The organism is Streptomyces sp. NPDC001407 (assembly GCF_042895325.1).
GTDB lineage: Bacteria > Actinomycetota > Actinomycetes > Streptomycetales > Streptomycetaceae > Streptomyces.
Genome location: NZ_JBIAWF010000034.1, coordinates 1 through 55,734 on the forward strand (window position 1 = coordinate 1; position 55,734 = coordinate 55,734).

The window sequence follows — 55,734 nt, forward strand, 5'->3', positions numbered from 1 at the left end:
GGAACATCTACGACCCGGTCGCCAACATCGTCGCCTCCTGCAACTACGCAGCCCACACCTACGGCTCCATGGACAACGTCAACTCCGCCTACTGACGGCCGGTCCGGGACCTCTCAACCGCGAACAGCGCGAACGCGCTGTTCGCGGTTTCGCGCTGCTACCGGTCCACCTTGAGGCGCTCCAGTTCCCGGCGGTCCCGCTTCGTGGGGCGGCCCGCGCCGCGGTCGCGTACGGGGACGGCCGCGAGCGCGGCGGGCGGCGGCGGGGGCGGGCTGTTGTCGACGTAGCACTCCGCGGCGACGGGGGCGCCGACCCGCTTGCGGATGATCCGGGAGACGACGACGATCCTCTCGTGCCCGGCCAGCCGGAGCCGCACCTCGTCGCCGGGGCGCAGCGTCTGGGCGGGCTTGGCGCGTTCGCCGTTGACGCGGACGTGGCCCGCGCGGCAGGCGGTCGCCGCCTGGGAGCGTGTCTTGGTGAGCCGTACGGACCAGATCCAGCTGTCGACCCGTACCGTCCCGGTCCCCTCGTCTGTAGCCATGCTCCGACTCTAGGCGGTGTCCTCGGGCGCGGGACACAGTGCACGTACGACGTCAAGGCGGCTCCCTGATGCGCCGACCCGCCCGGACCGGCGCCCCGTCACCCCAGCACCTCACGGCACGCCACACCCAGCCGCCGCACGCCTTCGGCGAGTTCGGCCGTACCGGCCACCGCGGCGAAGCTGAGGCGCAGGTGTGGGGCGGAGGATTCGGCGGCGTAGTAGGGGCGCCCCGGTGCGACGGCGACACCCGCTCGCAGCGCGGCTGCCGCCAGGGCCGCCTCGTCCGCGCCGTCCGGCAGCCGGGCCCAGACGTGGAAGCCGCCGGGCGGTACGAACTCCACGTCCAGCGCGGGCAGTTCCTGCCGCAGGGCGGTGAGCAGCGCCTCCCGGCGGGTGCGCAGCGCGGCCGCGACCGTGCGGCGGTGGCGGGGCCAGGCGGGCGAGCCGACGAGTTCGAGCGCGGCCTCCTGGAGCGGGCGGGGCACGAAGAAGCTGTCGACTACCTGGATGGCCCGCAGCCGCTCCAGCACCGGGCCCCGGGCGGCGAGGGCGCCGACGCGCAGGCTCGGCGAGGTGGCCTTGGTCAGGGAGCAGACGTGGACGACGATGCCGTCGGGGTCCTCCGCGGCGAGCGTGGGCGGCAGCGGCGGGGCGTCCTCGTGGGCGAGCCTGCGGGCGAAGTCGTCCTCGATGACGAAGGCACCGGCCTCGCGGGCGATCCGGACGACCTCGCGGCGCCGCTCGTCGGCCAGCACGGCGCCGGTGGGGTTCTGGAAGAGCGGCTGGCAGGCGAAGACGCGGGCGCCGCTGGCCCGGAACGCCGCGGCGAGCAGGTCGGTGCGCACGCCCCGCGCGTCGGTCGGCACGGGCACGAGCCGCAGGCCGGAGGCGCGCGCGGCGGCGAGCATGCCGGGGTAGGTCGGGGACTCGACGAGCACGGCGGCGCCGGGCGGCGCGAGGGCGCGCAGGGCGGTGGTGAGCGCGCTCTGGCCGCCCGCGGTGATGAGGACGTCGGAGAGCGCCACTGTGCCGGCCGGGCCGCCGATCTCGCGGGCGAACCACGCGCGGAGCTCGGCGACGCCTTCCAGCGGCGGGCGGCCCCAGGCGCCGGGGCGGCGGCCCGCCCGGGCGAGCGCGGCGGCGAGGGCCCGCTCGGGCTGGAGGGTGTGGTGGAGGTAGCCGCCGCTGAGCTCGATGACGCCGGGCGGCGGCTCGGCGAGCGTGGTCAGCACGCCGGTGGCGTCGACGGTGCGGGGGACGGCGTCCCCGGCCTGCTCGGCGCTGAGCGCGACCTCCTGCCAGGAGGTGTCACCTGGGCGGGCGGGGGCGGCGTGCGGGGCGGCCCGGAAGGCGCCTGCGCCCGGGCGGGTCACGACCAGGCCCTCCGCGGCCAGCGCGGCGAGGGCCCGCGAGACGGTGACGGGGCTGACCCGGAAGCGCTCGACGAGGGAGCGGCTGGACGGCAGCTTCTCACCTGGAGAGTAGCGGTTCAGCTCCCCGCGCAGGGTTCCTGCCAGTTCCGCGACGCTGTTACGCTCATGCATGAGAGTGAAAGATAGCGCTACTGACGCCGCGACGATAGCAGTGAACGGTCCGGCCGAGGACGTGCCGGGCAACGGCGCGCCTGCCGGCCGGGGGCGTCCCGCCACCGGCGGCGTGCTGCTCGCGGCCGCCGGGGTGGCCGCTTTCTCCCTGACCTTCCCCGCCACCGCCTGGGCGCTGGAGGGGCTCGGCCCCTGGTCCGTCACCACGTGCCGGATGGTGCTGGCCGGGCTGATCGCGGCGGGCTTCCTGCTGGCGGGGCGGGTGCCGCCGCCCGCGCGCCGCCACTGGCCGGGGCTGCTCGCCGTGGCCGGTGGCACCGTCATCGGCTTCCCGCTGCTGACGACGCTTGCCCTGCGGACGTCTACGACCTCGCACGCGGCGGTGGTCGTGGGCCTGCTGCCGCTGACGACGGCCGCGTACGCGGCGGTGCGGACCCGCACCCGCCACTCGCGGGCCTTCTGGGTGGCGGCGCTGGCGGGCGCGGCCGTGGTCATCGGCTTCGCCCTGGAACAGAGCGGCGGCGCCCCCACGCTCGGCGACCTCTACCTCTTCGCCGCCCTGCTGGTGTGCGCGGCGGGCTACGCGGAGGGCGGCAGGCTGGCGCGGGAGATGCCGGGATGGCAGGTGATCGGCTGGGCGCTCGTCGGCTGCCTGCCGGTGGCCGTGGCGGGTGCGGCCGCGGCCCTGTACGCGGAGCCCGTGCGGCTGACCGGGCACGCCGTCGCCGGACTGCTGTGGCTGGCGGCGGGGTCGCAGTTCCTGGGCATGCTCGTGTGGTACCGCGGAATGGCCGCGATCGGGGTGGCCAGGGCGAGCCAGCTCCAGCTCGCGCAGCCGCTGCTGACCCTGGTGTGGTCCGTGTCCCTGCTCGGCGAGCACCTCTCCCCGGCCGCGCCCGTCGCCGCGGTCGCGGTGCTCGTCTGCATCGCGGTGACCCAGCGGCGTTAGGCGTTGGCCGTCGGTCCGGACCGTGTCGGGGTGCGCGCCCGCACGCCGTCCCCGAATGCCCCGTGAAGCGGGCCGTATACCCCCGTTCGCCGTAGAATTGACGGCACCCGAGCGCACAGTCGAACCTCGATCGGAAGGATCAGTGCCGATGCATGCGAGCAAGGGTGACAAGTTGGTCGTGCATGGCCGGACCGTCGGGCAACAGGACCACGTGGTGGAGATCGTCGAGGTGCTGGGGTCGAAAGGCGCGCCCCCGTATCGCGTCCGCGCGGAGAACGGCCACGAGACGATCATGTCCCCGGGCCCGGACAGCGTGGTGGACCACCGCAAGGCGTCCGACCGCGCGTAGGGCACCGTCGGCCGGCGCTCACCGCGGTGGGCGGACGCGGCGTGGATAGTGGTCGTGGACCACGCGGTCCATCGCCCCGATCCGGTCGGTGAGCAGCGGTTTCGCCGAGAAGTAGACGTTTCCCAGCACCTCGCGGTGTGTCCGGCACAGCGTGAGGTGCCGGGAGAGCTCGGCCGGGTCCTGCCAGGGTGCGGGCTGGGCGGGGTCTCCCGCGCGGTAGAGCGCCTCGCCCACATAGAGGTGCACGCCGGTGCCCCGCACGGTCCGCGCCCACCACGGCACGAGCTCCGCGTAGTCCGCGGCCGGGAAGCCGATGGGCCAGTAGACCTGCGGCACGATGTAGTCGATCCACCCCTCGCGCACCCACTTGCGGGTGTCGGCGCACAGGTCGTCGTAGGTCTGCACCCCGGCCTGGGTGTGCGAACCCCGGGGATCGGTCGTGCTGTTGCGCCAGACGGCGAACGGGCTGATCCCGAACCGCACGTGCCGCTTGCGCCGCTTGACGCGCTGCCCCGTCTCCCGGACGAGCCGGTCGATGTTGTCGCGCCGCCACGCGGCCCGGTCGGGGTGGCCCGCGCCGTAGCGCTCGTAGGCCGCGTCGTCGTCGAACCGCTCCCCCGCCACCGGATAGGGGTAGAAGTAGTCGTCGAAGTGCACGCCGTCGAGGTCGTAGCGGGCGACGGGGTCGAGCATCGCGTCCTGGACGAAGCGCCGCACCTCGGGCAGGCCGGGGTTGTAGTAGAGCTTCCCGCCGTACGGCACCACCCAGTCGGGGTGCAGCCGCGCGGGGTGGGTGGGGACGAGCCGGCCGGGGTCGGTGTGGTTGGCGATGCGGTAGGGGTTGAACCAGCCGTGCAGCTCCAGGCGTCGCTCATGGGCCTCGCGCACCGCGAAGGCCAGCGGATCCCAGCCCGGGTCCTCGCCTTGAGTGCCCGTCAGGTACTCCGACCACGGCTCGTACGGCGAGGGCCAGAACGCGTCGGCGGTGGGCCGGAGCTGGAGCAGCACGGCATTGAGCCTGCGGCGCACCGCGGCGTCCAGGAGGGTGCGCAGCTCGGCCTGCTGGCGGGCCGGGCCGAGGCCGGGGGCGGAGGGCCAGTCGACATTGGCGACGGTGGCGGTCCACATGCCGCGGAACTCGCGCTTCGGACGGCTTCCGCTCGGGCCGGCGTCGTCGAGCGCGGCCGCTTCGCCCGTGGTCAGCATCGCGGACATCACGCCCGCGGCCGCCACGGTGAACCCTCTTCGACTCATTCGCCCCATATGCGTGCCACTCCTTGTCGGATCGGTCACACCATACGGACAGAGCATGCCCGCCCCGGCCCCCTCGGCACCGCGCGGCGCGGAGTAACGTCTGGAACGAGGCGGGGACCGGGGGTCCTGCGCGCCGGGACCCGGCGCGAGGTACGGCCGCCGCCGGACGACCGAGATCAGCGAAAGGCACGATGTGACGACCGACATCGCACGCGTCGGAGTAGTGGGCTGCGGCCAGATGGGCGCGGGCATCGCCGAGGTGTGCGCCCGTTCCGGCCTGGACGTCATGGTCGCGGAGACCACCGGCGAGGCCCTGGAGCTGGGCCGCACCCGGCTCACCAACTCCCTCGGCAAGGCCGCCGAGCGCGGCAAGATCACCGAGGCCGAGCGCGATGCCACGCTCGACCGGCTGAGCTTCACCACCGACCTGGGCGAGTTCGCCGACCGCGACCTCGTCATCGAGGCGGTCGTCGAGAACGAGCAGGTGAAGACCGAGATCTTCCAGGTCCTGGACCAGGTCGTCACCCGCCCGGACGCGATCCTGGCCTCCAACACCTCCTCCATCCCGCTGGTGAAGCTGGCCGTGGCGACCTCCCGCCCGGACCAGGTCATCGGCATCCACTTCTTCAACCCCGCCCCGGTGCAGCAGCTCGTCGAGCTGATCCCCGCGCTCACCACCGGCGAGGAGACCATCAAGCGCGCCGAGGCCCTGGTCTCGCAGGTCCTGGGCAAGCACGCGATCCGCGCCCAGGACCGCTCGGGCTTCGTCGTCAACGCCCTCCTCATCCCCTATCTGCTCTCCGCGATCCGGATGTTCGAGTCGGGCATCGCCAGCCGCGAGGACATCGACAACGGCATGGAGCTGGGCTGCGCCCACCCCATGGGCCCGCTCAAGCTCTCCGACCTGATCGGCCTGGACACGGTCGCGTCGGTGGCGAACAGCATGTACGAGGAGTTCAAGGAGCCGCTCTACGCCGCTCCCCCGCTGCTCCAGCGCATGGTCGACGCGGGCCGGCTCGGCCGCAAGACGGGCTCGGGCTTCTACGCGTACTGACAGGCCCGCACCCGGCCCGCACCGGACGCGGACTACGCAACGTCACCGCCGCACACCCGTGCTCACACGGGGTGTGCGGCGGTGACTCGCATATCCCTCCCGCACACGCTCCCGCTCAGCGGCCCGACGCGGTTGACTCGGCTCGTCGGACACACACGGAGAGACTTTCCGGAAGGGGTACGGACCGTGACCATCCATCCCGAGCAGGCCGTCAGAGCGGCTGAGCTCGCGGAGCTCCGTCGTAGCCTCGACGTCGGCATCGTCCGCGTCGACGGCCACCTCGCCCTCCTCACCCAGCGCAGCGACCAGTCGGAGCGCGACCTCAGTGAGATGGCAGAGCGCGTACGGGCCCTGGAACACAGCAGGTGGCCGCTGCCCTCGCTGGCCGCGCTCACCGGCGTCGCCTCCCTGGCGGTCGCCGTCTGGCAGGCGACGGGGCGGTGAGCGCGGGGGGTTGCCCCGGTCCGGTCGCCGTCCGGGAGGCTCAGCCGAGCCGGATGTGATGCAGCAGGAGCAGCGCGGCCGCCATGTTGGCGGCCGGCACCTCGCCACGGCCGATCATGTCGGGCACCAGCTTGAGCGGCACCCATTCACGGCGGTCCGACTCGAAGTCGTCCTCCGGTTCACCGATGTACTCGGCCTCGTCGGACCAGTAGATGTGATGCCGGGCGTCGGTGAGACCGTTGGACGGTTCCACTGACATCAGGTGCCGCAGCGGGCCGGGCCGCCAGCCGGTCTCCTCCTCCATCTCGCGGGCCGCCGCGAAGGCCAGGTCCTCGCCGTCCTCGACGACGCCCGCGGCCAGTTCCCAGCCCCAGTTGTCGGTGATGAAGCGGTGCCGCCACAGCAGCAGGACCTCATTGGCCTCATTGACCACCGTGGCCACGGCGACGGGCCGCAGCCTGATGAGGAAGTGGTCGAGGTGGCGGCCGTCGGGGAGTTGGACGTCCGCGAGATTGACCCGGAACCAGCGGTTCGAGTAGACGGTCCGTTCCCTGAGATTCTTCCAACGCACGTGTTGCCACCTTCCGCCGAGGTGGCCACCTCCCCGGGCGTTTTCCTCACAAGGGCACGCGCAACGCCCCGTCGATCATCTCGGCGGCCTCGGCAGTGGCCGCACACCCACTCTCGATCAGGTGCTCGCGCACCGCCCGGAGCCGATCCCGTAAGCGCTGCGATTCCATGCCTCTCGCCTGCTCGGTCATCTCCCGTGCGGTGGCCACCGCCTTGTCCGCGTCTCCTTGACGCAGCTCGATATGCGTGAGCATGGCGAGCCGGTGGACACGGCCCCGGTCGTGGGCGGGGGTGTCGACGGCCCGGTCCGCGTGCTCACGGGCGGGTCCGAGATCGCCGAGGCTCAACAGCGCCTCCGCCACCTGCACATTCACCAGGCCTGGCTGCACATAGCCGGTCTCGGCGGGCTCCTGGCCACGGCGGATGCGCTCGGCCGCGCTCTCGGCGCGGCGGATGCAGGCGAGCGCGCCGACGCCGTCGCCGAGCCGGGCGTATGCCTTGGCCTGCATGGCGTAGAGGTCGGCGGCGAGGGCGGGGGTGAGCTCCGGGCCCGCGGCCCGCAGCGCCGACTCGGCGAACGCGACCGCCTGCCGGTACTCCCGCATGAACAGCGACTGATTGACGAGGAGGGCGATGACGTACGCGCCGAGGCCCCGGTCCCCGCTGGCCTTGGCCAGGCGCAGCGCCTGGTGGAAATAGCGCTGGGCGAGGCCGTGCGCGTCGGAGTCGTAGGCGCAGATCCCGGCGACGGCGACGAGTCCGCCGGTGGCGCGGTGCAGCTGGCGGCCGGTCTCGTCGGTGTAGCTGCCGCGGAGCAGGGGTGCCGTCTCGGCGTTGAGGAAGCCGACGACGCGGGCGCGGGTCGCGACGCCGCCCGCCTTGCGGTACATCTGCTCGTAGTGGGTGCGGGCGGCACGGAGCATCTCGATGTCGTCCATGGAGACGCGGGTGAGGCCGCGCCGGGAGACGTCGGCGTCCTCGGGCGGGTTCTCCCACTCCCAGACGGGGATGACGGCCGGGGTCCCGGTCACCGCGGGGGCACTGACGACGTGCTCCCGCTGCTGCTCGTCGGAGCGCCACAGGGCGGTGGCGCGCTCCACGAAGCCGGAGAGCGGGGTGTTGGGCAGCCGGGGGCTGCCGGGGGTGCCGAGGCCGATGTCGTCCAGAGTCAGGGCGCGGTGCAGTCGCTCGCCGAGCACCTCGCAGATGAGGTCCGGCACCTGGCCACGCGGGCGCTGGCCGCGCAACCAGCGTGCGACGGCGGTGTGTTCGTACCGCAGTGCCAGTCCCCGGGTGCGGCCTGCCGCGTTGATGTGGGCGGCCAGTCCGGCGTGGGAGATTCCCGCCTCGTCGAGGATGGCGTCAAGGAGTGTGTTGGGCTCCATCCTGCCCTCCGAAGTGCTCGGTGGGATCAGCGTAAAGGAGATCGCTTCGCACGGGGTGTGAACCGGACGTCGCCGAGCGTCAAACGGAAGCCTGCCCTCGGGAGTTGGGCTCACCGGTGGCTTCCGGCCGCTCCGGGGCGGGCGCCGCGGCCGAGAGCGGGGTGGCGATCTCCTCCAGGGACCTGCCCTCGGCGTCGACGCCGAGGAAGTGCTCGGTGAGCCCCCCGGCCACCATGACGGCCGCACCCAGGAGATAGCCGAGGAAGAGCAGGGTGCGGTCGCTGCCGTCGCCGATCAGCCTGCCGTAGAGATAGGGCCCGGCGGCGCCCACGCACTGGGCGAGGGCGAAGAAGACGGCGATGGCCTGGCCCCGCACCTCCAGCGGAAAGATCTCACCGACCGTCAGATATCCGGCGGACGCCCCGGCCGAGGCGAAGAAGAAGATCACGCACCAGGCCGTGGTCTGGCTCGCCGCGGTCAGCAGATCGGCCTCGAACAGCGCGGCGGTGACGGCCAGGGCGCAGCCGGAGAACAGATAGGTGCCGCTGATCATGCGGCGGCGGCCGACGGTGTCGAAGAGCGGGCCGAGCAGGACGGGCCCGAGGAGGTTCCCGGCGGCGAAGGCGATGAGATAGAGCGGGGCGCGGTTCTCGTGGATGCCGTAGAACTTGGTCAGGACGAGGGTGTAGGTGAAGAAGATGGAGTTGTAGAGGAAGGACTGGGTGATCAGCAGGGTCGAGCCGAGCACGGAGCGGCCCGGGTAGCGCTTGAACAGCAGCCGCAGCAGGGTCGGATAGCCCGCCCGCGGCGCCTCGGTCAGCAGGATCGCCCGGCTGTGGTCCACGGGTGCGAGGACGTGCCCGGCGCGCTCGACCTCGCTCTCGATGCGGGCGATGGCCTCCTCGGCCTCCGCCGGCCTGCCGTGCATGGCCAGCCAGCGGGGGCTCTCCGGCAGGTGGCGGCGGATCAGGAAAACGGCGAGGCCGAGGAGCGGGCCGAGGAGGAAGCCGGCCCGCCAGGCGAGCCGGTCGGGGAGCACGTGCAGGAGCCAGAGCTCGGCCACGGTGCCGAGGATCGCGCCCGCCCAGTAGGTGCCGTTGACGAGGAGGTCGACGCGGCCGCGGTAGCGGGCGGGCACCATTTCCTGGATCGCGGAGTTGATGGCGGAGTATTCGCCGCCGATGCCGGTGCCGGCGAGGAAGCGGGTGAAGCAGAGGAAGGCGTACCACCCGGTGCCGTGGCCGAGGGTGAGCGCCGCCAGGCCGCTGCCGAAGAGATAGACGCCGAAGGTGAGCAGGAAGAGCTTGCGCCGGCCGAGCCGGTCCGCGAGCCGCCCGAAGACCAGCGCCCCGGCCACCTGGCCGACGAGATAGACCGTGGCGATCAGCCCGGCGTCGCCCGAGGAGAGCCGGAGGGTGTCCGCGCGGGTGAGAACGGCCGCCACCGCGCCCGCGACGGTGATCTCCAGCCCGTCCAGGATCCAGGCGACGCCGAGCGCCACGACCATCCTGGTGTGGAATCCGGACCAGGGCATCCGGTCGATCCGGGCGGGGATGAGGCTGTGGACGGGCGGCGGGTGTCCGGCGGGGTGCTGGGCTTCGCTCACGGAGCGGCTCCTTGCCTGCGCGGCCTGCCGCCGGAGCGGACCGGCCGGGCGGCGGGCGACGGGGAGGGGGCGCGCTGCCGGTCGTTGCGCAGCACCAACAGCGCGATGTCGTCGGAGAGATGGCCGCCGGTGTGCCGCAGCAGGGCGGCCTGGACGCGCTCGACCACGGCGGCGGGGACGACGGGCCCGGCGTGGGCGGCGGCCTCGGCGAGGGCCCGCGCGAGCGGGAAGAAGGCGCCCGCCGCGTCCCGCGCGTCCTCGGCGCCGTCCGTGTGCAGCACCAGGGCGTCGCCCGGGTGCAGCCGGGTGAGCCGGGTGACGGGCAGCCGGGGCGGCAGGGGGAAGAGCCCGAGCGGCGGCAGCGGATCGCCGCGGCCCACGGGCGCGGCCCTGGCCCTGCGGCCGGGGGAGCTGGAGAGGCGGTACGGCCAGGGGTGGCCGCAGTTGAGGGCCATGACGACGCCGTCCGCGCTCACCTCCAGCAGGAGGATGGTGACGAACTCCTCGCCGTGCGGCCGGTCCTGGGCGCCCTTGGTGTCCTCGGCGTCCTTGCCCCCGGCCTCGGCCCGCTCCCCCAGGTGCCGGTGCAGGGCCCGCTCCAGCCTGCGCAATACGTCCGCGAGGCGCGGTTCGTCGTGCGCCGCCTCGCGGAAGCTGCCGAGCACGGCGGCGACGGTGGCGATCGCCGTGAAGCCGTGCCCGCGCACATCGCCTATGACGACGCGGACGCCGTGCGGGGTGGCCAGCGCCTCGTAGAGATCGCCGCCCACGAGGGTGCCCTCGCTGACGGAGAGGTGGCCGCCCGCGAGCGTCATCCCGTCGAGCCGGGGCGGCAGGGGGCGCAGCAGCAGCCGCTGGGCGGTGTCGGCGATCTCGCGGGCGCGCTCCAGGTCGCACACGAGACGGCGCCTGCGGCGGGTGATGACATAGGCGGCCGCGGCGACGGCGACGACGGCGCAGCACGTGCCCGCCCTGAGTGCGGGGTCCAGCCGGGCGGCGGGGCCGAAGGGGGCGAGCGCGACGACCGCGCAGAGAGCGGCGGACAGGACGCACTGACGGCGGCCGGTGCCCGCGCATGCGATGGCGGGCGCGGCCGCGAGCAGTTGGACGACCTGGGTGCCGTGGGGCACGAGGAGCTCCCACACCAGGATGCCGAGGATCCACACTCCGGGCAGGGCGAGCACGGCCCTCCTCCGCCAGTGCACCGCCCTTGTCCGGATCATGCCGTCAGCCCCCCTAGCAGCAATGCCGCGCTCGATTCTCGCGAGCGCTCACCGCCAAGTAACGACCAGGGCCTTCATTTCCACCCTATTGAGTGATATTCGGACACTCGGGAACGATGGCACGCATGAGGGGCGCACCCGGAGATCCGGATGCGCCCCTCTGCGTCAGCGGCGTGGGACCAGGCCCCGCGCGGGCGTCACGCGCCGCGCAGCACCGCGCCCGTGCGCTCGACGGCGGCGCCAACCGCCGCGTCGCGGGCGGCAGTTGCCTCGTCGGCGGTCAGCGTGCGGTCGGCGGCGCGGAAGCGCAGCGCGTACGCCAGCGACTTCTTGCCCTCGCCCAGCTGCTCACCGGTGAAGATGTCGAACAGGCGCAGCGACTCCAGGAGCTCGCCCGCGCCGGCCCGCAGCGCGGCCTCGACCTCGGCGGCCGGCACGGAGGCGTCGACGACCAGCGCGACGTCCTGCGTGGCCACCGGGAAGGCGGACACGTGCGGGGCCTCGACGGCACCGGCGCCGGCCCGCTCCAGGAGGTCGAGCTCGATCTCCATGGCGCAGGTGCGCTCCGGCAGGCCGAACGCCTTGGTGACGCGCGGGTGGAGCTCACCGGCGTTGCCGACGAGCACCTCCTCGCCGTCGACCAGGGCGAGCAGCGCGGCACAACGGCCCGGGTGGTACGGCGCGTTCTGGTCCTGACGGACAATCAGCTCGATGCCTGCCGCACGGGCGACCACGCGGCCCGCCTCGATGGCGTCCGCCCAGGTCGACGGGCGGCCCTGGCCCCACCAGCCGGCCTGCTCGCGCGCACCGGCGAGGACCACGGCGGCGCGGCGCGGCTGCCGGGGCAGCGCGGCGTCCAGGCCGGCGATCTCCTCGTCGGTGGGGCGGCGGTCGACGGGCAGCCGGACCGCGGGGCGCTCGGCACCGGTCGGCCGGAAGACCAGCCCGGTCTCGAACAGCGCGAGGTCGCGCTCACCGCGGCCGTCGTTGCGGCGCAGGGCGGCGAAGAGCCCCGGCAGCAGGGTCGTGCGCAGCGCCGGCTCGGTGTCGGAGAGCGGGTTGACCAGGCGCACCACGAGGCGGCGCGGGTCGTCGGCCTCCAGGCCGAGCTGGTCGAGGGCGGCGTCCCCGAGGAAGGGGTAGCTCGGGGCCTCGACATAGCCCGCGCCCGCGAGGGCGCGGCCCACGCGGCGGTGCAGGCGCTGCCGCTCGGTCAGCCCGCGGCCGGCGGGCGGCTGCGGCAGGGTGGAGGGCAGGTTCTCGTAGCCCTCCAGCCGGATGACCTCTTCGGCCAGGTCGTTGGGGTCGGTGAGGTCGGGGCGCCAGCTGGGCACGGTGACGATCAGCTCGTCCTGGCCGTAGACGTCGCAGCCGACCTCCTGGAGGCGGCGGACGACGGTCTCCCGGCCGTACTCGACACCGGCGACGCGGTCCGGGTGGGCGGCGCTCATCGCGATCGTGCGCGGCCCGCTGGGGGCGACGATCTCGGTGACCCCGGCCTCGGCCGTGCCGCCCGCCAGCAGCACCATCAGGTCGACGGTGCGCTGCGCCGCCGCGGAGGCGGCCTGCGGGTCGACGCCGCGCTCGAAGCGCTTGGAGGCCTCGGAGGACAGCTTGTGGCGGCGGGCCGTGCGGGCGACGGAGACCGGGTCGAAGTGCGCGGCCTCGACGACGATCTCGGTGGAGCCCTGGCCGGCCGCGTGGTCGGCGATCTCGGTGTCGGCACCGCCCATGACACCCGCGAGGCCGATGGGGCCGCGGTTGTCGGTGATGACGAGGTCCTCGGGGTGCAGCGCCCGCTTGACGCCGTCGAGGGTGGTGAGCTTCTCGCCCGCCTCGGCACGGCGCACACCGATCGGCCCGTCGACGCGGGACCGGTCGTAGGCGTGCAGCGGCTGGCCGAGCTCGAGCATCACGTAGTTGGTGACGTCGACGGCGAGCGAGACCGTGCGCATGCCGGCCTTCTGGAGCCTGCGCTGGAGCCAGATCGGCGAGCGCGCCTCGGGGTCGATGCCCGTGACGGTGCGCGCGGTGAAGCGGTCGCAGCCGGCCGGGTCGGCGACCTGGACGGGGTAGCCGTAGCTGTTGGGCCCGGGCACGTCCAGCAGGGCCGGGTCGCGCAGCGGCAGGCCGTAGGCGGTGGCGGCCTCGCGGGCCACGCCGCGCATCGACAGGCAGTAGCCACGGTCGGGCGTCACGGCGATGTCGAGGACCTCGTCCACGAGCTCCAGCAGCTCGATGGCGTCGGTGCCGGGCTCGTACTCCTGCGGCAGCACGATGATGCCGTGCGTGCCGTCGTCGCCCATGCCCAGCTCCTCGCCGGAGCAGATCATGCCGTGCGAGGTCTTGCCGTACGTCTTGCGCGCGGCGATCGCGAAGTCGCCGGGCAGCACGGCGCCGGGCAGCACGACGACGACCTTGTCGCCGACCGAGAAGTTCCGGGCACCGCAGACGATCTCCTGCGGCTCGCCGGTGCCGTTGGCGGTGCCGACGTCGACGGTGCAGAAGCGGATGGGCTTCTTGAAGCCCTCCAGCTCCTCGATCGTGAGGACCTGGCCGACGACGAGGGGGCCGGTCAGGCCCGCGCCGAGCTGCTCCACGCGCTCGACCTCGAGGCCGGCGGCGACGAGCTTGGCCTGCACGTCGCGGCCGGTGGTACCGGCCGGCAGGTCGACGTACTCCCGCAGCCAAGAAAGCGGGACCCGCATCAGATCTCCATCCCGAACGGCCGGGTGAAGCGCACGTCACCCTCGACCATGTCTCGCATGTCTTCGACGTTGTGGCGGAACATCAGCATCCGTTCGATGCCGAACCCGAAGGCGAATCCGCTGTACTTCTCCGGGTCGATGCCCGCGGCCACCAGCACCCGGGGGTTGACCATGCCGCAGCCGCCCAGCTCGATCCAGCCCTCGCTGGAGCAGGTGCGGCAGGGCGCCTCGGGGTTGCCGACCGACTCGCCGCGGCAGACATAGCACTGCATGTCCAGCTCGGCCGAGGGCTCGGTGAAGGGGAAGTAGTTGGGGCGCAGCCGCGTCGTGAGGCCCTCGCCGAACAGCGAGCGCACCATGTGCTCGATGGTGCCCTTGAGGTCGGCCATGGTCAGGCCCTCGTCGATGGCGAGGAGCTCGACCTGGGTGAAGACCGGGGTGTGGGTGGCGTCCAGCTCGTCGGTGCGGTAGACGCGGCCCGGGCAGACCACATAGATGGGGGGCTCGCGGTCGAGCATCGAGCGGACCTGCACCGGGGAGGTGTGGGTGCGCAGCACGACGCCGGACTCGTCGTCCTTGGTGCCCTGGCCCTGGACGAAGAAGGTGTCCTGCATGGCGCGGGCCGGGTGGTCGGGCTCGAAGTTCAGGGCGTCGAAGTTGAACCACTCCGCCTCGACCTCGGGGCCCTCCGCGACCTCGTAGCCCATCGCGACGAAGACGTCCTCGATGCGCTCGGAGAGCGTGGTCAGGGGGTGGCGGGCGCCGGCCGGTGCGCGGTCGTAGGGCACGGTGACGTCCACCGCCTCCTCGACCAGCACCCGGGCGTCACGCTCGGCCTCCAGCTCCGTCTGGCGGGCGGCGAGGGCCTTGTTCACGGCACCGCGTGCCATGCCCACGCGCTTGCCGGCCTCGGCCTTGGCCTGCGGGGGCAGGGCGCCGATCTCACGGTTGGCGAGGGACAGCGGCGAGGTGGGGCCGGTGTGGGCGATCTTCGCCTCGTGCAGGGCCTCGAGGTCACCGGCGGCGGCGAAGGCGGCGAGCGCCTCGCTGCGCATGCGCTCGACCTCTTCCGGTTTCAGTGCCTCGACCTCGACAGGGTCGTACGACTTATTGGGTGCGGACATCTCTTCCCGTGCTTCCGATCGGCTGGCTTCGCTTCGCTGCGCGGCTTTGCCCGACTGTGTTGGTGCCAAGGTCGTGCCAAAGGTGCCAAAGGTCGAGTCTAAAGGGCGCGTGTGGTGGGGTGGGCCCGCGGGCCGGTGCTCGGCCCTCCGCTCTCAGCTCTGGGAGAGGAAGGCAGGCGCGCCCACGGGCAACGTGAATCGGAACCGGGCGCCGCCACGGGGGGCCCGGTCGACGGTGATCGTGCCGCCGTGCGCCTCGACGATGCCCTTGACGATGTACAGCCCCAGGCCGGTGCCGCCGCGCTTGCTGCCCCGCCAGAAGCGGGTGAAGACGCGGCCCATCGACTCCTCCGGGATGCCCGGCCCCTCATCGCTCACGGTGATCGCCGTACCCTCCGTCCGGGCCTTGGTCAGCGCCGGTGACACCGCTATGGTGACGCGTCCCTCGCCGTGGCGCACCGCGTTTTCCAGGAGGTTGCCCAGCACCTGGTCGATCTTGTCCGGATCCGCCCAGAGGTCGGGCAGCGGCTCCACGACCTCGACGTGGAAGCGGTCCTCGGGCTGCCCCGCCGCCGTGTGCGCCTGGATGTGCCGCCGGACGGCGGCGACGATGTCGACGGGCTGGCGGCGCACCTCCAGGCGCCCGGAGTCGATCCGGGAGATGTCGAGCAGCTCGGCGATCAGCCGGGTGACGCGGTCGGCGTCGGCGTCGACGGTCTCCAGCATCAGCCGCTTCTGGTCGTCGGTGAAGCGCTCCCACTTGGCGAGCAGGGTCGCCGTGAAGCCCTTGACCGAGGTCAGCGGCGAGCGCAGCTCGTGGGCGACGGTGGCGATCAGCTCCGCGTGGCTGCGCTCGGTGCGGCGGCGGGCGTCGGTGCCGCGCAGCTGGACGACCAGGCGGCGTACGGGCCCGCCGGCGCGCTCGCGCACATAGCGGGCGGAGACCAGCACCTCGCGGCCGCCGGGCAGCAGCAGATTGCGCTCGGGCTGCCCGATCCGGGTGGCCAGGCCGCCGTAGGGATCGGTCAGGGACCACCAGCGGCGGCCCTCCAGATCCTCCAGCGGCAGCGCGCTCTCCAGCGGCCGCCCCATCGCCTCGCGGGGCGAGACCGCCGTGATGCGGGCGGCGGCGGCGTTGAAGCAGGTCACCCTGCCGTTCTCGTCGGCGACGACCAGGCCGTCCGGCAGGTCGTCCGGATCCAGCCCGAGGCCGTCCAGGCCGCGCGCGGGCGCGTCCCGGGCACCTCCGGCACCTTGGGATCCGTGAACCACGGCCGGACACGCGTCGGCCACGCTTCCGGAAGTCCTGACGTTCATCACCCGCACCCCCTCCCGAACCCCCGGGGGGCAACCCTACTAGCTGAAGGTCACGGAGCGGCACCCTCCGGGTGCACGCTGCGCACGGGCGGACGCGTAGAGGCACACGGCGGCGGCCGTCGCGAGGTTCAGACTCTCGGCCTTGCCGTGGATCGGGACCCGCACGACCTCGTCGGCGAGCGCCCGCGTCTCCTCGGGCAGACCCCAGGCCTCGTTGCCGAAGACCCAGGCGGTGGGCCCGCCCATGGTGCCCTTGTCCAGCTCCGCGTCCAGGTCCCGCTCGCCCGCGCCGTCGGCGGCCAGGATCCGCACCCCGGCGTCCCGCAGGCCGCGCACCGCCTGCTCCACGGGGACGCCGACGGCGACCGGCAGGTGGAAGAGGGAACCGACGGAGGCCCGTACGGACTTGGGGTTGTAGAGGTCCACGGAGGCGTCGGTGAGCACCACGGCGTCGGCACCCGCGGCGTCCGCGCAGCGCAGGACCGTGCCGGCGTTGCCGGGGTCGCGTACGTGCGCGAGGACGGCGACCAGCTTGGGCCGGGCGGCGAGGATCTCCTCGAAGGGCGAGTCGAGGAAGCGGCACAGACCGACGATGCCCTGCGGGGTCACGGTGTCGGACATGGCGGCGATGACCTCGTCCGTCGCGATCAGCACGGGCACACCGGCGGCCTGGGCGGTGGCCACGATGTCCGCGTGCCGCTCGGCGGCGTCCGGCGTGACGTACACCTCGACGAGGTGCTCGACGGCCTCGCGGACCGACTGCGGGCCCTCCGCGAGGAAGCGGCGTTCCTTGCCGCGGAAGCTGCGCTTGGTCAGCCGACGGGCCGCGACGACACGGGGCGATCGCAGGGAAGTCAGCTCGGGGGCCGCCATGGGCTCACTTTCGTTGCTGGGCGGGCGCGCCGGGCGGCGGCCGCGGAGGGGTTTTTCGGTCCCGGACGCGATCGGACCCGCAGGCTTCAAGCCTGCGGGTCCGGTCGTTTGCCTCACGGCGCCGAGAATCAGGCGGCGGCCTTCGGGGCGTTGACGTCGGCCGGCAGCGCCTTCTGGGCCACCTCGACGAGCGCGGCGAACGCGTTCATGTCGTTGACCGCGAGCTCGGCCAGGATCTTGCGGTCCACCTCGATGTTGGCGGCCTTCAGACCCTGGATGAGGCGGTTGTACGTCATGCCGTTCTGGCGGGCAGCGGCGTTGATGCGCTGGATCCACAGCTGACGGAAGTCGCCCTTGCGCTTCTTGCGGTCGTTGTAGTTGTAGACCAGGGAGTGGGTGACCTGCTCCTTGGCCTTGCGGTACAGGCGCGACCGCTGGCCGCGGTAACCGCTGGCCGCCTCGAGGATCGCCCGACGCTTCTTGTGCGCGTTGACTGCGCGCTTGACGCGTGCCACTTGTTAACTCCTTGTAGCGGGGCCGCGGTGCGTTCTCACGCGGCCCGAATTCGAATGGGTCCCGGTCCGACGCGCACCCCGTGTGGACGGGGCGCGGAGCGTCACTTGCCGAGAAGCTTCTTGATCTTCTTGGCGTCGCCCGGGGCCATCTCGGCGTTGCCGGTGAGGCGACGCGTCAGCTTGGACGACTTGTGCTCGAGCAGGTGGCGCTTGCCGGCGCGCTCGCGCATGACCTTGCCGGAGCCAGTGATCTTGAAGCGCTTGCTGGCACCGGAGTGCGTCTTGTTCTTCGGCATCGCGCCGTATCTCCTCGTCGGTGGCGCTCCCCCGTGCCCGGAACCGGGCGCACGGGAGCGTCAGCTGTGTTCGGTTGCTGTCCGGGGCCCGCGGGCCCCGGGGGTGCTCCTCGGGACCTCGCGGTCCCACGGATCACGCCTCTGCGGGCTCCTCGGCGGGCTGCTCCTGCTCGGCGGGAGCACCCTGGCGCTCCGCCTTGCGAGCGGCCTGCGCCTCGCGGGCTTCGGCCATCGCCTCGGTCTTCTTCTTGTGCGGACCGAGGACCATGATCATGTTTCGGCCGTCCTGCTTCGGGTTCGACTCGACGAAACCGAGCTCCTGGACGTCTTCCGCGAGACGCTGCAGCAGTCGGTAGCCGAGCTCCGGCCGGGACTGCTCGCGACCACGGAACATGATCGTGATCTTGACCTTGTCGCCCTGCTTGAGGAACCGGACGACGTGACCCTTCTTGGTGTCATAGTCGTGCGGGTCGATCTTCGGCCGGAGCTTCATCTCCTTGATGACCGTGTGCGCCTGGTTCTTGCGCGCCTCACGGGCCTTCATGGCCGACTCGTACTTGAACTTCCCGTAGTCCATGAGCTTGCAGACCGGCGGGCGGGCGTTCGCCGCCACCTCGACGAGGTCGAGGTCGTACTCCTGCGCAAGCTCCAGGGCCTTGGCAAGCGGCACAATGCCGACCTGCTCGCCACTGGGACCGACAAGTCGCACCTCGGGGACTCGAATCCGGTCGTTGATGCGGGGCTCGGCGCTGATGGATCCTCCTCGGTAGCACCACGTGGCCGCCTGGCGGACAGCCACGTAACGTCTTTTCGTAAGACCAACCGCGCCGGACACATGAAAAATGCCCCGAACGGGACACAGGCGGGGCTCCATGAAACCGGAACACCGCCACGGCGAGCCGCGGGGCGCATCTATCGGGCAGCTCCATCGTCCGTACGGAACGATGGGCACCGCCTGACCGGAGACCTGCCGACCCGGGAGTCGGTCAGGTGGGAGAGTCGGAGCCTCCACTTGTGGGCCGGGCACGCTAGTGACCAGCCGGTCGTTGTCCAGCATACCAGTGCCACGGGCGGGGCCCCACCCGTGCGCGCCGGGCCGGGGACCGGGAGGGCCCGGCGGCCCGGCCGGGCGGGCACGGCCTAGGCTGGTCGGCGTCCCGCCGCCCGCGCGCGCCGGGAGACCCCATACAAGCGGAAGAGCAACGATGAGCGACGCCACCCCCGAGTCCACGCCGGCCCCCGCCCAGGACGCGCCGGACTTCGACAGCATGACCCGTGACATCGCGGACGTGCCCGCGGTCGAGGTGATCACCACGGTCGCGGTGCACCTGATGAGCGCGGCGGCGGTCAACCTCGGCCTCGCCGAGGAGGGCGACCGGCACAAGGACCTGGACGAGGCCCGCAAGCTGATCACCGCGCTCGCCGGCCTGGTCACCGCGGGCTCCACCGAGATCAGCAACTTCCACGCGGGCCCGCTGCGCGACGGTCTGAAGTCGCTCCAGCTCGCCTTCCGCGAGGCGTCCCTCGTGCCGGACGAGCCGGGCAAGGGGCCGGGCGAGAAGTTCACCGGCCCCGTCTTCGGCTGAGCTCCGGCCGTCTCCGCCGCGCCCGTCAGAGGCCGGCGCCGGGGCCCGTGCCCGGTCCCGCGCCGGGGCTCGGCGGCGTGTTCGGGCCGGGGTCGGTGTCCGGCGGGGGCACCGTCCCGGCGCGGGCGGCGGTGTCCGGGTAGGGCGTCTTCGTCAGCTCGTCCGCCAGGTTCGCGGGCCCCTGCCGGGGGTGGGTGACCTGGTGCGCGAGGGCCGCCAGCGCGCCGCCGATCAGCGGGGCGACGATGAACAGCCACAGCTGGGAGAGCGCGCCGCCGCCCGCGAAGAGCGCCGGGCCGAGGCTGCGGGCCGGGTTCACGGACGTGCCCGTCAGCGGGATGCCGATCAGGTGGATCACCGCGAGGGCCAGGCCGATGGGGAGCCCGTCGAAGCCGATCACGGCGATCTTGTGCGTCACCGCCAGATAGACGAAGACCAGCAGGAAGGTCAGGACGACCTCCGCGAGGAACGCGCCACCGGTGTTCAGGTGCACGGCCGAGCGGTCCCCGAAGCCGTTGCTGCCGAAGGCGCCGTGGGTCTTGAGCCCCGGCACCTGCTTGGCCAGCAGGAACAGCACCGCGGCGCCCACGATGCCGCCGACCAGCTGGGCGATCCAGTACTCGATGGCCGTACGCAGCGTGATGCGGCCCTCCACCAGCAGGCCGAGCGTCACCGCCGGATTCACGTGGCAGCCCGAGATCGGGCCCAGCGCGTACGCCAGGGCCAGCAGGGTGAATCCGAAGGCCAGCGCGATACCGAGCACGCCGATGTAGTCGGCCGCGAGAACCGCCGACCCGACAGCGAAGAAAACCAGCAGCGCGGTGCCGATGAATTCGGCCGCGACGGTTCTCGTCTGCACGGGATCGAGCGTCACCGACCCCAGCTTGACGGCGTCCATGGCGTCCTCCAGAGGATCGTGGACTGTCTTCGCATTGTCGGACGATCCAGGACGAGTCGCCTGTTGGGGCCGGTGAGCTCGGCGGTGGGACTCAGCGCGTGAAGAGGGGCTCCCCCGGTACCTCGGCGCCCGGCGGCAGCAGGGCCAGGTCCAGGCCGCGTACGAGCCGCGCGCGCAGCACCTCGTCGGCGGCCAGCGCCTGTGCGACCTGCTGGACGACCTCGGCCGGCTCCGCACCCGGGACCAGGGCCAGCGCCAGCGTCCCGTCCGCGTCCGCCGCCGGGGCGAGGTGGGCGCGCAGCACGCCCGGCCGCCCAGCCAGGACCGCCCGCAGGGCCTTTGTGACCGACGGGTCCGCCAGCGGGTCCGCACTCTGCCGCCCCTCGGCGAGGGCGAGCAGGGCGGGCCCGGTCAGCTGGTACGGCACCGGGCCGGCGAGGTCGATGACGACCGTGTCCGCCTTCTCGTGCGCGGCCGCCTGGAGCGCCTGGTGCAGGGGTACGGCCACGGGGCGGGCGTCCGCGCGCCACCGGGCCAGCGACTCCAGCGAGGTGAACGCGGGCAGCGCCTTGCGGCCGCCGGGGGCCTGGAGGGTCGGCACGGCCATGTCGCTGGTCTTCTCGCGCCTCAGCCCGTCCGGACCGGTCTCCACCTCGCCGAGCACGGCGACGACGGGCACGAGGAGACGGGCTCCCGTCAGGGCGGCCAGCACGTCCGGCTCGGCGGCTGGATCCTCCGCCCAGGCCGCGAGCGCGGCGGTCAGGGCGGGGTCGGCGGAGCCGTTGTCGTCGGCGAAACCGGGGTCGGGGATGTTCTTGAGGGACACGGCGGTGAGCCTATCGGGGGGCGCGGGGGTGTCTTTCCCCTACCCCGCCCGTCCCCGGACCGGGGCACGCGCCCCAGCCCCCCGGCTGCGGGTCCGTTGCCGCCTGCGGCGGGCTTTGTTCCCCTACCCCGCCCCTTCCCGAAACTGGGGCTTCGCCCCAGACCCCGGACCGCGCTGACGCGCGGTGTCCTCAAACGCCGGACGGGCTGAATTTCACGGAACGTGAGTTCGTAGCCTGCGGGCCGCAGGATTGCGGACTACGGTCCGCACATCCAGCCCGTCCGGCGTTTGAGGACACGCGGCGCAGCCGCGTTGGGGTCCGGGGTCTCCCCCCCCCACGCGGCGGAGCCGCACATCAGACGCAGCCGGGAAGGGGCGGGGCTGGGGAACAAACCCGCCGCCCACTAAACCCCGCGCCGCCACAATCCCCCCGCCACCACCAGCAAGAGCACCCCCATCCCCGCCACCCCCAACGGCACCGGATCCAGCAACGACCCCCGCTCAGCCGGCGGCGCGGAAGCCGACGGCCCGAAGAAGCGCGGCGGCTCGGCCTGCGTCCGCAGCGAAGACACGCGCGCGCCCCGCGCGATCGCCGCAGCCGGGTCCACGAGGCCCGCGCCGCGCGCGTCGTCGCGCCCGCCCGGCGGGCCCCCGCTCGCCGTGTCCACGATCAGTTCGCGGACCTGGGCCGGGGTCAGGCCGGGGTGTGCGGCGCGTACGAGAGCGACCGCCCCGGAGACGAAGGCGGAGGCCGCGCTCGTGCCCCACCCCTCGTAGTAGCGGCGGTCGGGATCGGCGATCACCACGTCGACGCCGGGCGCGCAGACGGCGGCGTACCAGCGCCGGGTGGAGAACGCGGCGCGCCCGCCGTAGCGGTCGACGGCGGTGACCGCGATCACCCCGGGGTAGGCGGCGGGGTAGGAGACGTGGTCGCCCTGTTCGCCGTCGTTGCCGGCCGAGGCGACCACCACGGCGCCCTTGCTCAGCGCGTACTGCACGGCGGCGTCCTCGCGCGGTTCGGGGTGCGCGGTGGCGCTGTCGTCGCCCAGGGACAGATTGATCACGTCGGCGCCGTGGTCCGCGGCCCAGCGGATGCCGTCCGCGAGGGCGCTGCCGCGGGCGCCGCGCGCCTTGGGCCGGGCCGGGTCGCCGTCCTCAAGGATCACCCGGACCGGCAGGATCCTCGCCTCGGGCGCGATGCCGAGCACACCGTCGGAGCCGTCGTCACCGTGCCCGCGGCCGGCGATGATGCCGGCCATCGCGGTGCCGTGCCGCGCCCAGGCGCGGTCGCCGGGCCCGGCGCCGAAGCCGACGAGATCCTTGCCCGGCAGCACCTGCCCCCGGAGGTCGGGGTGCCCGTCGTCGACCCCGGTGTCGAGGACGGCCACGGTCACCCCGGCGCCCTTGGTGGTCCGCCACGCGTCCTCGGTGTGCAGGGCGTCGAGGGCCCATTCCTGCGCGCGTATCGCGTCGGCCCGCGCGGGCGCGGCGGGCAGCAGGGCGCAGGCGACGGCGACGGTGAAGGCCGCGGTGAGACGGCAGCCCGCGGCACGGGCGAACTCCCTCACTTGCGGCCCCCCTTGCCCGCGCCGCCACGCGCCGCCTGGTGCAGCTCGCGTTCCACGAGGTCCGCCAGCGCCATCGCGTCGTGACCCAGGCCCGACTGGGCCGGGGCCGTGGTGGCTCCCGGAGCGACCGCCTCCGCGGCCGGCTGCGGAGGCGTGCCCGTGCGGGCGTCCGCGAAGCCGGACACGGTGTAGACGACGGCGGGCAGGTCGGTCAGGACACTGATGCGCCAGCTCGCGCGCTGCGCGTCGCCGAAGTGTCCGGCGGCGGTACCCCCGGGCGCGTACGGGCGCGGCATCAGGTCGGCGCGCCCGTCGAGCCGTTCGTCGGAGAAGCGCTTGCGCAGGGCGCGCATGCCGGTGCGGTCGGTGGCGGTGACCAGGAGGCCGACGGTGGTGACGCGGGTCGCGGTCGCGTCGGCGTACGTGGCGCGGAGCAGCCGTTCGCAGCCCACGGGTGCGAGTGCCTTGGCGAGGAGGCTGTCGAAGGCGCCCGCGCAGTCGCTCTCCGGCGCGACGCCCAGGCGGGTCCAGTCGCGGGCCGCTCCCCCGGGGCCCGCGAAGTCCGCGTGGAGCCTGCGGGGGAAGAGGCTGTCGACGGGCACGGTGTGCCAGAGGGCGCGGCCGTGCTCGAAGGCGCGCTCCGCGGCGGACTGCCGTCCCGATGTGCCGGTGAGCCAACTCCCGGCCACCGCGCCGACGATGAGGCCGATGCCGAGGACCAGGCAGGCGGCGGTCGCGGCCGTCCTGCGGGCGGACGCCCCGCGCGGCTCCGCGCCTCCGGCCGGCGGCGGGCCGGGCGGGACCGGCGGCGGCGTGGCCGGGCACGGTGGGTACGGCAGGCGGGGCCGGGGCACGGACGGTGCCGGTCCCCCGCCGGGCCTGGAACGTACGGGGAGCTCGTTCAAGGTGGGATTCGGGCGCACCCCTGTCGGCGGCGGCTCCGCTTCCGTAGTCAACCTGCCCTCTCCCCCTCGCGAGCCCGCTCGCCGGTTCCTGTCCGGACGCCCCGTCACTCTACGGGGCGGGCGGCGGGCTCGGCCATCGCCGTCGTCCGGCCCCTGTTCAGGGGCGAACTCCCTCTGGCAAGCTGCGCGCATGTCGCCTCGTATCGCCGGTTCCCCCGCCGATCGGGCCCGTTACGACCGGGCCACCGCCACTCTCGACGCGCCGTTGGCGGTGGTCGACCTCCGGGCCTTCGACGCCAACGCCCGGGATCTCGTGCGCCGGGCGGGCGGCAAGCCGGTGCGGGTGGCGAGCAAGTCGGTGCGCTGCCGGGCCCTGTTGGAGCGGGTGCTGGCGCGCGAGGGGTTCTCGGGGGTGATGAGCTATTCGCTCACGGAGTCGCTGTGGCTGGCGCGGTCGGGGTTCCCGGACGTCCTGCTGGCTTATCCGTCGGCGGACCGGGCGGGCTTCGCCGAGCTGACGTCGGATCCCAAGCTGGCGGCCGCGGTCACGGTGGTGGTGGACGATCCGGCGCAGCTCGCGCTGATCGACGCGGCGCGTGCCGGAAACGGGCGGTCCGAGGAGGTCCGGGTCTGTCTGGAGATGGACACGTCGCTGCGGCTGCTGGGCGGCCGGGTGCGGATCGGCGCGCTGCGTTCGCCGTTGCGCGATCCGGTGCGGCTGGCGGAGGTGGCGCGGGCGATCGACCGGCGGCCCGGCTTCCGGCTGGTGGGGCTGATGGCGTACGAGGCGCACGTGGCGGGCGTGGGCGACGCGGTGGCGGGCCGGCCGCTGCGGTCCCGGGCGGTGCGGCTGATGCAGTCGGTGGCCCGCGAGCAGCTCGCGGCGCGCCGGGCGGAGGCGGTGCGGGCCGTACGGGCGGTGGCGGAGCTGGAGTTCGTCAACGGCGGTGGCACGGGGAGCGTGGAGTCCACGGTGGCGGAGGACGCGGTGACGGAGGTGGCCGCGGGCTCGGGGCTGTTCGTACCGGGGCTTTTCGACCACTACAGCTCGTTCCGGGGCCGCCCGGCGGCGCTGTTCGCGCTGCCGGTGGTGCGGCGGCCGGGGGTGGGTGTGGTGACCGTGGCCGGTGGCGGCTACGTGGCGTCGGGCGCGGCGGGCCGCGACCGGCTGCCCGTGCCCCATCTCCCGGCCGGCCTGCGCCTCGACGCGCGCGAGGGCGCGGGCGAGGTGCAGACGCCGTTGCTCGGTCACCCGGCCGACGACCTGCTGGTGGGCGACAAGGTGTGGTTCCGTCACGCGAAGGCGGGCGAGCTGTGCGAGCGCTTCGACGTGCTGAGCCTGATCGACGGCGACCGGATCACGGGGACGGTCCCGACGTATCGGGGCGAGGGCCGCACGTTCCTGTGACCGCGGCGGCCTGCTGTTTTTCCCCAGTCCCGCCCCTTCCCGAAACTGGGGCTCGCGCCCCAGACCCCCGGCTGCGGGTCCGTTGCCGCCTACGGCGGAGAGCGCCCTGCGGGCGCGGCCTCAATCGCCGGACCGGCTGATTTTGGCTGATGTGAGTGCGCAATTCAGCCCGTCCGGCGTTTGAGGACACTCGGCGAAGCCGGGTTGGGGTCCGGGGTCTCCCCGGTCTCGGGAAGGGGCGGGACTGGGGAACAAAGCCCCCGGCCCGCACCCGGGCACGGGTCCGGGGCGGAGCCCCGGCCGCGGCGGAGCCGCGCATCAGACGCAGCCGGGAAGGGGCGGGACTGGGGAACAAAGCCCCGCCACGACCAGCCGTCGGCTAGGACGCCAGATCCGCCTGATCCGGAATGACCGATCCATCCGCCCGCCGCACAGGCGCGTGGCTGCCGTCGGCGTTCGTGGCGCCGGTGGTGGCGCAGGGGTAGGTGCCTGACTTGCGCGGCATCGGGTCGATGAACATCGGGTTGGCGACCCAGCGGCCGTCCGCGTCGTCGAAGGCGCGGCACATCAGCTCGGCCTTGTTGCGGTTGATCGCGACGTGGGCGCCGGTGGCGTCGTTCACGAAGGTCACGTCGGTGTCCGCGTCGCCCGCGCCGAGGGCGATGCGGTGCGCCGGGTCCTGCTGCTTCCAGGCGGCCGCGCCCTTGATCTTGAAGATCTCCTGGTTGATCATGCAGCGCTTGCCGTCCATGTACGGCAGGGCCCCGCCGGGGCCGTCCGCGACGCCGCCGCAGCCCTTGATGCCGGTGGTGAGTCGGCCGTGGCGGTCGAGGACGTTGCGGATGCCGATGGTGTGCTCACGGTCGAGACCGACGCCGCCCGACCATGCCTCGGCGATCGGCTCGGAGGAGGCGGAGACGATGTAGACGTCGAAGCCCGCGGCCTTGAGCGTGCGGATCAGGTCCTTCTGCTGGTCGTAGTAGCGGATGTAGCCGGCGATGCTGTGCGTGCCCACGGTCTGCTTGCGGCCGACGGGCGCGGCGAGCTGCTCGGCGCGTGCCTGCCTGGCGTACGCGGTGAGGGTGGCGGGGGTCCGGCCGGCGAAGAGCTGGGGTATCCAGGCGTAGGCGGGCACGGTGCGGCGGTGGTTCCACTCGCCCGCGAAGGCGGTCTCGCCGCCCATGGTCTGCGACTTCTCGCGGATCTCGAAGATCTCGTCGGCGCAGGCGGTGTTCTTCGAGGTGGGCAGCGGGCGGCCGGCGGGCACGGCGGTGCCGCACGCCTTGGTCAGGGCGCGGTCGGCGGCCGGGGTCAGCCACGCGGAGGTGTCGCGCCAGCTCTTGGGCCGCAGGATCTTGTCGTGGTTCAGGGCCCAGGCGAGCGTGGCGTCGGTGATGTCGTTCTTGACGACGGTGTTGTCCCAGTCGAAGGCGGCGACGGGGCGGGGGCCGCCCTTGCCGGAGCAGGTGCCCCGCTCGTCGATCATCTTCTGGAGCTTGGCGCGGTTGTCGCCGAACCAGGTGAGCTCCGTGGAGAGCTGGGGGCACTTCGCGGCCGGGCGGCCCGCGTGGGCGGGCGCGGCCTGGGCGGGCACCGAGGAGACGAGGGCCGCGGCGGCCAGGAGGCCGACGACGATGGCGGGCTTCTTGCGCATGCGTTCTCTTACGTACGTGGGGGCAGGACACGCGACGGGACCGGACCGCGGGAAGAGCGGCCCGGCCCCGTCGTTCGATCATGGACTTTACAGCGGCGTTACATAGGCCCCCGCGATGCCGCCGTCCACGAGGAACTCGGCGGCGTTGACGAAGGAGGAGTCGTCGCTGGCGAGGAAGGCGACGGCGGCGGCGATCTCCTCGGGCTCGGCGAACCGGCCCACGGGCACGTGCACCAGCCGGCGGGCGGCGCGCTCCGGGTCCTTGGCGAAGAGCTCCTTCAGCAGCGGGGTGTTCACCGGCCCCGGGCACAGGGCGTTGACGCGGATGCCCTCGCGGGCGAACTGCACGCCCAGCTCGCGGGACATGGCGAGCACGCCGCCCTTGGAGGCGGTGTAGCTGATCTGCGAGGTGGCGGCGCCCATCACGGCCACGAAGGAGGCGGTGTTGATGATGGAGCCCTTGCCCTGCCGCTGCATATAGGGCAGCGCGGCCTTGCAGCAGAGATAGACGGAGGTGAGGTTGACCTCCTGGACGCGCTTCCAGGCGTCGAGCCCGGTGGTGAGGATGGAGTCGTCGTCGGGCGGGGAGATCCCGGCGTTGTTGAAGGCGACGTCGACCGAGCCGTAGGTGTCGTACGCGGTCCTGAAGAGCGCCTCGACCTGCTCGGGGTCGGTGACGTCGACCTGCACGAAGAGCCCGCCGACCTCCTCGGCGGCGGCCTTGCCCGCGCTCTCGGAGATGTCCGCGCAGACGACGTGCGCGCCCTCGGAGGCGAGCCGCCGAGCGGTGGCCAGGCCGATGCCGCTGCCGGCTCCGGTGATCACGGCCGTGCGTCCGACGAGGCGGCGGCAGACGGGGTTCTGGTCGGTCACTTGGTCTCCTCGGTGCTGATGAACACGTTCTTGGTCTCGGTGAACGCCGCGAGGGCGCCGGGGCCGAGCTCGCGGCCCAGGCCGGACTGCTTGAATCCCCCGAACGGCGTCCAGTACCGCACGCTGCTGTGGGAGTTGACGGAGAGGTTGCCCGCCGCGACGGCGCGGGAGACGCGGATCGCCCGGCCGACGTCGCGGGTCCAGATGGACCCGGAGAGCCCGTAGTCGGTGGCGTTGGCGATCCGTACGGCGTCGGCCTCGTCCTCGAAGGGGATGACGACGGCGACCGGGCCGAAGATCTCCTCCGCGGCCAGGCGGTCGTCCGGCGCGGACTCCAGCACGGTGGCGGGATACCAGAAGCCCTTGCCCGCGGGGGCCTCGCCGCGGATGGCGGCCGGGGCGTCCTCGCGGACGTAGGACCGTACGCGCTCCCGGTGCACGGCGGAGATCAGCGGGCCCATCTGCGTGGCGGGGTCCGTCGGGTCGCCCACGGTGAAGGCGAGCACGGCGGGCTCCAGCAGTTCCATGAAGCGGTCGTAGACACCGCGCTGGACGAGGATGCGGCTGCGGGCGCAGCAGTCCTGGCCGGTGTTGTCGAGGAAGGAGCCGGGGGCGGCCGCGGCGGCGCGCTCGATGTCGGCGTCGGCGAAGACGATGTTGGGGCTCTTGCCGCCGAGTTCGAGGGTCACGCGCTTCACGCCGGCGGCGCACTTGGCCATGATCTGCTTGCCGACGGCGGTGGAGCCGGTGAAGACGACCTTGGCGACGCCGGGGTGCTCGACCAGCGCGTTGCCCGCGACGGGCCCGTCGCCGGGGAGCACCTGGAAGAGGCCCTCGGGAAGGCCCGATTCCAGGGCGAGTTCGGCGAGCCGGAGCGCGGTGAGCGGGGTGGTCTCGGCGGGCTTGAGGAGGACGGCGTTGCCCGCCGCGAGCGCGGGGGCGAGGCCCCAGGCGGCGATGGGCATGGGGAAGTTCCACGGGGCGATGACGGCGACGACGCCGAGCGGTTCGTGGAAGGTGACGTTCAGGCCCCCGGCGACGGGGATCTGGCTGCCGGTGAGGCGTTCGACGCCGGAGGCCGCGTAGTCGAGCAGGTCGCGGGCGTTGCCCGCCTCCCAGCGGGCGTTGCCGATGGGGTGCCCGGCCTCGCGGACCTCCAGCAGGGCCAGCTCCTCCAAGTGGGCGTCGACCGTGGCGGCGAAGCGGCGCAGGTGGCGGGCGCGGTCTCCGGGGGCGAGGGCCGACCAGCCTGCCTGCGCCCGCGCGGCCCGCGTGACGGCGGCGTCGACGTCACGCGGTGTGGAGGCGGGGACGGTGGCGACGGTCTCTTCGGTCGCGGGGTTGATGATCTCGTGCAACGCGATGTCCTTACATGCGCTCGAAGGAACGGAACCGCTCCCAGTCCGTGACAGCCGCGTCGTACGCCTGCTGCTCGACGCGTGCCATGTGGAGGTAGTGCTCGACGACTTCGTCGCCGAAGGCGGCCCGCGCTATGGGGCTCGCCTCCCACAGGTCCGCCGCCTCGCGCAGCGTCGTCGGCACGTGGGCGGCGTCGGCGGCGTAGGCGTTGCCCGTACAGGGCTCGGGCAGTTCCAGCTCCTGCTCGATGCCGTGGAGGCCGGCGGCGACCATGCCCGCGACGGCGAGGTAAGGGTTCACGTCGCCGCCGGGCAGGCGGTTCTCGAAGCGGTGCGAGGGGCCGTGGCCGACGACGCGCAGGGCGCAGGTGCGGTTGTCCGGTCCCCAGGCGACGGCGGTGGGGGCGAAGGAGCCGGGGCGGAAGCGCTTGTAGGAGTTGATGTTCGGCGCGTAGAGGAGGGTGAAGTCCCGCAGCGCGGCGAGCTGTCCGGCGAGGAAGTGCCGCATCGTTCTCGACATGCCGTACGGGCCGTCGTCATCGGCGAGCACGGGCCGCCCGGCCTCGTCGCGCAGCGAGAGGTGGATGTGGCAGGAATTGCCCTCGCGCTCGTCGTACTTCGCCATGAAGGTGAGCGCCATGCCCTCCTGGGCGGCGATCTCCTTGGCGCCCGTCTTGTAGACGGAGTGCTGGTCGCAGGTGGTGAGCGCCTCGTCGTAGACGAACACGATCTCGTGCTGGCCGAGATTGCACTCGCCCTTGGCGGACTCCACGGTGAGCCCGGCGCCGGCCATCTCGTTGCGGATGCGGCGCAGCAGCGGTTCGACGCGGCCGGTGCCGAGGACGGAGTAGTCGCCGTTGTACTGGTTGGCGGGGGTCATGCCGCGGTAGGCGCGGCCCCAGGCCTCCTCGTAGGTGTCCTTGAAGACCATGAACTCCAGCTCGGTGCCCGCGTACGCGCTCCAGCCGTGCTCGGCGAGCCGGTCGAGCTGGCCGCGCAGGATCTGCCGCGGGGAGGCGAGGACGGGCGAGCCGTCGTGCCAGGCGAGGTCGGCGGTGACGAGCGCGGTGCCGGGGTGCCAGGGGGCGCGGCGCAGGGTGGCGGTGTCGGCGTGCATGGCGAAGTCGCCGTAGCCGCGCTCCCACGACGACATGGCGTAGCCGGGCACGGTGTTGAGGTCGACGTCCACGGCGAGGAGGTAGTTGCAGCCCTCGGTGCCGTGGTCGAGGACCTGCTGGAGGAAGTACGGGGCGGCGAACCGCTTGCCCTGGAGCCTTCCCTGCATGTCGGTGAAGGCGAGGACGACGGTGTCGATCTCCCCGGCGTCCACGAGCCTGCGCAGCTCCTCGACGGCGAGCGGGGGCGTGCGGTCTGCCACGGTGTTGCCTCCTGTCGGTCCGACCGGGAGGTCTTAAGGTAGGCCGGTAGACCATTGATTGGGAAGGGGGGTCCATGGACGGGAGTTCGGCGGACCGGCTGGCGCCGGTGCTGCGGCCGGTCCGCGCGGGCAGCGGTTTCGAGGAGGCGCTGGAGCAGATACTCCAGATCGTCCGCCTGGGGCTGGTGCCGGAGGGGGAACGGCTTCCCTCCGAACGCGAGTTGGCCGAGCGGCTGCGGATCAGCCGGGTCACGCTGCGCGAGGTACTGAAGGTGCTTCAGGAGCAGGGCATGGTGGAGAGCCGGCGCGGGCGGTACGGGGGGACGTTCGTACGCGCCCGCACGGCGGCCCTGCCGCAGGTGGAGGTCGACGTCGAGGACACCCTGCGCTTCCGCGAGGTGCTGGAGACGGGCGCGGCGGGCCTGTGCGCGGCCCACGGCCTGGACGAGGAACAGGCCGCCCGGCTACGGGCGGCCCTCGATGCCACACACGACGCGCCCCTGAGCGAATACCGCCGCCTCGACACGCTCTTCCACCTGACCCTGGCGGAACTCTCGGGCTCCCCGACGCTCGCCGCGCAGTACGCGGCGGTACGGGCGACGGTCAACGACCTGCTCGACCGCATCCCGCTGCTGGTCCGCAACCTCGAACACTCCCAGCTTCAGCACACGGCGCTGGTCGAGGCGATCCTGTCCGGCGAGGCGGAGGCGGCGCGCGAGGTGATGCGCGAACATTGCTGCGGGACGGCGGCGTTGTTGCGGGGGTTCCTGTCGTAGCCGGGGCGCGGCCCCGGACCGGCGCGCCTGCGGCGGGCTTTTTCCCCTACCCGCCCCTTCCCGAACTGGGGGCAAGCCCCCAGACCCCCTGTCCTCAAACGCCGGACGGGCTGAATGTGCCGGCTATGGTCCGCGCAATTCAGCCCGTCCGGCGTTTGAGGACGCGCCCGCAGGGCGCTGGGGGTCTGGGGGTCTCCCCCAGTTTCGGGAAGGGGCGGGGCTGGGGAGCAAGCCCGCCGCAGGCGACACCGCCCGGAAGCCCGTAACCAGCCTTTTACGCAAGAGGGTTGCCATACCCGCCACGCGACAGCAAAGGTATGCGGCAAAACCTTTACCCCCCACCAAGGGCAGGAGCGGCCATGTCCGATCGTACGGAGACACCCCCCGCCCCACCCACCGCCCACCCAACCCCCACCGCCTACATGGAAAAGCGCACCCTGCGCAGAGGCACCGCCGGCCCCCTCCTCCTCACCGGGCTCGGCGTCGCCTACGTCGTCTCCGGCGACTACTCCGGCTGGAACTTCGGCCTGGCGCACGGCGGTTTCGGCGGGCTCGCCGTCGCGGCCGCGCTCATGGGCCTCATGTACACGTGCATGGTCTTCGCGCTGGCGGAGCTCGCCTCCGTGCTCCCCACCGCCGGTGGCGGCTACGGCTTCGCGCGCCGCGCGCTGGGCCCCTGGGGCGGCTTCCTCACCGGCACGGCGATCCTCATCGAATACGTCCTCGCGCCGGCCGCGATCTCCGTCTTCATCGGCGACTACGTCGAGTCGCTGCACCTCTTCGGGCTCACCTCCTCCTGGCCGGTCTATCTGGCCTGCTTCGTCGTCTTCATCGGCATCCACCTGTGGGGCGTGGGCGAGGCGCTGAAGTTCAGCTTCGTCGTGACGGGGATAGCGGTCGCCGCGCTGCTGATCTTCGCGGTGGGGGCGTTCACGGACTTCGACGCGGGACGGCTGCACGACATCCCCGTCGACCACGGCGCCTTCGGCGCCTCGTCGTGGCTGCCGTTCGGGGTGCTGGGCATCTGGGCGTCGTTCCCGTTCGGCATGTGGTTCTTCCTCGGCGTCGAGGGCGTGCCGCTGGCCGCCGAGGAGACGAAGGACCCGGCGCGCTCGCTGCCGAAGGCGATGGCCACCTCCATGGGCATCCTGCTCGTCCTGGCCCTCGGCACCTTCCTCGCCGCGACCGGCGCGGGCGGCGCCGACGCGATGAAGGACGCGGGCAATCCGCTGGTCGCGGCCCTCCAGAGCGACGGGCACCCGACCGCGCTCGGCCGCGTCGTCAACTACGCGGGCCTCGCGGGCCTGGTGGCCTCCTTCTTCTCCCTCATCTACGCCGGATCCCGGCAGCTCTTCGCCCTCTCCCGCGCCGGCTACCTCCCCCGCCTCCTCTCCCTCACCAGCCGCCGCAAGGCCCCCTACCTCGGGCTGCTGGTCCCCGGCGCGCTCGGCTTCACGCTCGCGGCCGCGACCGGCGACGGCGCGCGCATGCTCAACGTCGCGGTGTTCGGCGCCACGATCTCGTACGCCCTGATGTCCCTCTCCCACGTCGTGCTGCGCCGCCGCGAGCCGGGGCTGGAGCGGCCGTACCGCACGCCGGGCGGCGTGGTGACCTCGGCGGTGGCCTTCGTGCTCGCGTGCGCGGCCCTGGTGGCGACGTTCCTCGTGGACACGGCGGCCGCGCTGATCGCGCTGGGTGTGTACGCGGTCGCCGCCGCGTACTTCGCCCTCTACAGCAGGCACCGGCTGGTCGCGAGCGCCCCGGAGGAGGAGTTCGCGGCGCTCGCCGCGGCGGAGGCGGAGCTGGCACGAGAATGACCCACGTCGAAAGGACCAGGAGCACATGAGCACTCAGCCGCTGATCGGCATCAGCACCTATCTCGCCCGCGCCCGTTGGGGTGCCGCCTGGGACACTCAGGCGGCCGTGCTGCACACCACCTACCTCGAACACTTCCAGGGCGCCGGCGCCATGACCGTGCTGCTGCCGCCCGGCGACCCCGCGACGGCCGCCGCGGTGGTCCGGCGCCTGGACGGCCTGGTCCTCGCGGGCGGCGACGACCTCGATCCGGCGCTGTACGGACAGGAGCCGCACCCCCGCGCGGGCACTCCCGTCCCGGAACGCGACCGCTGGGAACTCGCCCTGCTCAACGCGGCGTTGCGGCAGGACCTGCCCGTGCTCGGCATCTGCCGGGGCATGCAGCTGATGAACGTCCAGGCCGGGGGCACGCTCGATCAGCACCTGCCGGACATGGTCGGCCACGAGGGCCACAACCCCGTCGTGGGCATCTTCAGCGACCACGTGATCAAACCGGTGCCGTCGACCCGACTGGGCCGGCTGATCCCCGAGGCGTGCGACGTGGCGACCCACCACCACCAGAGCGTCGACCGCCTCGGCAAGGGGCTGCTGCCGACGGCGTACGCGGAGGACGGCACGGTGGAGGCGCTGGAGTACGAGGGCGCGGCGTTCGCCGTGGGCGTCCAGTGGCACCCGGAGGTACGGCCGGACCTGCGGGTGGCGCGGGGGCTGGTGGCTGCGGCGACAGGCTGAGTCAGCCGCTCGGGCGGAGATGAACGGTCACGTAGTGCAGGCGGTGCCGCCTGTTGTTGGCCTCCAGCGCGTCGAGCTCGTCGGCGAGCAGGGCGCGCCGCCCCTCGCCTTCCAGGCGGCGGCACTCCTCGCACCGACGCGGCGCACTGCGCGGCCCGCTCGAATGCGGCAGGGAGACGACGGGGTTCAGCACGGCTGACCCCCGTCCAGCAGCGCTCGGTGTTCGCGCAGCTCCTGCGCGGCCCGAGCCAGGCCCCGCGCGTGGTCGAAGGCGGACCGCAACCCACTGCCGGGCCCGAGGGCAGTGACCCGATGCAGCGCTTCCGCCGCACTCCGCTCGGCGGCCCCTCGGCGCGGGTCTTCGGCGGGCAGGGCACCGGCGGCGGTCTGGACGGCGACGGCCGTCTCCTTGATGTACGCGCGGAGGATGACGGTGGACGAGGACACGGTGCCGACGGGCGGGGAGATGTGACTGGGGGCGCCCAGAATCATGCGGATCACCGACCCGATGTGCTCGTCGCTGTCGGGTCGGGGTGAGTCGGGACGTCCTACGGGGGTGACGGCGGTACCGGGGCAGACGGGCATGGCGGGGTGGCTCCTCGGGAACATACGTGTGCGGCGACGCAGGGCGGGCATCACAACGCTGAAGATTCGAACACAGCGTCAAACACCGGGAGTTGGGCTCTCGGTTCCGGTTCCAAGTATCTGCCGGGCCGCCTATGCTCAGGCCGGTTGAGGGCTTGTCTCTGCGGAGATTCAAATGGGGGTTGCACCTATGCCCGCGCCTACACGGCTGGATCCGTCGCGGTCACATATCGCCCGGCTCGGAGTGGTAATCCGCTCCCTCCGGGAAGCCAAGGGCTGGTCCCAGGCCGATCTCGGCCAGGCCATCAGGCTGTCGAACACCGCGATCTCGAAGTTCGAGAACGGCCACGCACTTCCCGTCCGGGAGGTCGCGGAAGCGTTGGATCACGCCCTCGAAGCCGGCGGCACGTTATTCGAGGCATGGGACCAACTCAACGATGACCCTTCGGCTAAATGGGTCGCGAAATACTTCGCCCACGAGTCGAAGGCCATCGAGATCCACCACCTCGCCAGCACGTTGCCCGCGCTGCTGCAAACCGACGACTACATCCGGGCGATTCTCCAGCTGGGCATGGACCGCTACGGCGGAATCCTGGATGAGAAGGTGGCGTACCGCCAGCGCAGGCGCGCCGTTCTCGACCGCCCGGACCCGCCGTTGTTCAGAGCGGTCATTGCCCAGTCGGCCCTGGACCGCCCCGTCGGCGACGCCGAGCTCATGCGGGGCCAGCTTCTCTACATGCTCGACAGGATGACCCGCGCCAACGTCGAACTGAGGCTGCTTCCATCCGCCGCCAACGTACTCACCCCCGATCTCGGCCTGACCCAGATCATGACCTTCAAGGGCGGCCGCAGGGTCGTCTATCGGACAGGGCTGACCCAGGGCATCTACATCACCAACGCGGCAGACGCCGCCGAGTATTCAGTCTTGTACGACTACATTTGGCATGAAGCCCTGACTCAGAGCGAGTCAATCACGGTGATTCGCAAGGCACTTGAGGAGAAATACCCGTGCCCATCACTTGGCATGACCACCCGTCCATAGCGACTTGGCACAAGAGCTCCTACAGCGTTGACAGCGGCGGCTGTGTCGAGATCGCGGTGTGGCGCAAGAGCAGCCGCAGCCTCAACGAAAACGCCTGCGTCGAGGTCGCCGACCGTCAATTCCCCGGCATCGTGCCCATACGCGACAGCAAGAACCCCCACGGCCCCGCCATAACCCCACCCACCGCCGCCTGGGCCACCTTCATCACCGCCATCGCCACCACGAACGGCGACCTGACCCCGTAACGCCAGGACCCACCGCCTCACGGGGCTACGCCCGGAGGGCGCGGATCAGCGTGCAGGCCGCAGCCCAGCCCCCGTGATCAGGCGGGTCGGTCCGCTGAGCACCGCACGCCCTCTTGACCGAGGCAGCGCGTAGGGCCGACGGTCATGCAATCGAGCGCAAGCCGGTGGACACAGGAGATCGCCATGCCACTAGATTTCATGGGGATGGATCCCGAGACGAAAGAGGAGGGATCCGCTACGGTCTGGGTGCACCACGAGCAGCAGAAGATCATCATCCAAGGCGAGACCGCTGACGACGCTCTCACGGAGGTCATCGGCAGCATCGAGTGGATACCCGGCCACGCGGTGGGGATTCCTGCGCACGAGTCAGTGATCTCCCTACCGACACGCATGGTGCCGATCTTGAGGAAGGCGTGCGATGCCGCAGAACGTGCCGGACTTTCCGACGCTGCTCAGAAGCGCGCAGCGGACAGCCGTCCACCTGGAGATGCGTGACACCTACGGCGTCGCCGGCGAAGCCGAGGAGTTCGAGCACTGGAAGCGCACTAGCGAAGTGGACCTCGACCCGGACTCCGAGGGCTGGTCGGGCTGGGTGCCGCTGGTACGTGATGCGATCGCCCGTGGGGTGGTCATGCGCCGAGCGCGCATCGTCTCGGAGCCGGCGAGCGAGTACATCCGATACGAGCACGCCAGCACCTCGGTGAACCTGGCCGCAGGCGAGCAGGTCCGTTGGCTGCCCAGGCGGAAGGCGCTCGACATCGCGTTGCCGGGAGCCGACTTCTGGCTGTTCGACGGTCGTCTCGTGCGGTTCAACATCTTCACGGGTGACGGGGACTGGGCGGACCCCCGGTTCGAGATGACCGAGGACCCGGCTGTGGTCGGCCTGTGCGCCTCGGCGTTCGAAGCAGTGTGGGAGCGTGGCATCCCTCACGAGGAGTACAAGGTCTGACCACACGCCACCATCGGACTGCCGGCTCATGTCATCGTCGTCCCCATCGTCCAGCGTCGCGGCGGCAAGGAAAGCTCTCGCCGACCGGTTGGCCGATATCCGTAAGGACGTCGGCATCACAGGTGCGGAGCTGTCAGTCCGATGTGGGTGGCACGAGGCCAAGACGAGTCGCATCCAGAACGGCAAGGCCACGCCCACCGATGCCGACATCCGGGCTTGGTGTGCCGCCTGCGGGGCGGAGGAACAAGCAGCCGACCTGATTGCGTCCGCCCGAGCGGCCGACTCCATGTATGTCGAATGGCGCAGGAGCCACCGGACAGGACTGCGGCAGGCGCAAGAACGGCTGATCAGCGGCTACGAACAGACCTCGCTGTTCCGGATCTACGTCTCCAACGTGATCCCGGGCTTCTTCCAGACCCCCGCGTACGCCACGGCCCTCATGCGGTCGATGACCGACTTCCATCAGACCCCCGACGATGTCGCCGAGGCCGTACCAGCCCGGATGGACCGGAGCCGTCTCATATATGAGGGCGGGCACCGCTTTGCCGTCCTGATCGAGGAATGGGTCCTCCGAAGTCAGATCGGCGACGCCGAGACGATGGCCGGCCAACTCAGGCACCTTCTCTCGCTGATGCCGCTGGCGTCGGTATCGCTGGGGGTGATTCCCTCCGCAGGTCAGCGGAAGCTGTGGCCGCTCGAAGCGTTCTATTTGTTCGATGGCCGACGGGTCGCGGTCGAGAACCTGACAGCCAAGATCAACGTGGTACAGCCACGCGAGATCGCCGACTACGCCAAGGCGTTCCACGAACTGTCCGGCATGGCCGTCTACGGCGCACGTGCCCGAGCAATGATCACAGCGGCCATCGAAGCCCTGGGGTGAAACTGCGCAAGAAATCGCAAGACCTTGGCTCCCGCTGCCTGTTGGTCTCTAGCGTCTTCTCATGCCCACGGTCACCGAAGCAGTCGTACAGCAAGCCGACGCCTTCCTGGCAGGCAAGAAGAAAGCCGATGGCGTTCGCCCGACCACCTGTATGACGGTCGGCGACCGGACGGGTCCCAAGCGCACCACCCCCAAGGTCAGCCTCACGGTCGTCCGGCTCCACCGAGAGAAAGGGAGAACGGTGGCAACAGCCGTCAAGCTCAGGGAACCTCGAACCTGTGTCGCCCCCGAAGTCTGGGAGCGCGAAGTACGGCTCATCATGCGCGACCACGAAATGGACCAGGAAACCGCCGAGCGCACCTTCGGCCAGACCATTGCCTACCTGGTCACCTCCACCGAGCGCCCCGACGTCCGTATGGGGCCCACCCCGAGCGTGGACCTCGGTCTTCACTCGTTCGTGCTCGACACCATCAACTACACGTCGTTCTGCCATGCGATCGCCGGACACTACATTCACCACGTCCCGTACCTCCCCCAGCAGAAGAGCGGCCGACCGCCCTCCCTCCGGGAAACCGTCCAAGCCATCAAGGCAGCAGGCTTCAACATCGACCACGAACTGTGGAACGCCACGGCATCGGACTGTTCCCAGTGCCACGACGGATGCAGCGATAGCCCGGTAGGCGGCAAGTAGCAGCGAGACCGATGGCCCCTTCGAGCCTGGAGGGGCCATCGCCCGTGAGAGGAACCGCATGGAAGCAGTCACCGCAGCATGGGAGCGGTACGCGGCAGGCAGAGCGCCCAGAAGGGCCCTGAACGCCGCCGGGGATTCAACGTGGTTGAACTGGACCCAGTACCCGGATCACGGCCCCGACGAATCCCTGCTCGGCCCCGTGAAAGGCCGCCGAGTGCTCGAGCTCGGATGCGGTACCGGCTGCAACCTCGCCCATCTCGCCACCCTCGGCGCTGAATGCGTCGGCGTGGACCTCTCGCCGACACGGACCGCCAAGGCGCGCGACCGGTGGGGAGACCTCCCCGGCCTCACCTTCCACACGGCCGAAGTGACGGCATTCCTGGCGGGCCGCCCCCGGGCTTTCGATGTGGTGGTGTCCATCTTCGGACCCGTCTGGTTCACCGACCCGACCACACTCCTGCCCCTGGTACGAGAAAGCCTGACTCCAGGGGGAACGTTCGCCTTTTCCCACAAGCCACCCCGCCCCGGACAGGAACCAGGAGCCGTGCTCCGCGAGGCGCGCGCCGTCTCACGCTGGGACTACACGGGGGCGGAGTGGGCCGTCCGGCTGGCAGCGGTGGGCTTCACGAACATCACGGCCGAGGTCATCGACCCCCCGGAAGGGAAGAACGGCGGCACGCTTCTGGTACGTGCCGGGCGGTAGACACTGTCGGCGCCCCAGCCCCCACCAAAGGCCGACAGTTGGGGACGCTGCAACGCAGGAGGCCGCCGCCTTGGCCTGATCAAACGCGCAATGCCTGGAACGCCGCCCCGGGACGCGGCCCGCCGGCAGCATGTCCCACCGGGAAGCCCGGCGCGACCGACTCGCATCGCGACCAACCGGTTGCATATTGCGATCCAGCGACACCGGTGAGCAGCACGGCCCCGCCGTACCCCCCGCCTCCCCCTCTCTCACCAGCCGCCGCGAAGCCACGGTCCGACCGCCTCCAGTGCCGCGGGATCACCTCGCCCGATCGGGTCGAAGGCCCCCCGCCGTACCGCGAGAGCCGAGGGGCCCAGAGGCCGGACGGACCAAGTGACGGTTCGCAGCGCGCGGACGGACCGGCGTAGGTTCTCGACGGACCCCGGCTCGCACAGGGAGGACGCGTCGAGGACCAGCACCCTGTCGAGGCCCCTGGTGACGGCGTCCGTCGCGATCTGGCGGAGGGCCGCCTCGCGGTCGTTGCCCGTGTCGGCGGGCACGAGCCATTCCGCGAGCCAGTCGATGTCGAGGTCTTCGAGGGCCTGCCGGGCGCGGGACCAGGTCTCGCGGGAGCCGTCGGCGAGCAGGCAGACGACGGCGTCGAAGTCGGCGAGGGGGCTGTCGAGCTGGCTCCGCGCCCGGTCGAGCACGTTCCGCGTGTGCTCGTCGCCGACCAGGCCACGCAGATGTTCCGTCAGACCGTCGGTGGTGAGGCCGAGTTCGCGGTGGCCGATGAGGTAGTTGCGGACGCGTTCGAGCAGGGTGAGCGGGAAGGCCGGCCCCTGCGGCCGGGTGAAGCGGTGCAGCCAGCGGACGCCCGGGTGGCACAGCACGCGGCCGCCGCCGCGCCGGACCTTCTCGTGGAGGTACCCCTCCTCCCCGCCGTGGGCGCGGAAGCGCGGGTTGATGCCGGGCCAGGCATCGGTGCGGCAGGCGAACAGACCGAGCCCCTGCATGCCCACCTCGAACGGCTTCCCCCGGGGGTCGGCGCCGCGCGGGTCGGTCCGCCACACGCCGAACATGCCGCTGCCCCACTCGGGGTCCAGATGGGTGGACGGCGGCTCGCGGCTGTCGTCCAACCCGTCGGCGATCATGGGCCCTTGGAGCAGGTCGCGGCTGTCCGGGCGCTGCTCGAAGTGGTCGAGCACCGCGCGTACGGCCCCCGGGGCGAGCAGGACGTGGGAGTCCAGGCACAGGGTGACGGGTGACTCCGCCACCCGGAAGACGAGGTCCCGGACGGCGGTGCTCGCGTACTGCCCGAAGGGCAGGTAGCGGTAGCCCGGTATGCGGTCGGCGAGGGCGCGCAGCGCGGGCGCGACCGGCCCGGACGGGTTGTTGTCCACCACGACGAACTGCGCGTCGGCCAGTTCCGGGGCGTGGGACAGGCGGAGCGCCTGGAGGGTGAAGTACACGCCGTCGTAGTCGTCGTAGGTCGCCATGCCGACGGTGATCCGGCTCATGGTGCGGTCCCTTCGTCGCCGGGGTGGTCGCCGGGCTGGTCGCCGGACTCCTCGCCGGGGGCCTCCGTGAAGCCGCGCAGCCGCAGGACCCGTTGGTGGTCGGGGAAGGCATGGGCCGCGTCCGGGTGCGTACCCCTCATGTAGTGGCGCTGCCACCCCTCCGCGGCGGCCGGGTCGCCGGCCACGAACGCCTGGGCGAATTCGATGCGGCTCCGGCTCCAGGCCAGGTGGTCGTCGGCGTCCGGCATGCGGGCGAGCGGGGCGCTGCGGGGGTGGAGGCTCTCCAGGTCCCCGCGCCGCTGGGGCACGAGCATCAGGACGGGTTCGCCCGCGGTGAAGGTGATGTCGGCGCCGGGCCGGGTGATCTTCCAGTTCATGGTGAACGTGGCGACGGCCCAGTCGGCCTCCACCAGCCCTTCGAGCGGGTGCGCCCCGTCCTTGGGGGCGTTGGCGGGGCCGCGCACGAGCAGGTTCCAGCCGGGCGGCGTCCGGATGAGATAGGGGAGGTGGAAGGTCAGGATGCCGTGGCCGAAGTGGCTCATCGCCGGGGCCGGGGCGTCCTCCTGGGCGTAGCGGACGGTCAGGTCCTCCGTCGCGTCCCCGCCGTTCCAGCGCACGGTGAAGGTGCTGTCGTTGAGGATCCACCAGCCGTTCTGGTTGGCGACGCGCAGGGGCAGGCACCGGTAGGCGTGGCGGAGGGTGGTCCGGTCCAGCCAGTCCCGCTGGGCGGGCGCGGGGACGAGGGGCATGTCCGGGGTGTCCGGGAGGCGGTAGGCCACCATGACGGGTTCGGGGTCGTTGTGTTCTGCGGAGCTCAACGTGCCCTTTCCGGTGAGGTGTCGGAGTACGGCGCCCACTCCACGCCTGTGGAGTGGGCGCCGGCGGTTCCGGGGCCAGACGGGGTCAGGCGACGATGACACCACCGGTGCCGGTGGCGAAGGCGGGTGATCCGATGGCGAAGGTGACGGGCGCGGGACCGGGCGCGGCACCCGGGTCGATGATGACGGCGGTGTAGAAGACGACCCACTCACCGGGGTCGAGGTTCACCGGCACGCCGGAGCACGTCGACGTGTTCCCGCCCGGGGCGAGCGTGCCCGGGTAGCTGAGGTCTCCTTCCGAATCCCGCCAGGTGCCCAGGTATCCGTTGGCGAGCCGCGTGCCCGCCGGGGCGGTGAGCACCACGTTCTGGACGCCGATCCGGGTGGCCCCGGTGTTCGTCACCAGCACCGAGGCGATCACCTGGGAGCCCGGAGCGCCCGATTGCGGGGTACGTTCCGCGATGGTGGCGGTGAGGGGCGGGGGCGTGGTGGTGACGGGGGGCGGGGTGGTGGTCACGGGAGGCGGAGTCGTGGTCACGGGCGGACGCGTCGTCGTCACCGGCGGGGGCGGCGGCTGTGTGGGGACGGGGATCCACGGGAGCGGAATCCACAGGCTCCTGCCCTGCGGACTGACCGCTTCGACCTTCACCTCGGAGTCGGCCGGGATTTCGAAGCCCTCCGGCAGCTGGGCCTCGACGGTTTCGGAGCCGTCGTCCAGAGGGTGGATCCCACCGCTTGTTTCTTCTGTTTCCTCGGACATCGCGGGGTTCTCCTTCTCGTGGTGGTGGGTGTCGGTCACGGCACCGCGATCCACGCGGTGCCGTCCTTCCGGATCCGGTCGTGCGCGGCGCCGCGCGAAGGCGCGCGCCAGGCGACTGCGCCCTCGGTGAACCGGCGCCGGGGCGGCAGGAGTTTGACGACCGAGGTCCCCGCCATGATCAGGGTGGTCGCGGCGACCACGGTGGCGAGGGCCTGGAAGCCGGTGCCCGGCTTTCTGGCGGAGAGGGCGGAGGCCCCGCCGGCCCCGAGCGCGCCGAGGGGCGGCAGCGCTCCGTACATCATGTGGCGCACCAGCGTTCCTCGCGGCGGCGCGCCATGTCCCACAGGGACCGCAGGTAGACGGCGTGCTGGAACATGTCGTAGGCGAGCTCGACGGCGAGCGTGCCCGCCAGCAGCTGCGACTTCCATCCGGCACCGCGCGCCGTGACGACCTTCTCGGCGACGAAGACGAGCCCGACGGCTATCCAGAACGGCGTGAATTCCGGGCGGCCCCGCGTCAGCATCCAGGCGGTGAAGACGAGGTAGAGGGCGAGGAAGAGAACGGACAGGCCCATGAAGCCCTGGCGGACGATGTACGGGGCGGTGACCTTCGTCCAGCCGTAGTCGCGCAGGTTCTCCAGAGCGCCGCGCTGCCAGCGCAGCCGCTGGTGCCAGAGCTTGGGCAGACTGGTCATCACTTCGGTGACGACGGCGCAGCCCGGCGGGGACACCGTGCGGTAGCCCAGCGTCCGTACGGCCTTGGTGATCTCGTCGTCCTCCGTCAGGGAGGCCAGGGAGTAGTACGAGGTGCCGCCGCCGATGCGGCCGTCCAGCCGGGCGGCCTTGAGCTCGCGCAGGGTGCGGACGCGGAAGAGGGTGGCGGTGCCGGTCAGGACGTCGGCGCGGTAGCCGCGCCGGGCTATCTCGCGCGCGTAGCGGTGGAATTCGATGCGCTGGAGGGCGCCGAGGAGGCCGCCGCCGTGCTCTCCGTAGAAGATGCCGCCCACGGCGCCGACGGTGCGGTCCATGGCCTCGATGGCGCTGGCGACGAAGGAGGGCCGGAGTACGGTGTCGGCGTCCTGGACGAGGACGAAGTCCGTGGCCGTCAGCTCGTGGAGGACGCTGTCGAGGGCCTGGTTGAGGGCGCCGGCCTTCTTGTGCCGGTTCTCCCGCGAGGCGATGACGGCCGCGCCGTTGGCGCGGGCGATCTCCGGTGTGGCGTCGGTGCAGTTGTCGGCCACCACGACGACACGGTGCGGCGGGTGCTCCTGCCGGTACAGGGCCGCGATGGACGCCGCGATGCGCTCGGCCTCGTTGTGGGCCGGTATCAGCGCCACAATGCGGGGCGCTCGGCCCGTATCGTCCTGTTCTTCGGGGATGGGGGCGCGGGGGGCTCTGCGGTTGATGCGCGGCCTTCGCATGAGGGTGCACTCCTGGAACCGTGGTTGCGCGATGCGGTGGTCGGTGCCGTCGTCGTGGCACGGGGGTGCGGGGGGTGCGGCACGCCGGGGTGCCGCATCCCCTGTTCACCCTGCTCGTCCGGCTGTGCTGCCGGTCAGTTCGCGGGCTTGACGTCGATCGTGTCGAAGGCCGTGGCGAAGACCGGGTCGCCCACCTGGATGCCGGCCTGGAGCCGGCCCTGGGCGCTGCTCTCGATCTGGAGGGCCGGGTACAGCGACACCCAGGCGTCCTTGCCGGGGCCGCTCGGCTCCAGCTTCAGCGCGACGGCGGGGCAGGTCAGGGTGCGGCGGTCGGCCGACAGCACCCCCTGGGCGACGACCTCCTGGCTCTCGTCCGTCCAGCGCGTGAAGGCCACGTGGTCCTCGGTGAAGTGCGTTCCCTCGGGCGCCGTGAAGACAATCTTGGTCGTCCCGATCGCCCGCTGACCGGTGTTGCGGATGACGAACGGCGGGTAGATCCAGCGGTCCTGACCCGCCGTCACGTTCAGCTGCGCGGTCTTGATGGTCGCCCGCTGCCCCGGGTCGATGGTGCGCGGCGCGGTGTAGCGGTAGTAGACGCTGCCGAGCTGGAAGGCGTCCTCCAGCTTGGCCGGGTCCCAGCTGTTGGCACTCGTCGTGCCGTCGGGGTTCTGCGCCTGCGGCCAGACGAGGAAGCGGTAGTACCCCGGCTTGTCCCCGAGCTGCCGCAGGTCGATCGCCGGCAGGGTCACCTTGCGGCCGGTGCCGGAGTCCTTGTGCCCTTCGGCCTTCTGGAGCTGCGGGGTGGGCGTGTAGTGGGACGGCGTGCCGTCCTCGTGCACCAGCTGGTAGTACACGTGGTCACTGTTGCTGCCCGCCACACCCTGCTCGCCCTGGCGCAGGTTGACCAGGTCGATGATGAACTTGTCACCGGGGATGCGCCCGTTGTCCGCCACGAAGCCGAAGCCGGCCTGGCTGTTGGGCGAGCCGCCCCAGTTGTTGTCGTAGGGCAGCCGCACGAAGGGCCGGCCGACCTTCTCCGGGTCGCTCTTCTGCCAGGCGCCCGCGAGCACCTCGATCTCCGCGTTCGTCGTGCGGACGTCCCCGCTGTCGAGGGTGACGTCGACGCGGATCTGGTACGTGCGGGAGTAGGCCGGGCGGGGGTCGGCGTCGACGTTGAGGTCACCGCGGAGTGTGAAGGTGATGACATCGGCGTCGTCGAGGAAGGTGAGGTCGATGACCTCGTACTCCTGGTCGATGCCGCCGCGGCCGCGCTTGACCTCGGCGGTGCCCATGTCCGCCTGGCCGTTGCCGGTGTAGGAGTACCGGACCTCCTTGATCTTCACTCCCATCGGCACCCGGAGGCGGCCGTCGAAGCGGAACTCACTGTCCCAGGTGGCGAACCGGTTGGCGTGCCCGAGCGTACGGATGCCGGCCCATTCCGGGTCCGCGGCCACGATCTCAAGGGAAGTTGCGGGCGTGCTCATACGGATTTCTCTCCGCTTCGTCGAAGGTCAAGGGATTGGGGGCGGCGCGCCTTCACAGGCGATTTGCGGGAGTGTGCCCAACTCCGGGGCAGCGAGCGGCAATTCAATACTTCTCCAGAAGGGGCGTCAATTGCGCGGAAAATGATCTCGGCCATCGGCCGAGCGGGGATGGTTCTGCCGCTCAACTACCTCACAGGCCGCATCAGTTACCTGGTTCACCAAAGGAGCGCGGTGAACGGCACTGGTGGGCCGATCGGCGAGCCAGCAGAAGTATTGACCGCCCCTGGAGCGCGGCCGGATTTTTTGGTCGCGGGGGCGAATCGGCGCCTACACGCCGGTTTTTCGCCGTTTATCGACCGCCGACCGGACAGGCTCTCTTGACATCGCCCGACCATTGCATTGCCCCAGCAAGACGGCTTCACCGGACGGCTCGCACCTGCGTACCGAATTACCGAGAAGCGCGTTCATCCCCCGGCCCGGCCGGTGGAACCGCACACCGCCGCGGTCTTGATCCAGCCGTGAGCCCCACCACAGACCGGAGGCCCGTTCCAGGCGATTCGTCCACCTATCGGCTTCGCCGCACGACGGGCGCGGCTGATCGCGGGAGACACGATGCCCCGGCGCGTCTCCGGAGGACGGCCGGATTCCCTTGGCGGGCTCCCGGATGTGGCGAGCGTTGATAAATCGTTGATCCACGCGGCCGGGCGACCACTTCGCTGTGGCCGCACGGATTCTGGGGGGGGTGCTTGGTGTGGGGGTGGGCCGGGGTGATGGCGGGCTTGCCGCTCGCTTGCGGGCTTCTGCTCGTGGAGGTCGCCCGCGGGGCGGGCATTCCAGGGGCGCGGCCCACATCGGAGGCACACAGAGCGGGAAGCGCCTGAGGATGCGGGAGTTCCCGCCGAGTTGTGACGTACGCCACCCCTTGGTCGCCGGAGAGGGATACCGGGGGTACGGGCACCCCGTTCCGTCTCACAGGAACTTCACAAGCGGAGCTTGAGGTACATGCCTGATCACACATTCCGGAACGCTCGCGCTCGCGGCAGGGCGGCCCGGACTCATCCGCCGGAGCCCCGAATTTTTCCCTGTCCCCCACACGGTTCCCGTGGCTAGGGTGACTCCTGTGTCAGGCGGGCCTCGACCTGTTTCACCATCGAGCCCACCGTTCAACTGGCCGCCAGAAGAACACTGTTGCCCGGGAAGAGGTCACGTCGTCACGCCGCCGCACTCGCCGTTCAAGCCCACCGACTCGGCCTGTGCTGTGCGCCGCTGAACCCCTGCCCCGGACCACACCCCCCTCTTCGACCGGGCCTCGGCCCTCACCCCTAGCGAAGAAGGGACGCTCTCTTGCGCCCAAGACCATGGTTCCGTATACCCGGATCGCGAAGATCCGCCGCCCTCACTCCTGTCATCACATCCGTCACCGCCCTGGCCGTTCTCAGCGGTCTGGCTGTCCAACCTGACCTGCTGGATCTCGGACGAGGTGCTCGGCCGGCAGGCGATGGGTACGACTGGTACGAGGACACGGCCGCCGAGCAGACGCGGCAGGATCAGTGCCTGATGTCCGATGTGCTGCGAATGGGCGGGCCGTCCATGGCCCAGCTCGCGCAGGACGGTCTCAACCAGCCTTCGGACAAGCTCCACGTTCTGGCCAATCGGGAGTATTGGGAGAAGACCCCGCTCGCCGCGGCTTATCAGAAGGACCGGGACGCCGCGAGCAAGGAGCTCGATGCCATCGCCGCCCTACGGGACAAGTGGAAGAAGCCACTTGAAGGGCTTCCGAACCCGGCCGGCTTCAGCGTCAGTGACTTCGCCTGGCCTCCGGGGTCACCGGGAGACGGCCTGAAGGACTTCCACTCCCAGACGGGCCTGACGCAGTGGATCGCCGACCGGTTCTGGAAGCAGGACGGCGACTTCTACGCCGACCCCACCCCCAAGGCCGACGAGAAGACTCTCAAGGCCGTTGACGACCTGGGCACCCCGCGCTACGGGAAGGATCCCGACCACGACGGAATGTCGAGGGACGAGTGGAACCGCGCGCTGGCCGAGCAAAATGGGTTCGCGTTTATGCACGGGGCCCCGGGGGAGAACGCGGGCGCGGACAACGCCCGTATCTTCCTCTCCTCCGGTGACTTCCCCCGCACCGCCCCGGAGCCGGGCACAGCTGAGTACCGCGTCGCGGTCGAGGACATGAAATCCCGGTTCGCGTCCTGCGCGTGGCGCGACCCGATCGACCCGGACAAGGCGCTGGGCGGCATCACCTCGGCTGCTGCCACGGAGTGGCAGCAGGAGATCGCTTCTCAGGCCGCACAGCGCAACCAGATCCTGAACGCCGCCACGGACGCCACCGGCGCCCTCACCACCGGCGCCAAGGCCCTCGGGGAAATGCTGGGCCATTCATGGGTGGCCGACCACCTCGCGCGTTGGCAGAGTTACTGGTCCCCTGGCGGTCCCGCCTGGATCGGTGACGCACCGGCCGTGATAGAGGTCCACGCCGCGCAGGGCAAGTGCCTCGACGTCGAGGGCGGGAAGACGGACAACGGCACCCCCGTCCAACTGTGGACGTGCAACGGATCGGCAGCACAGAAATGGCAGGTCTACGGTGACGACTTGGGTCTTCACCTACAGAACGTCAACTCGCAGAAGTGCCTTGATGTATCGGGCGGGAAATCCGACAACGGCACGAAGATCCAGATCTGGAATTGCAACAGTTCTCCGGCGCAGACTTGGGAGTTCAATCTCCGTGCCACTACGAGCCTGAAGAGCGTCGGCACGGGCAAGTGCCTGGACCTGCACACCTACGACAAAGGCAATGACGCGTGGCTGTGGGGATGCAACGGCACGGGCGCGCAGCAGTTCGACGTCAAGCCGTCCGGCCACACCGGCACCGTTCCGCCGCAGGCCCAGTTCGACCAGGCCAAGACCGGCACCGCCGACGCACAGGCGGGCGCGAAGAAACAGCTCGCCGTCCTCAAGGCCCAGCTGGCCACCGCGAAGAAGGCCGCCGCCGCCTCGGACACCGCCGAGCAGGCCGCCTACGCCGTCGCTGACGCGGGCGGTGCGCCCCGAGGCCGTGGTCTGCTGGTCGGCCAGCAGAAGGCGCAGGTCACCAAGGGTACGGTTGCCGCTCTTGAGGCAATGGTGAAGGCCGGCGAGACTGCTGAGGCCGCCACCCGCGCATCAGGTGGCGACAGCCAGACCATCGCGGAGCGTGCGCTCGCGCAGGCCGCTCAGTCGAAGGCGGAATTCCGCAAGGAAGCCGCACGTACTGCCGAATCACACCTACGCGTCGACTGCTAAGGACGCCGATAACAAGGCCAACGAGGCCGCCACGACTGCGGCAGAGAAACGGAGGGCGGCAGAGAAGGCCCGCGACAACGCCAGGGCAAAACGGGACGACGCGTGGGATGCCGAGCAGCAAGCGAACGCGGCACGTGCCAAAGCGGATGCGAAGGACGCGTACGCCAACGCGCACGAGTCCGACAGCAACGCCAAGGAGGCGCGCGCGGCGGCTGACCAGGCTGACAAGGCCGCCGGTGAGGCGGAGGCAGCCGCGCGGTCGGCCAGCAGCGAAGCGGCCGCTGCGACCCAGGCGGCCTCGGACGCGGACGCCGCGGCCACCCGCGCCGAGGCGGCGGCCAAGCGCGCCCGGTCTGATGCGGACGGCGCTCAGGCCGCGAAGCTGAAGGCCGACGCCGCGGTGAAGACAGCGACCAGCGCTGCGGCGGATGCCATTCAGGCATCACAACATGCCGCCTCGGAGGCGAAGTCGGCGGTCGAGCAGGCCGATGCCGCGGAGAAGGAGGCGAAGAACGCCAAGTCCCAGGCGGATGAGGCGAACAAGGAAGCAAACAAGGCCGTCAAGGCATCGGCAAAGGCCGCCGGCTATGCCTATGTCACCGCACAGGCCGCCGTGGACGCCGGCAACGCCGCCTCGCAGGTCGCCAAACCGGCCAACGACGCCATCCAGCTCGGCTCCCCTTACATCACCACCGACTCGGCAGCCGGCCTGGTCGTACTGACCGGGCAGGCGTCGAAGTCGATCGCCGAGCAACAGCGGGCCGTCGCCGAGGCTCACGCCAAGAACGCCCAGGAGGAGGCCGCACTCGCCAAGAGCCTCGCCGAAGCGGCGCAGGGAGACTCAAAGGGCGCATACCAGCACGCTGCCAACGCCGCCTCGTATGCCGCGGACGCCCGCACTTACGCGAAGGAAGCCCTCGGCTACGCAGCCGACGCCGCCAAGGCCGCCTCACAAGCAGCGACATCTTTGGCCCGCACTGTCGAGTACGACAGCCAGGCGACTTCAGACGCGGCCGCCGCGGACAAGGCTGCCGGAGGCGCCGAAGGCTACGCCAAACAGGCCCGCGACGCCGCCGACCAAGCCGCCCTCGATGCCCAGGCCGCACGCAACGCCGCAGCCGAGGCCCAGGCAGCAGCGACGGACGCGCGCAAGGCCGCCGACCGCGCCGATGCCGATGCCACCGCGGCGGAGGAAGCGGCGAAAGACGCGAAAAAGGCCGCTGATGATGCGCAGAAGGCGGCTGAGGAGGCATCGAGGAAGGAGGCCAACAAGCAGGTCTCGACAGGGGCCGGCACCGGGATCGAGCACACCTTCTACGTCGTCGACAAGGTCACCCCAGCCGGGGACCCCGAAGCGACCACGTGTGTACTGGGCATGGGCAACTCGGGCTGCGACGTGACGTTCACCCTTCACTTCGACGCCACAGTCAGCTTCTACCTGTGCCTCAACCCCGACGTCCCCGCCAGCGAGGCGGGATGCCCGAAGTCGGACACGGTCTTCCTCGACACGCAGACCTACAAGGGCCTCACCAAGAAGATCAACAAGCACTTCTCCAACTGGGACATCGTCAAGGAGGTCGACAAGGCCTACCTCGCCGGCATCTGGAAGGCGCTCACCCAGGACTTCCTTGACTGCTACCACCAGCTGACGCCCGGTGGCGACGGCGGGAACGTCTCCGGATGCGCATGGGCTGCCGTCGCGTTCGTACCCGGCGAGAAAGTAGCCGCAGCGGTCAAGGCTGTCATCAGGCTTGACGTGGCTTTGAGGACAGGGGTCGGCGTTACCGACGCCTGGAAAGCAGCGAAGGCTGCTGGCCTGGAGGGCGATGCCCTTGCCGGTGCCGGGAAAAGGGTAAATGACGCGAGGAGGATGCCGAGTTGCCCGATTGTCAAGGTCGCGGGGGTCAGGCATGCTGCCATGGCCAGCAACCCGTTGGAGTGTATGCCGCCGCTCCTGGATGAAGAGGGTGAGGCATATGTTCGAGCAAAGCATGTTGTCGGAGGTAAGAACGTCGCCCCCGACAAGGGCGTGTTCGATGCTGGCATCGACCTGGACGAACTGGTCGAGAGATCTCTCGCTTCCCATCCTGTAGGCCCGAACTCCAGTGGGTTCTTCGAGCGCGACGTGGATGCGGAAAGGCTGATCGGGGTCACGTCCGAGGCGACCGGAAGACAGCCCACATCATGGTTCAAACTTGTCCAGGACAAGTACGGCGCGGTGATAACCATGTATCCGATCACCAGGCCAGTGACGTGAGGAGGAGGCATGGGGATTGCTGTCTATCTGGAGAACCGCCTGCACGAGCGCGTAGCGCACGTGTATGACGATGTCGACGAGAGCTTCACCGAAGCGTGCAAGTCCGCGCCTGAAGGGTCGTTCATGCGCATGGTCCACCCATGGGGTGACACCATGCTCAATGAGCTTCAGTTGAAGCCGTTCGTGCGGGAGCTGCGGCAGATCGCCGATGAACGCAAGAGTGAGACCATCGGCAAGGTGATCGATCTGGCCGAGCAGGCCATTGCGCGCCATAGCTACCTGTACTTCATCGGGGACTGATCCGACCAAGCGCCGCGGCCCGCCTTCTTGTGCGCCAGGGAAGGCAGGCCGCAGGCCTGGCTAGGCGATTTCCGGAGGGCTGGTCAGCTGCCCGGGTGGGAGGCCGCCCAGCCGTGTTCGAGCAGCGACGGCCTCATGATAGGAGCGAACCCCGCATGAGCCACCAGGACGAACCCCGTCGTCTCCTCGTGCGCGCGCGAGGGGACCAGTCGCCCCTGTACACGTCGGATGCGGGGTTCTACGCGGACCCCGACGACTTCACCAGCAACGTTCCGGTCGCCGATCCCGATCTGGGTCTTCCCAGGGATCTGGCGAACGGCCTGGTTTCCTGGTCCACGGCTCGGCCGTCGGAAGGTTTCACCTCCCGGCCGCACTGCCGAGGTCATGAGGGAGCAACTCCAACACCTGACGGAAATGTCCGAGAAGCCGCATGTGCTCCTCCAGATCATCCCGAACACCAGCCACGGCCTCGTGGCCCATGGACTCATGACGATTATCAACCCCAGATCACGACGGCCGCCCACGCTGTACACCGCGACCTACAACCGGGGTATTTTCAGCGCGAATCCAGAGGAAGTCTCATGGCATGAGGCCCTCTACGAGCACGCGCAGCGAGGCGCCTTGAACGAAGAGCAGTCAAGGGCGTTCATTGCGAAGTCAATTGAGGAGAAGTACCCGTGCGCACCACACGACCTGATCTGACCGCTTCGGTGTGGCGCAAGAGCAGCTACAGCGGAGGAGGGGAAGACGCCTGCGTCGAAATCGCCCCCCGCCAATTCCCCGGCATCGTGCCCATACGCGACAGCAAGAACCCCCACGGCCCCGTCATAGCCCCACCCACCGCCGCGTGGTCCGCCTTCGTCACCGCCGTCGCGGCCGCGAACGGCAACCTGGCCCCGTAAAAGCCGAACCCCGCCGCCCACCCCCGTGGAGCGGCGGGGCTCCTCTGCGTTCATCAATCAGCCGTAGCAGCCGCACTGTTGGCCATATGCGCCTTGCGCAGAATCTCCGGTACCGCCCGCCGGTGCCTCACCGATACCCATGGCGGTGGTGCAGTGGGTCGAGGAAACCTGGTACGCGGATGTCGGCGGGCTCGCAGCCGATGAGACGGACCCCGCCGAGGCGTTGATGGCGATCGCGCGGGGCCACGCGGTCTACTGCCGACGGGATGTGGCCCGGGTGATGATGACCCTGAAGGTCGAGTTCGCCGGTCAGGACCATCCGGTCGGCCGGGTGCTCGCGCAGGTCAGGGAGCGGCTCCTCACCGACATCGCCGGGCGCGTCGAGGCGGGACGCGGCGACGGCACGATCCCGCCCGGGCCGCCGGCCATGGAGACGGCGACCGCCTATCTCGGCGCCCTGGAGGGCCTGGTGATCGCGTTGACCTGCGGCGCCCCCCTCGACGTCGAGCTCGCCGACAGGGCTGCCCGAGGCGTACTCGGCCTGCCGCCCGCGCCCCTCACGCCCGGTCCGCAGGCGGATTCATCATGAGACTCGCGAAGACCGCGCACACGTCCCGGCCCTGGCGCACCGGGTACGCCGTCGTGTATCCGGCGTTGATGCGACGGCATGAGCGCATGTGGCGGGCGGGGTGACGCGCTCCCGCTGAGCTGCTGCTAACGCTATGACCGGGATGGTTCACCGTGATCGGAAGAGGGCTCGCGGGATGAGCGCACGCGGAACGGCTGGTATTACTGGGGCATGCAGGAAGAGACCGCACGATCCGCGATCGACACGTTCATCTCCGCGTTCAACGCCTCGGACGACAGCTATGTGACTGCCCTGCTCTCCCAGGCCCTGACCTCAGACGTGGTCTTCTGGGGGCCGTTGGGTCGCAGCGAAGGGATCGCGGCGGTCGAGCGGTTCGTGCTGGACATCCGGCGCCACCCGGCGGGGACCGGCACGATGGTGCGCTGCTCGGCGGTGGACATGCCGGACGAGTGGGCCCGGTACCAGTGGGTCTTCACCACACCGGACGGGGGCCCCCGCCTGGCGGGAACGGACGTCGTCCACCTGCGGCGGAGCCTCATCGACCAGGTCATCGTCTTCGCGGGGGAGATCGAGCCGTTCGCCTCCTGAGGAACCTTCCCGGTCAGAGCACTAGGCGAGCCCTCTGTACGCCACGGTCCTGCCCGGCGCCAGCTCGCGAGCGACCCGCTCGGTCAGCTCCTCACCGCGGCGGTACAGCTCTTTGCGGCTGATTCTTCACTCAGCCCAGCCTTCCGACACGCGGTGGATGCCCAAGGAGCGTTACGGATCACGGGAGTCGACACAAGACGGTCAGTAAGTCTGCATGCCAAGCTTCGTCACAGCGAGCGAATCCGGTGGGGCGGCGGTGGACGCCCCACCGGCCAGGGGCACCGGCAGCGCCGCGGGCGGCCTACCCGGCCGGTTCGATCGCCAGCGCGTGCCGGAAGACATTCCGGGGATCCCAACGCGACTTGATGCGCTGAAGCTCGGCGTAGTTGCCCTTGTAGTAGAGCTCGTGCCACGGCACCCCGGACGTGTTCCACCGCGGATCGGCGAGGTCCGTGTCCGGATAGTTGATGTAGGAGCCGTCGTTGACCTCGCCCGGCACCGGGACGCCGCCCGTCTCCGCGTAGACGTCCTGGTAGAAGGCGCGGACCCAGGCGAGGTGGGCGGCGTCCTCGGACGGCTGGGTCCAGATGGTCTGGAAGACGGCCTTCATGACGACGTCGCGCTGGGCGACGGCCGTCGCGTCGGGGCGTACGGACCGCACCGCGCCGCCGTAGCCGACCAGGAGCATGCCGCCGTGGGGCTCCTTGGCGGAGTTCGTGAGGTGGTGGTAGACGGCCGCGAGTTGGGCGTCGGTGAAGGAGCGGCGCAGGTACGAAGCCTTGATCTTGTAGCGGCGGCTGACGAGGTCGCCAGGCTCGCCGGTGCCCGGCCAGGTCGTGGCGTGGAGCCAGGGCAGCGTGTGGCGTTCGCCGAGGCTGGGTGTGAGGCCGGTGCCGGCGGTCACCGCGGCGATGAAGTCGGTGAGGAGGCGGTCGGCGCCCGGGATACCCGCGTCGATCTGCACGGTCATGAAGAAGCTGCCCGCGCTGCGGTGCGTGGGCAGGAGGATCGCGTAGAGGCCCGCGAAGGGCGAGCCGGGAGCGCTGTTGTGCTCGTGCCAGGTGCCGAAGTTGCGCAGCAGCGTGGTGAAGGCCCGCTCGGTCATCTTCTCGTCCCAGGCCCAGCCGACCAGGCACCCCAGCATCCGCTGCGGTGAGGGTGGCAGCAGTTGGGACGGGTCGGTGCCGGAGGCGTCCGGTGAGCGGAGCCAATAGCGGGTGACGACGCCGAAGTTGCCGCCGCCTCCGCCGGTGTGGGCCCACCAGAGGTCGCGGTGGGGGTCGTCGGGCTCGCGGGTGGCGACGACGGCGCGGGCGGTGCCGTCGCGGTCGACGACCACGGCCTCGACGCCGTGGAGGTGGTCGACCACGGAGCCGTAGCGGCGCGAGAGGGGCCCGTAGCCGCCGCCCGCGAAGTGGCCGCCCGCGCCCACTTCCGGACAGCCGCCCGCCGGGATCGTGACGCCCCAGCCCTTGAAGAGGGTGCGGTAGACGTGTCCGAGGGTCGCGCCCGGCTGGACGGAGAAGGCGCGGCGCCGGGTGTCGTAGCCGACCGCGTCCATGGGCGAGAGGTCGAGCAGCGTCCGTACGGCGGGGTCGGCGGTGAAGTTCTCGAAGCAGTGTCCGCCGCTGCGGGCGGCGGGGCGGCGCCCGGACCGGACCGCGTCCTGGACGGCGCGTACGACCTGCTCCGTCGTTCCGCAGACGCGGATTTCGTCCGGGTCGCCGACGAAGCGGAAGTTGTTGCCGCGGAGGAGGTTGTCGTAACGGCGGTCGCCGGGCCGTACGGTCGCCGGGCCGAGGACGGGGGCTGCCTGCATCTCCGGTTCGGCCGCGGCCGCGGCGCCCGTCGGCCCCGCCAGCCCGGCCACCGCCCCGCCGACGGTCATGGCACCGGCTCCGGCGAGGAGTTGGCGTCGTCCCAGCGCTTCTTCGTGGCCCGCCCGTCGCTTCATCTACGTCCGTCTCCCTCGCGTCAGCAGTCCTGTGGCTCCACATGTCAGAGCTGTAGTCTCCTGGGCGGATCGTCCGCGTGGAAGGCTCCAGCGGCGGGGGCCGCCAGGGGCCCACCCGCGCAAGCAAAGGAGAGACCCGCCCCGCGTACCCTGCGGTCATGCCCACCCGCGTCGTCTCCCTCGTCCCCTCGCTCACCGAGGCCGTGGCCGTCACCGCGCCCGGGCTGCTCGTCGGTGCCACCGACTGGTGCGACCACCCCGCCGGGCTCGACGTGACCCGGATCGGTGGCACCAAGAACCCCGACGTGGCCCGGATCGCCGCCCTCGCGCCCGACCTCGTCCTCGCCAACGAGGAGGAGAACCGCGCCCCCGACCTCGCCGCGCTGCGTGCGGCGGGCCTGCGGGTGCTGGTCACCGAAGTGCGCACCCTGGAGCAGGCGTTCGGGGAGCTGGAGCGGGTGCTGGTGGAGGGGTGCGGGCTGGAGCGGCCCGGGTGGCTGGCGGAGGCCGAGGACGCGTGGCGGGAGGTGCGGCCGACGGCCCCGGCCGTGCGGGCGGTGGTGCCGGTGTGGCGGCGGCCGTGGATGGTCCTGGGCCGGGACACCTTCGCGGGGGACGTCCTCGCCCGGCTCGGTGTCGCCCATACGCACGCGGGGCACGCGGAGCGCTATCCCCGCGTGCCCCTGGAGGAGTTGACCTCGTGCGGCGCCGGGCTGGTCGTCCTGCCGGACGAGCCGTACCGCTTCACCGCCGACGACGGCCCGGAAGCGTTCCCCGGGCTGCCGTGCGCGCTGGTCAGCGGCCGTCACCTCACGTGGTACGGCCCCTCGCTCACCGAAGCGCCGCGGGTGCTGGCCGCGGCGCTGCGAGCAGCCGGCCGTTGACCAGCCCGTGCAGGGTGCGGGTCGCGGCGACCGCCCAGGCGGCGACGAGCAGGGCGTAGAGCCCGACGGCCAGCCAGGCGAAGGCGTGCAGGTGGGTGTGGCGGGCGAGCGCGGCGGCGCCGGTGACACAGGTGCCGATGGGGAAGGTGAAGCCCCACCACGTCATCCCGAAGCCCATGCCGCGCCGGAACGCTCCCACGACCATGGCCGTCGCCAGCGCCAGCCACAGCAGCGCGAAGCCCATCACGGGGACGCCGTAGAGAACACCGAACGCGGACATCGCGTGTGCGTACGGTGCCGCGACGGCGCCGGGTGCCGCGTCGGCGAGGTTGTTCACGGCCGTGGTGGACTGGCCCAG

The 55,734-nt window shown here is 71.5% G+C and carries 53 protein-coding genes and 2 pseudogenes (1 of these 55 only partly in view); 23 read left to right on the forward strand and 32 right to left on the reverse strand.

The features are described 5' to 3' along the window. Positions 1–95, forward strand: a pseudogene (locus tag ACFY1P_RS31960) (lytic transglycosylase); the annotation flags it as partial. 62 nt (positions 96–157) lie between these two features. On the opposite strand, the gene ACFY1P_RS31965 reads toward ACFY1P_RS31960, so the two are convergent. Beyond that, a complete protein-coding gene (locus tag ACFY1P_RS31965; protein WP_361528565.1) occupies positions 158–541 on the reverse strand; it encodes an RNA-binding S4 domain-containing protein in 384 nt (127 codons plus the stop codon). Between the two features lie 98 nt (positions 542–639). Next, positions 640–2,085 carry a PLP-dependent aminotransferase family protein gene (locus tag ACFY1P_RS31970; RefSeq protein ID WP_390752596.1) on the reverse strand — a complete coding sequence of 482 codons (1,446 nt, stop codon included), beginning with the start codon at positions 2,083–2,085 and terminating at the stop codon, positions 640–642. On the opposite strand from ACFY1P_RS31970, the gene ACFY1P_RS31975 reads away from it, so the two are divergent. Beyond that, positions 2,084–3,034, forward strand: a complete 951-nt coding sequence (locus ACFY1P_RS31975) for a DMT family transporter (RefSeq protein WP_390752597.1) — start codon at positions 2,084–2,086, stop codon at positions 3,032–3,034. The two genes, ACFY1P_RS31970 and ACFY1P_RS31975, sit on opposite strands and share 2 nt — an antisense overlap. 148 nt (positions 3,035–3,182) lie before the next feature. Next, complete coding sequence (locus ACFY1P_RS31980) at positions 3,183–3,383, forward strand: DUF1918 domain-containing protein (RefSeq protein WP_361528571.1); 201 nt, start codon at positions 3,183–3,185, stop codon at positions 3,381–3,383. A gap of 18 nt (positions 3,384–3,401) precedes the next feature. On the opposite strand, the gene ACFY1P_RS31985 is transcribed toward ACFY1P_RS31980, so the two are convergent. Continuing rightward, positions 3,402–4,646, reverse strand: coding sequence for a family 10 glycosylhydrolase (locus tag ACFY1P_RS31985; RefSeq protein WP_361528573.1), 1,245 nt, complete (start codon positions 4,644–4,646; stop codon positions 3,402–3,404). Positions 4,647–4,830: 184 nt separating this feature from the next. On the opposite strand from ACFY1P_RS31985, the gene ACFY1P_RS31990 reads away from it, so the two are divergent. Both ACFY1P_RS31990 and ACFY1P_RS31995 read left to right on the forward strand, forming a co-directional pair. After that, complete coding sequence (locus ACFY1P_RS31990) at positions 4,831–5,691, forward strand: 3-hydroxybutyryl-CoA dehydrogenase (protein ID WP_361528575.1); 861 nt, start codon at positions 4,831–4,833, stop codon at positions 5,689–5,691. 186 nt (positions 5,692–5,877) lie between these two features. Continuing rightward, the gene (locus ACFY1P_RS31995) at positions 5,878–6,135 is read left to right on the forward strand and encodes a hypothetical protein (protein WP_361528577.1); all 258 of its coding nucleotides are present in this window, start codon (positions 5,878–5,880) and stop codon (positions 6,133–6,135) included. A 40-nt stretch (positions 6,136–6,175) separates the two neighbouring features. Here ACFY1P_RS31995 and ACFY1P_RS32000 read toward each other — a convergent pair whose 3' ends face one another. The 11 genes from ACFY1P_RS32000 to infC all read right to left on the reverse strand — a co-directional run bounded on the left by ACFY1P_RS32000 (position 6,176) and on the right by infC (position 18,551). Further along, positions 6,176–6,706 (reverse strand): NUDIX hydrolase, encoded by a 531-nt coding sequence (locus ACFY1P_RS32000; RefSeq protein ID WP_116210818.1) that lies wholly within the window; start codon positions 6,704–6,706, stop codon positions 6,176–6,178. Between the two features lie 46 nt (positions 6,707–6,752). Next, entirely contained in the window at positions 6,753–8,090 is a 1,338-nt protein-coding gene (locus ACFY1P_RS32005; RefSeq protein ID WP_361528579.1) for a transcriptional regulator, read from the reverse strand. A 79-nt stretch (positions 8,091–8,169) separates the two neighbouring features. After that, positions 8,170–9,696 (reverse strand): MFS transporter, encoded by a 1,527-nt coding sequence (locus ACFY1P_RS32010; RefSeq protein ID WP_390752598.1) that lies wholly within the window; start codon positions 9,694–9,696, stop codon positions 8,170–8,172. Then, on the reverse strand, positions 9,693–10,919 hold the full coding sequence (locus ACFY1P_RS32015; RefSeq protein WP_390752599.1) for a PP2C family protein-serine/threonine phosphatase: 1,227 nt from the start codon (positions 10,917–10,919) through the stop codon (positions 9,693–9,695). The genes ACFY1P_RS32010 and ACFY1P_RS32015 overlap by 4 nt, the downstream gene beginning before the upstream one ends. Before the next feature lie 197 nt (positions 10,920–11,116). Continuing rightward, on the reverse strand, positions 11,117–13,627 hold the full coding sequence (pheT, locus tag ACFY1P_RS32020) for a phenylalanine--tRNA ligase subunit beta (protein WP_390752600.1): 2,511 nt from the start codon (positions 13,625–13,627) through the stop codon (positions 11,117–11,119). Next, entirely contained in the window at positions 13,627–14,751 is a 1,125-nt protein-coding gene (gene pheS, locus ACFY1P_RS32025) for a phenylalanine--tRNA ligase subunit alpha (RefSeq protein ID WP_361528587.1), read from the reverse strand. The genes pheT and pheS overlap by 1 nt, the downstream gene beginning before the upstream one ends. 153 nt (positions 14,752–14,904) lie before the next feature. Then, entirely contained in the window at positions 14,905–16,068 is a 1,164-nt protein-coding gene (locus ACFY1P_RS32030) for an ATP-binding protein (protein WP_390752601.1), read from the reverse strand. A 39-nt stretch (positions 16,069–16,107) separates the two neighbouring features. Beyond that, on the reverse strand, positions 16,108–16,941 hold the full coding sequence (locus tag ACFY1P_RS32035; protein ID WP_361528591.1) for an RNA methyltransferase: 834 nt from the start codon (positions 16,939–16,941) through the stop codon (positions 16,108–16,110). A gap of 128 nt (positions 16,942–17,069) precedes the next feature. Further along, the gene (gene rplT, locus ACFY1P_RS32040) at positions 17,070–17,456 is read right to left on the reverse strand and encodes a 50S ribosomal protein L20 (RefSeq protein ID WP_071964710.1); all 387 of its coding nucleotides are present in this window, start codon (positions 17,454–17,456) and stop codon (positions 17,070–17,072) included. A 101-nt stretch (positions 17,457–17,557) separates the two neighbouring features. Then, positions 17,558–17,752 carry a 50S ribosomal protein L35 gene (gene rpmI, locus ACFY1P_RS32045; protein ID WP_071964711.1) on the reverse strand — a complete coding sequence of 65 codons (195 nt, stop codon included), beginning with the start codon at positions 17,750–17,752 and terminating at the stop codon, positions 17,558–17,560. Positions 17,753–17,885: 133 nt separating this feature from the next. Then, positions 17,886–18,551 (reverse strand): translation initiation factor IF-3, encoded by a 666-nt coding sequence (gene infC / locus ACFY1P_RS32050; protein WP_361528593.1) that lies wholly within the window; start codon positions 18,549–18,551, stop codon positions 17,886–17,888. A gap of 406 nt (positions 18,552–18,957) precedes the next feature. Here infC and ACFY1P_RS32055 point away from each other — a divergent pair, with 406 nt between their 5' ends. Next, positions 18,958–19,338, forward strand: a complete 381-nt coding sequence (locus tag ACFY1P_RS32055; RefSeq protein WP_361528595.1) for a DUF1844 domain-containing protein — start codon at positions 18,958–18,960, stop codon at positions 19,336–19,338. A 25-nt stretch (positions 19,339–19,363) separates the two neighbouring features. Here the strand turns inward: ACFY1P_RS32055 and ACFY1P_RS32060 are convergent, their stop codons facing one another. The 4 genes from ACFY1P_RS32060 to ACFY1P_RS32075 all read right to left on the reverse strand — a co-directional run bounded on the left by ACFY1P_RS32060 (position 19,364) and on the right by ACFY1P_RS32075 (position 23,484). After that, complete coding sequence (locus tag ACFY1P_RS32060; RefSeq protein WP_361528603.1) at positions 19,364–20,197, reverse strand: MIP family channel protein; 834 nt, start codon at positions 20,195–20,197, stop codon at positions 19,364–19,366. Between the two features lie 130 nt (positions 20,198–20,327). Next, complete coding sequence (locus tag ACFY1P_RS32065; protein WP_361528597.1) at positions 20,328–21,062, reverse strand: SseB family protein; 735 nt, start codon at positions 21,060–21,062, stop codon at positions 20,328–20,330. 404 nt (positions 21,063–21,466) lie between these two features. After that, the gene (mycP, locus tag ACFY1P_RS32070; RefSeq protein WP_390752602.1) at positions 21,467–22,630 is read right to left on the reverse strand and encodes a type VII secretion-associated serine protease mycosin; all 1,164 of its coding nucleotides are present in this window, start codon (positions 22,628–22,630) and stop codon (positions 21,467–21,469) included. Next, positions 22,627–23,484: a hypothetical protein gene (locus ACFY1P_RS32075; RefSeq protein WP_390752603.1), complete on the reverse strand. Its 858-nt coding sequence runs from the start codon at positions 23,482–23,484 to the stop codon at positions 22,627–22,629. Before ACFY1P_RS32075 ends, mycP begins: the two co-directional genes overlap by 4 nt. A 241-nt stretch (positions 23,485–23,725) precedes the next feature. On the opposite strand from ACFY1P_RS32075, the gene ACFY1P_RS32080 reads away from it, so the two are divergent. Further along, positions 23,726–24,943, forward strand: a complete 1,218-nt coding sequence (locus tag ACFY1P_RS32080) for an alanine racemase (protein WP_390752604.1) — start codon at positions 23,726–23,728, stop codon at positions 24,941–24,943. A gap of 379 nt (positions 24,944–25,322) precedes the next feature. Here ACFY1P_RS32080 and ACFY1P_RS32085 read toward each other — a convergent pair whose 3' ends face one another. The 4 genes from ACFY1P_RS32085 to ACFY1P_RS32100 form a co-directional block, all read right to left on the reverse strand. Then, complete coding sequence (locus ACFY1P_RS32085; protein WP_390752605.1) at positions 25,323–26,597, reverse strand: haloacid dehalogenase-like hydrolase; 1,275 nt, start codon at positions 26,595–26,597, stop codon at positions 25,323–25,325. A gap of 87 nt (positions 26,598–26,684) precedes the next feature. Continuing rightward, entirely contained in the window at positions 26,685–27,470 is a 786-nt protein-coding gene (locus ACFY1P_RS32090) for a 3-oxoacyl-ACP reductase (protein WP_361534242.1), read from the reverse strand. Further along, on the reverse strand, positions 27,467–28,834 hold the full coding sequence (locus tag ACFY1P_RS32095) for an aldehyde dehydrogenase family protein (RefSeq protein ID WP_361534251.1): 1,368 nt from the start codon (positions 28,832–28,834) through the stop codon (positions 27,467–27,469). The genes ACFY1P_RS32090 and ACFY1P_RS32095 overlap by 4 nt, the downstream gene beginning before the upstream one ends. A gap of 4 nt (positions 28,835–28,838) precedes the next feature. Then, a complete protein-coding gene (locus ACFY1P_RS32100; protein WP_361534239.1) occupies positions 28,839–30,206 on the reverse strand; it encodes a glutamine synthetase family protein in 1,368 nt (455 codons plus the stop codon). A 74-nt stretch (positions 30,207–30,280) separates the two neighbouring features. On the opposite strand from ACFY1P_RS32100, the gene ACFY1P_RS32105 reads away from it, so the two are divergent. The 3 genes from ACFY1P_RS32105 to ACFY1P_RS32115 all read left to right on the forward strand — a co-directional run bounded on the left by ACFY1P_RS32105 (position 30,281) and on the right by ACFY1P_RS32115 (position 33,529). Beyond that, positions 30,281–30,982, forward strand: coding sequence for a FadR/GntR family transcriptional regulator (locus ACFY1P_RS32105; RefSeq protein ID WP_390752606.1), 702 nt, complete (start codon positions 30,281–30,283; stop codon positions 30,980–30,982). Positions 30,983–31,341: 359 nt separating this feature from the next. Next, complete coding sequence (eat, locus tag ACFY1P_RS32110) at positions 31,342–32,799, forward strand: ethanolamine permease (protein WP_390752607.1); 1,458 nt, start codon at positions 31,342–31,344, stop codon at positions 32,797–32,799. A gap of 25 nt (positions 32,800–32,824) precedes the next feature. Next, the gene (locus tag ACFY1P_RS32115; RefSeq protein ID WP_390752608.1) at positions 32,825–33,529 is read left to right on the forward strand and encodes a gamma-glutamyl-gamma-aminobutyrate hydrolase family protein; all 705 of its coding nucleotides are present in this window, start codon (positions 32,825–32,827) and stop codon (positions 33,527–33,529) included. Between the two features lies 1 nt (position 33,530). Here ACFY1P_RS32115 and ACFY1P_RS32120 read toward each other — a convergent pair whose 3' ends face one another. Next, positions 33,531–33,722 (reverse strand): hypothetical protein, encoded by a 192-nt coding sequence (locus ACFY1P_RS32120; RefSeq protein ID WP_390752609.1) that lies wholly within the window; start codon positions 33,720–33,722, stop codon positions 33,531–33,533. Next, entirely contained in the window at positions 33,716–34,114 is a 399-nt protein-coding gene (locus tag ACFY1P_RS32125) for a DUF6415 family natural product biosynthesis protein (RefSeq protein WP_361526364.1), read from the reverse strand. Before ACFY1P_RS32125 ends, ACFY1P_RS32120 begins: the two co-directional genes overlap by 7 nt. A 175-nt stretch (positions 34,115–34,289) precedes the next feature. On the opposite strand from ACFY1P_RS32125, the gene ACFY1P_RS32130 reads away from it, so the two are divergent. The 6 genes from ACFY1P_RS32130 to ACFY1P_RS32155 all read left to right on the forward strand — a co-directional run bounded on the left by ACFY1P_RS32130 (position 34,290) and on the right by ACFY1P_RS32155 (position 38,624). Then, a complete protein-coding gene (locus ACFY1P_RS32130) occupies positions 34,290–35,156 on the forward strand; it encodes a Scr1 family TA system antitoxin-like transcriptional regulator (protein ID WP_390752610.1) in 867 nt (288 codons plus the stop codon). Next, positions 35,123–35,401 carry a DUF397 domain-containing protein gene (locus ACFY1P_RS32135; RefSeq protein WP_390752611.1) on the forward strand — a complete coding sequence of 93 codons (279 nt, stop codon included), beginning with the start codon at positions 35,123–35,125 and terminating at the stop codon, positions 35,399–35,401. The genes ACFY1P_RS32130 and ACFY1P_RS32135 overlap by 34 nt, the downstream gene beginning before the upstream one ends. Positions 35,402–35,819: 418 nt before the next feature. Further along, positions 35,820–36,350, forward strand: a complete 531-nt coding sequence (locus ACFY1P_RS32140) for a DUF6879 family protein (protein WP_361526359.1) — start codon at positions 35,820–35,822, stop codon at positions 36,348–36,350. Between the two features lie 28 nt (positions 36,351–36,378). Continuing rightward, a complete protein-coding gene (locus ACFY1P_RS32145) occupies positions 36,379–37,230 on the forward strand; it encodes a helix-turn-helix transcriptional regulator (protein WP_361526357.1) in 852 nt (283 codons plus the stop codon). A gap of 61 nt (positions 37,231–37,291) precedes the next feature. Next, positions 37,292–37,921, forward strand: a complete 630-nt coding sequence (locus ACFY1P_RS32150) for a hypothetical protein (RefSeq protein WP_361526354.1) — start codon at positions 37,292–37,294, stop codon at positions 37,919–37,921. A gap of 145 nt (positions 37,922–38,066) precedes the next feature. After that, on the forward strand, positions 38,067–38,624 hold the full coding sequence (locus ACFY1P_RS32155; protein WP_390752612.1) for a class I SAM-dependent methyltransferase: 558 nt from the start codon (positions 38,067–38,069) through the stop codon (positions 38,622–38,624). A gap of 248 nt (positions 38,625–38,872) precedes the next feature. Here ACFY1P_RS32155 and ACFY1P_RS32160 read toward each other — a convergent pair whose 3' ends face one another. The 6 genes from ACFY1P_RS32160 to ACFY1P_RS32185 form a co-directional block, all read right to left on the reverse strand. After that, positions 38,873–40,123, reverse strand: a complete 1,251-nt coding sequence (locus tag ACFY1P_RS32160; RefSeq protein WP_390752613.1) for a glycosyltransferase — start codon at positions 40,121–40,123, stop codon at positions 38,873–38,875. Continuing rightward, complete coding sequence (locus ACFY1P_RS32165; RefSeq protein WP_390752614.1) at positions 40,120–40,941, reverse strand: DUF6065 family protein; 822 nt, start codon at positions 40,939–40,941, stop codon at positions 40,120–40,122. The genes ACFY1P_RS32160 and ACFY1P_RS32165 overlap by 4 nt, the downstream gene beginning before the upstream one ends. An 85-nt stretch (positions 40,942–41,026) precedes the next feature. Next, positions 41,027–41,755, reverse strand: coding sequence for a hypothetical protein (locus ACFY1P_RS32170; protein ID WP_361526342.1), 729 nt, complete (start codon positions 41,753–41,755; stop codon positions 41,027–41,029). Continuing rightward, positions 41,737–42,003 (reverse strand): hypothetical protein, encoded by a 267-nt coding sequence (locus tag ACFY1P_RS32175; RefSeq protein ID WP_361526378.1) that lies wholly within the window; start codon positions 42,001–42,003, stop codon positions 41,737–41,739. Before ACFY1P_RS32175 ends, ACFY1P_RS32170 begins: the two co-directional genes overlap by 19 nt. Continuing rightward, a complete protein-coding gene (locus ACFY1P_RS32180; protein ID WP_390752615.1) occupies positions 42,000–43,121 on the reverse strand; it encodes a glycosyltransferase in 1,122 nt (373 codons plus the stop codon). Before ACFY1P_RS32180 ends, ACFY1P_RS32175 begins: the two co-directional genes overlap by 4 nt. A 134-nt stretch (positions 43,122–43,255) precedes the next feature. Then, positions 43,256–44,605, reverse strand: a complete 1,350-nt coding sequence (locus ACFY1P_RS32185) for a hypothetical protein (RefSeq protein ID WP_390752616.1) — start codon at positions 44,603–44,605, stop codon at positions 43,256–43,258. 1,344 nt (positions 44,606–45,949) lie between these two features. Between ACFY1P_RS32185 and ACFY1P_RS32190 the strand changes: the two are divergent. From ACFY1P_RS32190 to ACFY1P_RS32215, 6 genes and pseudogenes are all read left to right on the forward strand, one after another. Then, positions 45,950–49,760: pseudogene (locus tag ACFY1P_RS32190) on the forward strand (ricin-type beta-trefoil lectin domain protein); the annotation flags it as partial. 408 nt (positions 49,761–50,168) lie between these two features. Then, a complete protein-coding gene (locus ACFY1P_RS32195; protein ID WP_361526328.1) occupies positions 50,169–50,459 on the forward strand; it encodes a hypothetical protein in 291 nt (96 codons plus the stop codon). A 384-nt stretch (positions 50,460–50,843) separates the two neighbouring features. Continuing rightward, complete coding sequence (locus tag ACFY1P_RS32200) at positions 50,844–51,161, forward strand: Scr1 family TA system antitoxin-like transcriptional regulator (RefSeq protein WP_390752617.1); 318 nt, start codon at positions 50,844–50,846, stop codon at positions 51,159–51,161. Continuing rightward, entirely contained in the window at positions 51,137–51,361 is a 225-nt protein-coding gene (locus ACFY1P_RS32205) for a DUF397 domain-containing protein (RefSeq protein ID WP_361526323.1), read from the forward strand. Before ACFY1P_RS32200 ends, ACFY1P_RS32205 begins: the two co-directional genes overlap by 25 nt. A 139-nt stretch (positions 51,362–51,500) precedes the next feature. Beyond that, positions 51,501–51,950 (forward strand): hypothetical protein, encoded by a 450-nt coding sequence (locus ACFY1P_RS32210; RefSeq protein WP_361526320.1) that lies wholly within the window; start codon positions 51,501–51,503, stop codon positions 51,948–51,950. A 210-nt stretch (positions 51,951–52,160) separates the two neighbouring features. Next, a complete protein-coding gene (locus ACFY1P_RS32215) occupies positions 52,161–52,538 on the forward strand; it encodes a nuclear transport factor 2 family protein (protein WP_180360588.1) in 378 nt (125 codons plus the stop codon). 301 nt (positions 52,539–52,839) lie between these two features. Here ACFY1P_RS32215 and ACFY1P_RS32220 read toward each other — a convergent pair whose 3' ends face one another. Continuing rightward, positions 52,840–54,492: an FAD-binding oxidoreductase gene (locus ACFY1P_RS32220; protein ID WP_390752618.1), complete on the reverse strand. Its 1,653-nt coding sequence runs from the start codon at positions 54,490–54,492 to the stop codon at positions 52,840–52,842. A 158-nt stretch (positions 54,493–54,650) separates the two neighbouring features. Between ACFY1P_RS32220 and ACFY1P_RS32225 the strand changes: the two genes are divergently transcribed. Further along, the gene (locus ACFY1P_RS32225; protein ID WP_390752619.1) at positions 54,651–55,376 is read left to right on the forward strand and encodes a helical backbone metal receptor; all 726 of its coding nucleotides are present in this window, start codon (positions 54,651–54,653) and stop codon (positions 55,374–55,376) included. Here the strand turns inward: ACFY1P_RS32225 and ACFY1P_RS32230 are convergent. After that, positions 55,324–55,734, reverse strand: the 3' portion of a protein-coding gene (locus ACFY1P_RS32230; RefSeq protein WP_390752620.1) for a TDT family transporter. 726 nt of this gene lie beyond the right edge of the window; 411 of the gene's 1,137 nt are visible here — the last part of the coding sequence; its start codon lies beyond the right edge, outside the window — the gene reads right to left on this strand; its stop codon occupies positions 55,324–55,326. The two genes, ACFY1P_RS32225 and ACFY1P_RS32230, sit on opposite strands and share 53 nt — an antisense overlap.

Excerpts from the sequence above, each read along its gene's own strand:
- ACFY1P_RS31965 (WP_361528565.1), bottom strand. The coding sequence starts at position 541 with ATGGCTACAGACGAGGGGACCGGGACGGTACGGGTCGACAGCTGGATC.
- ACFY1P_RS31975 (WP_390752597.1), top strand. The coding sequence starts at position 2,084 with ATGAGAGTGAAAGATAGCGCTACTGACGCCGCGACGATAGCAGTGAAC.
- ACFY1P_RS31970 (WP_390752596.1), bottom strand. The coding sequence starts at position 2,085 with ATGCATGAGCGTAACAGCGTCGCGGAACTGGCAGGAACCCTGCGCGGG.
- ACFY1P_RS31980 (WP_361528571.1), top strand. The coding sequence starts at position 3,183 with ATGCATGCGAGCAAGGGTGACAAGTTGGTCGTGCATGGCCGGACCGTC.
- ACFY1P_RS31985 (WP_361528573.1), bottom strand. The coding sequence starts at position 4,646 with ATGGGGCGAATGAGTCGAAGAGGGTTCACCGTGGCGGCCGCGGGCGTG.
- ACFY1P_RS32005 (WP_361528579.1), bottom strand. The coding sequence starts at position 8,090 with ATGGAGCCCAACACACTCCTTGACGCCATCCTCGACGAGGCGGGAATC.
- ACFY1P_RS32015 (WP_390752599.1), bottom strand. The coding sequence starts at position 10,919 with ATGATCCGGACAAGGGCGGTGCACTGGCGGAGGAGGGCCGTGCTCGCC.
- pheT (WP_390752600.1), bottom strand. The coding sequence starts at position 13,627 with ATGCGGGTCCCGCTTTCTTGGCTGCGGGAGTACGTCGACCTGCCGGCC.
- pheS (WP_361528587.1), bottom strand. The coding sequence starts at position 14,751 with ATGTCCGCACCCAATAAGTCGTACGACCCTGTCGAGGTCGAGGCACTG.
- ACFY1P_RS32030 (WP_390752601.1), bottom strand. The coding sequence starts at position 16,068 with ATGAACGTCAGGACTTCCGGAAGCGTGGCCGACGCGTGTCCGGCCGTG.
- ACFY1P_RS32035 (WP_361528591.1), bottom strand. The coding sequence starts at position 16,941 with ATGGCGGCCCCCGAGCTGACTTCCCTGCGATCGCCCCGTGTCGTCGCG.
- rpmI (WP_071964711.1), bottom strand. The coding sequence starts at position 17,752 with ATGCCGAAGAACAAGACGCACTCCGGTGCCAGCAAGCGCTTCAAGATC.
- ACFY1P_RS32055 (WP_361528595.1), top strand. The coding sequence starts at position 18,958 with ATGAGCGACGCCACCCCCGAGTCCACGCCGGCCCCCGCCCAGGACGCG.
- ACFY1P_RS32080 (WP_390752604.1), top strand. The coding sequence starts at position 23,726 with ATGTCGCCTCGTATCGCCGGTTCCCCCGCCGATCGGGCCCGTTACGAC.
- ACFY1P_RS32085 (WP_390752605.1), bottom strand. The coding sequence starts at position 26,597 with ATGCGCAAGAAGCCCGCCATCGTCGTCGGCCTCCTGGCCGCCGCGGCC.
- ACFY1P_RS32105 (WP_390752606.1), top strand. The coding sequence starts at position 30,281 with ATGGACGGGAGTTCGGCGGACCGGCTGGCGCCGGTGCTGCGGCCGGTC.
- eat (WP_390752607.1), top strand. The coding sequence starts at position 31,342 with ATGTCCGATCGTACGGAGACACCCCCCGCCCCACCCACCGCCCACCCA.
- ACFY1P_RS32115 (WP_390752608.1), top strand. The coding sequence starts at position 32,825 with ATGAGCACTCAGCCGCTGATCGGCATCAGCACCTATCTCGCCCGCGCC.
- ACFY1P_RS32125 (WP_361526364.1), bottom strand. The coding sequence starts at position 34,114 with ATGCCCGTCTGCCCCGGTACCGCCGTCACCCCCGTAGGACGTCCCGAC.
- ACFY1P_RS32130 (WP_390752610.1), top strand. The coding sequence starts at position 34,290 with ATGGGGGTTGCACCTATGCCCGCGCCTACACGGCTGGATCCGTCGCGG.
- ACFY1P_RS32140 (WP_361526359.1), top strand. The coding sequence starts at position 35,820 with ATGCCGCAGAACGTGCCGGACTTTCCGACGCTGCTCAGAAGCGCGCAG.
- ACFY1P_RS32145 (WP_361526357.1), top strand. The coding sequence starts at position 36,379 with ATGTCATCGTCGTCCCCATCGTCCAGCGTCGCGGCGGCAAGGAAAGCT.
- ACFY1P_RS32150 (WP_361526354.1), top strand. The coding sequence starts at position 37,292 with ATGCCCACGGTCACCGAAGCAGTCGTACAGCAAGCCGACGCCTTCCTG.
- ACFY1P_RS32160 (WP_390752613.1), bottom strand. The coding sequence starts at position 40,123 with ATGAGCCGGATCACCGTCGGCATGGCGACCTACGACGACTACGACGGC.
- ACFY1P_RS32175 (WP_361526378.1), bottom strand. The coding sequence starts at position 42,003 with ATGATGTACGGAGCGCTGCCGCCCCTCGGCGCGCTCGGGGCCGGCGGG.
- ACFY1P_RS32180 (WP_390752615.1), bottom strand. The coding sequence starts at position 43,121 with ATGCGAAGGCCGCGCATCAACCGCAGAGCCCCCCGCGCCCCCATCCCC.
- ACFY1P_RS32185 (WP_390752616.1), bottom strand. The coding sequence starts at position 44,605 with ATGAGCACGCCCGCAACTTCCCTTGAGATCGTGGCCGCGGACCCGGAA.
- ACFY1P_RS32195 (WP_361526328.1), top strand. The coding sequence starts at position 50,169 with ATGGGGATTGCTGTCTATCTGGAGAACCGCCTGCACGAGCGCGTAGCG.
- ACFY1P_RS32200 (WP_390752617.1), top strand. The coding sequence starts at position 50,844 with ATGAGGGAGCAACTCCAACACCTGACGGAAATGTCCGAGAAGCCGCAT.
- ACFY1P_RS32210 (WP_361526320.1), top strand. The coding sequence starts at position 51,501 with ATGGCGGTGGTGCAGTGGGTCGAGGAAACCTGGTACGCGGATGTCGGC.
- ACFY1P_RS32215 (WP_180360588.1), top strand. The coding sequence starts at position 52,161 with ATGCAGGAAGAGACCGCACGATCCGCGATCGACACGTTCATCTCCGCG.
- ACFY1P_RS32220 (WP_390752618.1), bottom strand. The coding sequence starts at position 54,492 with ATGAAGCGACGGGCGGGCCACGAAGAAGCGCTGGGACGACGCCAACTC.
- ACFY1P_RS32225 (WP_390752619.1), top strand. The coding sequence starts at position 54,651 with ATGCCCACCCGCGTCGTCTCCCTCGTCCCCTCGCTCACCGAGGCCGTG.